The 41226-nt window shown below is 58.4% G+C and carries 25 protein-coding genes and 3 pseudogenes (1 of these 28 cut by a window edge); 14 read left to right on the top strand and 14 right to left on the bottom strand.

Annotated elements, in window-relative coordinates:
* From MED193_RS23150 to MED193_RS02940, 7 genes are all read right to left on the bottom strand, one after another.
* A partial coding sequence (locus tag MED193_RS23150) for a hypothetical protein (protein ID WP_039965805.1) occupies positions 1 to 191 on the bottom strand: 191 nt, incomplete at its 3' end.
* Between the two features lie 196 nt (positions 192 to 387).
* Positions 388 to 1719, bottom strand: a complete 1332-nt coding sequence (gene tig / locus MED193_RS02965) for a trigger factor (protein ID WP_039965802.1) — start codon at positions 1717 to 1719, stop codon at positions 388 to 390.
* A 214-nt stretch (positions 1720 to 1933) separates the two neighbouring features.
* Positions 1934 to 3052, bottom strand: a complete 1119-nt coding sequence (locus MED193_RS02960; RefSeq protein ID WP_009808152.1) for a porin — start codon at positions 3050 to 3052, stop codon at positions 1934 to 1936.
* Between the two features lie 571 nt (positions 3053 to 3623).
* Positions 3624 to 3959: a hypothetical protein gene (locus MED193_RS02955; protein WP_009808149.1), complete on the bottom strand. Its 336-nt coding sequence runs from the start codon at positions 3957 to 3959 to the stop codon at positions 3624 to 3626.
* Entirely contained in the window at positions 3956 to 4681 is a 726-nt protein-coding gene (locus MED193_RS02950; protein WP_009808148.1) for a lysozyme, read from the bottom strand. Before MED193_RS02950 ends, MED193_RS02955 begins: the two co-directional genes overlap by 4 nt.
* 268 nt (positions 4682 to 4949) lie before the next feature.
* Positions 4950 to 6071: a 3-dehydroquinate synthase gene (gene aroB, locus MED193_RS02945; protein WP_039965799.1), complete on the bottom strand. Its 1122-nt coding sequence runs from the start codon at positions 6069 to 6071 to the stop codon at positions 4950 to 4952.
* A gap of 2 nt (positions 6072 to 6073) precedes the next feature.
* Positions 6074 to 6661: a shikimate kinase gene (locus MED193_RS02940; RefSeq protein WP_009808146.1), complete on the bottom strand. Its 588-nt coding sequence runs from the start codon at positions 6659 to 6661 to the stop codon at positions 6074 to 6076.
* A 250-nt stretch (positions 6662 to 6911) separates the two neighbouring features.
* Here MED193_RS02940 and MED193_RS23205 point away from each other — a divergent pair, with 250 nt between their 5' ends.
* The 6 genes from MED193_RS23205 (at position 6912) to MED193_RS02910 (ending at position 15902) form a co-directional block, all read left to right on the top strand.
* Positions 6912 to 8549, top strand: a complete 1638-nt coding sequence (locus tag MED193_RS23205) for a hypothetical protein (RefSeq protein WP_009808144.1) — start codon at positions 6912 to 6914, stop codon at positions 8547 to 8549.
* The gene (locus tag MED193_RS02930; protein WP_009808143.1) at positions 8550 to 9536 is read left to right on the top strand and encodes a site-specific tyrosine recombinase XerD; all 987 of its coding nucleotides are present in this window, start codon (positions 8550 to 8552) and stop codon (positions 9534 to 9536) included.
* A 123-nt stretch (positions 9537 to 9659) separates the two neighbouring features.
* On the top strand, positions 9660 to 10970 hold the full coding sequence (locus tag MED193_RS02925) for an HlyC/CorC family transporter (protein WP_009808142.1): 1311 nt from the start codon (positions 9660 to 9662) through the stop codon (positions 10968 to 10970).
* Positions 10967 to 12589 (top strand): membrane protein, encoded by a 1623-nt coding sequence (locus tag MED193_RS02920; protein ID WP_009808141.1) that lies wholly within the window; start codon positions 10967 to 10969, stop codon positions 12587 to 12589. Before MED193_RS02925 ends, MED193_RS02920 begins: the two co-directional genes overlap by 4 nt.
* A gap of 141 nt (positions 12590 to 12730) precedes the next feature.
* Entirely contained in the window at positions 12731 to 15148 is a 2418-nt protein-coding gene (locus MED193_RS02915; RefSeq protein ID WP_009808140.1) for an FAD-dependent oxidoreductase, read from the top strand.
* A 172-nt stretch (positions 15149 to 15320) separates the two neighbouring features.
* Positions 15321 to 15902: an NTP transferase domain-containing protein gene (locus MED193_RS02910; protein ID WP_039965796.1), complete on the top strand. Its 582-nt coding sequence runs from the start codon at positions 15321 to 15323 to the stop codon at positions 15900 to 15902.
* Between the two features lie 115 nt (positions 15903 to 16017).
* Here the strand turns inward: MED193_RS02910 and MED193_RS02905 are convergent, their stop codons facing one another.
* Both MED193_RS02905 and MED193_RS02900 read right to left on the bottom strand, forming a co-directional pair.
* Positions 16018 to 19248 carry a Hint domain-containing protein gene (locus tag MED193_RS02905; RefSeq protein ID WP_009808138.1) on the bottom strand — a complete coding sequence of 1077 codons (3231 nt, stop codon included), beginning with the start codon at positions 19246 to 19248 and terminating at the stop codon, positions 16018 to 16020.
* Positions 19249 to 20408: 1160 nt separating this feature from the next.
* Positions 20409 to 21245: pseudogene (locus tag MED193_RS02900) on the bottom strand (DUF3883 domain-containing protein).
* 811 nt (positions 21246 to 22056) lie between these two features.
* Between MED193_RS02900 and MED193_RS02895 the strand changes: the two are divergent.
* Together MED193_RS02895 and MED193_RS02885 are read left to right on the top strand one after the other, a co-directional pair.
* Complete coding sequence (locus MED193_RS02895) at positions 22057 to 22878, top strand: integrase core domain-containing protein (protein WP_009808134.1); 822 nt, start codon at positions 22057 to 22059, stop codon at positions 22876 to 22878.
* 250 nt (positions 22879 to 23128) lie between these two features.
* Entirely contained in the window at positions 23129 to 23746 is a 618-nt protein-coding gene (locus tag MED193_RS02885) for a TetR/AcrR family transcriptional regulator (protein ID WP_083790438.1), read from the top strand.
* On the opposite strand, the gene MED193_RS02880 is transcribed toward MED193_RS02885, so the two are convergent.
* Both MED193_RS02880 and MED193_RS23045 read right to left on the bottom strand, forming a co-directional pair.
* Positions 23724 to 24032, bottom strand: coding sequence for a Na+/H+ antiporter NhaA (locus MED193_RS02880; protein WP_302621674.1), 309 nt, complete (start codon positions 24030 to 24032; stop codon positions 23724 to 23726). The two genes, MED193_RS02885 and MED193_RS02880, sit on opposite strands and share 23 nt — an antisense overlap.
* A gap of 42 nt (positions 24033 to 24074) precedes the next feature.
* The gene (locus tag MED193_RS23045) at positions 24075 to 24434 is read right to left on the bottom strand and encodes a hypothetical protein (RefSeq protein ID WP_039965794.1); all 360 of its coding nucleotides are present in this window, start codon (positions 24432 to 24434) and stop codon (positions 24075 to 24077) included.
* Between MED193_RS23045 and MED193_RS02870 the strand changes: the two genes are divergently transcribed.
* The 5 genes and pseudogenes from MED193_RS02870 to MED193_RS22845 all read left to right on the top strand — a co-directional run bounded on the left by MED193_RS02870 (position 24427) and on the right by MED193_RS22845 (position 36409).
* The gene (locus tag MED193_RS02870; protein WP_009808130.1) at positions 24427 to 24963 is read left to right on the top strand and encodes an IS630 family transposase; all 537 of its coding nucleotides are present in this window, start codon (positions 24427 to 24429) and stop codon (positions 24961 to 24963) included. The genes MED193_RS23045 and MED193_RS02870 overlap by 8 nt on opposite strands.
* 61 nt (positions 24964 to 25024) lie before the next feature.
* Positions 25025 to 25274, top strand: a pseudogene (locus tag MED193_RS23200) (IS3 family transposase); the annotation flags it as partial.
* Positions 25264 to 25491, top strand: coding sequence for a transposase (locus MED193_RS23380; RefSeq protein WP_138017010.1), 228 nt, complete (start codon positions 25264 to 25266; stop codon positions 25489 to 25491). The pseudogene MED193_RS23200 and the gene MED193_RS23380, both read left to right, overlap by 11 nt.
* The gene (locus MED193_RS02865) at positions 25428 to 25967 is read left to right on the top strand and encodes a transposase (RefSeq protein ID WP_009808129.1); all 540 of its coding nucleotides are present in this window, start codon (positions 25428 to 25430) and stop codon (positions 25965 to 25967) included. Before MED193_RS23380 ends, MED193_RS02865 begins: the two co-directional genes overlap by 64 nt.
* 308 nt (positions 25968 to 26275) lie before the next feature.
* Positions 26276 to 36409 carry a peroxidase family protein gene (locus MED193_RS22845; protein ID WP_009808128.1) on the top strand — a complete coding sequence of 3378 codons (10134 nt, stop codon included), beginning with the start codon at positions 26276 to 26278 and terminating at the stop codon, positions 36407 to 36409.
* A gap of 126 nt (positions 36410 to 36535) precedes the next feature.
* Here MED193_RS22845 and MED193_RS22510 read toward each other — a convergent pair.
* The 3 genes and pseudogenes from MED193_RS22510 to MED193_RS02845 all read right to left on the bottom strand — a co-directional run.
* Positions 36536 to 36881: pseudogene (locus tag MED193_RS22510) on the bottom strand (tRNA pseudouridine(38-40) synthase TruA); the annotation flags it as partial.
* A gap of 263 nt (positions 36882 to 37144) precedes the next feature.
* Positions 37145 to 37582, bottom strand: a complete 438-nt coding sequence (locus MED193_RS02850) for a response regulator (protein ID WP_254655426.1) — start codon at positions 37580 to 37582, stop codon at positions 37145 to 37147.
* A complete protein-coding gene (locus tag MED193_RS02845; RefSeq protein ID WP_009808125.1) occupies positions 37575 to 39434 on the bottom strand; it encodes an ATP-binding protein in 1860 nt (619 codons plus the stop codon). Before MED193_RS02845 ends, MED193_RS02850 begins: the two co-directional genes overlap by 8 nt.
* A 271-nt stretch (positions 39435 to 39705) precedes the next feature.
* Here MED193_RS02845 and MED193_RS02840 point away from each other — a divergent pair, with 271 nt between their 5' ends.
* A protein-coding gene (locus MED193_RS02840) for a type I secretion system permease/ATPase (RefSeq protein WP_009808124.1) crosses the window boundary here: on the top strand, positions 39706 to 41226 show its 5' portion. It continues 252 nt past the right edge of the window; 1521 of the gene's 1773 nt are visible here — the first part of the coding sequence; the start codon lies at positions 39706 to 39708; its stop codon lies off the right edge, out of view.

Raw genomic sequence — 41226 nt, 5'->3', positions numbered from 1 at the left:
TCATCCAGAATATGCTGTGTATGTTCAACCTTGTGGGAGGTTTCCTCCATCTTTTGGAGATCATACACAGTCAACCCGCCAACGGCAGCAATCAATACCAAGGGGACCAATGCAGCGGACATAACTTTGGTTTTCGTCTTCACATTAGAAAGAGAAAATCTCCGTATTTTTTTCGATGAGTTATCAGCCATTACTGCATCCTATAAGAATCAAACCTCCTATCAGGATGAGACTAAAGACTTACGATACTCTTAGTTGTGCTCAACTTTATTGCATTACATTCACAAGGTAGATTTAGAAAACCCGAAACATCACGCAAATTAAATATATCCCCAAAAGAAAAGGGCCGCCCAAAAGGCGACCCCAATAGTTCTGACTTTAAAAGATTTACTCTTCTTCCAGCGCTTCAACAGCTTTTTGAAGATCCTCTTTGGAAACTTCTTTTTCTTCGACTGTTGCAGATTCAAACAGGTGGTCGATGACTTTGTCTTCAAACAGAGGGGCCCGCAACTGCTGCTGCATCTGGGCATTCTGTTGGATGAACTCAAAGAACTGACGTTCCTGACCTGGGTACTGACGCGCCTGTGCCATAATGGCCTGGGTCATTTCAGCGTCCGTCACTTCGACTTCGGCTTTCTGGCCCAATTCCGCGAGCAGCAGGCCTAGACGCACGCGGCGCTCTGCCAGAGAGGTGTGCTCTTCTGTGGTTTCGATCTCGCCGTGGTCGTGACCTTCAACCTCAGGGTGATCTTCGTGCCACAGCTGATGGGCGATCTGCTTTGCTTCGGCTTCGACCAGCGATGGGGGCAGATCAAAGGAAACCAGCTCGTCCAGCTTGTCCAGAGTTGCGCGTTTCATCACAGCGCGGGCTGCACCTGAATATTCAGATTCAAGACGCTCACGGATCTGACCCTTCAGACCTTCCAGGTCTTCGGCACCAAATTTCTTTGCCATCTCGTCGTTGATCTCAGCAGCCTTTGGCGCTTTGACTTCTTTGATGGTGCAGGAGAACACGGCTTCTTTGCCGGCAAGATGCTCAGCCTGGTACTCTTCGGGGAAGGTCACGGAGACGTCTTTTTCGTCGCCGGTCTTCACGCCAACCAGCTGCTCTTCAAAACCGGGGATGAAGGAGTTGGAGCCCAGAACCAGCGGGTAGTCGTCAGCCGCGCCGCCTTCAAAGGCTTCGCCGTCGACTTTGCCCAGGAAGTCGATGACAACCTGATCGCCATCCTCAGAAGCCGCGGCTTCTTCGCGCGCTTCGAATTCCTGGGCGTTCTGGGCCAGGTTTTCCAGCGCTTCGGTGACGGCTTCGTCTTCTGCCTTCACAACCAGCTTTTCCAGAGTCACACCGGACAGGTCGACTTCGGGAATTTCGGGCAGAGCCTCGTAAGACATATCAACGGCAACGTCGTCGCCTTCTTTCCAATCTTCATTGGTCATTTTGACGTCGGGCTGCATCGCAGGACGGTCGCCGGACTTTTCAAAATGCTCGTTCATGGCACCGTCGATGGCTTCCTGCATCGCTTCGCCGATCATGCGCTGGCCAAACTGCTTTTTCAGAAGTGCCATTGGCACCTTGCCTTTGCGGAAACCCTTCATTTCGATTTCCGGCTGGGCCTCTGTCAGCTTTTCATTGACCTTGGCGTCCAGTTCGGCAGCCGTGACCGTGATGGCGTAGCCGCGTTTCAGACCTTCGTTCAGCGTCTCGGTGACCTGCATGTTATACCCCATAGAGATTCGGAGCGCGTGCGCATGCACCGCCCCCAGACAATTTGAGGCCTTCTATTGTTACTGGCGGCGCGGTGCAAGTGCCATTGCCGGTTTCCCCCTCTCAAAGCCAAAATTACGTTGCTTTTTTTGCTGCCCAAACAAAAAGCACGCCCCCAATCTGGGGACGTGCTCTGGGTTTTGAAAACTGAGGGGAGATCTGTCTTCAGAACTTCCAGCGTGCGCCGGCCAGGATTACGTTTGCATCCTGATAGCTGGTCGCCGATGTGTCAGAGTAAGAATAGTCGCGGTAAGCGATGTAGGTTTCCAGGTTGAAACGGTCGATTTTTTGCACCGCTGCAATACCCCAGGACTCTGAAGTGTCGCCAGCAGTCACCTGATCGGAACCATCGTAGAAGTCTACCGAGAAGGAGGTTTTACCAGCCGCGATCAAATCCGCCGAGTAGCCGATTTTGGCATAGGTGTAGCTGCCTGCGATATCGCGTTCACCAGCTGCCAACGCCAGGGAGATGCCGGTGTCTTTGTGCAATAGTGCAACAGAACCTGAGATATCGCGACGATCCTGTGTCCCGGTCTGCTCGGTCCAGGAAACACCAAGACCCGCATCCAAAGCGAAGGCACCCAAGTCGTCGTTGCCGTAACGAACAGCAACATCGTATGTCTCACGGTCGTTGTTTGTGGACAGAATGTTGGTGCCGTAGGAGGCTGAGAAGGTGAAGCCACCGTAGTTGTTGCTGTCATAGCGCAGACGTCCCAGACGTGGGCCATCGTACGTGGCAGAAACGTCACCCACGGTTACGCCAGTGAGGTTGCCAGCGCTATCGCGGAAGAAATAGCCACCGCCGATATCGGCAATCGAGGCATTGGCGCCCAAGCCGGTCCCAGAGTAGTCAGCGCCGGTGATGCCGTCCGTCGCCATCGAGCCCTGACCAGCGGAGAAGGTACCATATTTCGCGGTTTCAAACTGCAGATCAACGTGACGCAGGTTGGTGCGGCTCCAGCTGGTAACATCGCCTTTGGAGGTCTGGTTTGTGCCATCGGAGGCACGGAAGCCAAAGGCTGTCTCAAAACGGAACTTCAGGGTGTTCTCGCCAAAGGCCTGCTCAACCCAGAAGCCGATCCGCGAATTAGACGAGGAGTTGTCAGATGCGCGGTTATACTCTTCGACACCATCGTCGAAAGACTGGAAGGATGGGTTAAACTGACCGTACCAGCGGAAGCTACCGCCGTTGTCATTGGTGTAGGTGGGGCCCGCAAATGCCGGGGCTGCGAGCAAAGCTGCGGCGACCGCCGCGCTGCTGCGCAATACGAGTTTGGTGCTCATGGATCTGAGTCTCCTGATTGAACTTTTGTGGCCCGTCTTCCCCCCATCCCAGGGATCCGTTCCTCGCAGGTTTTATACCAATCAGTTTTTTCAGGGCGCAGTCTTGAAATTAATTTCGCTTTGCCAGGGAGAAAAAATGGGCGAAAAAATGCTATTTCGGCTCATTTGATGGCGGATTTCTGTAACGTTAAAACAAACGTAAGTGAACCAAGTCACTTAGCGCCTGCGCTCAGAACAAAGCAGCATTGCATTCAGCGAAACTCACGTGGGATTGAACATTTTTTTTGGCACATCACGGATTCGTATTTTATCCTTTTTGGGGTTGGTCAGCGCATTTTACCAATAGCGCACGGGTGCCACCGCCCTGCCCCAAGATTACCCCTCCTCCTCCCAATCGTGTTGCGCCAGAATCTGCGCGATTGTCGTCAGCTTTGCATTTGCGCAGGAACGCCCCTGGGCTTCGGCAATAACGGCCTTGGCGAGGTCGCCCTCAGTGCTCGGCTGTCGGCCAATGTAGCCCGCACAGGGCTGCAACAGGTCTGACGGTACTGTCGCCGGGGGTAAAAGAACATCAGGGGCTCGTTGGGTACAGGCGCTCAGCAGTAAAGCTAAGCAAAGGTGACAAAGGCGCATCCTGGCCCTCCTGTCGTTGCACGTCATTGATGATGAGGGACCAATGCCGCTGCTCCTGTGCTGCACGGGACAAATGTGCGCGGTGAACTCGGGCGGTTTCTTGCGCGCGCTCCAGTTCCCCCTGCGCCATAGAGAGTTGCCCCTGCAACTGGCTCAGTTCAACAATCAGTCGTTTCTTCTCATGGGCAAGCCTCACGCCTGTCAGGACCAGGCCTGCCAAACAAACCCCTGCTGCCAGCGCAGGCAGGTTACGCAGCATCCAGATCAGACTCATGCGGCTTCCTTCAAGGCCCGGTGGCACATTTCCATCTCAGAAATACGACGGCGCGTAAGGCCGCGCCACATCCGCCCACCTGCCCGGTTCCACCGCTGCAGCTCATCACAGGCTCCGGCCAGATCCCCAGCATTGGCCAGACGCATGAGCGTAGAACCGCACGCCGCCCCAGCCCCGACATTATAGGTCCAGGACACCAAAGCGATTTTCATTCCCTCGGGAACGGTCACCGTAAGGCACTGATCTAGAGCAGCTTCATAGACCAGGATCTCGGCCGCTAACATCTCGTCGCATTGGGCTTTGCTATAGCGGTCAGTCGGGCGAACCCCTTTGGTTTTCCCGTAACAAACCGTCCAGACGCCCACTACGTCGCGATAGGCCTCTTGGCGCAAGCCTTCCCAACCGCCAACAAAGGCAATTGCCGAAGAAAGCGCGATACCGCTGCCAGCGATCAGGCCCAGGCTGCGGTTCTTGATGGCGCCACTCTGGTCACTGCGAAACCGCCCCAGGTCAGACACCCCCCTTTGCAAGATAATCCTGGCCGGGATCGCAAGAGTTTGAAACACGGCGGAGGCCATCGCAAAATAGACCGGAGGCAAGCCCGCCATTGCCGAACTGAATGTGGCGAAGAAAAAGCCAATAGGCGCGATCAAACCGGCGAGAACAAACCAGATGCTGCTCGCCCGCGTTACAACCGTTTTCCAATTCGAAATAAGCGTCATTTGCCTTCTCCACAAAACCCCAGATCGGAACCTGGGCATTTTAGGAGATTACATTTGACAGGCTGTAAGCACGGCGCGCGCTGCAAACTCACACGACAGTTGCCTTACGCCCTAGGCCGTGGCGAGGGATAACGCGATAATAGGAATAAGCCCACCCAGGTCTGCCAACATGCGCAAAGATCAAGGTCGTTTGCAGGTGGAGAAAGACTGAGCCCGGGACCGTTGGCCAAACCGCTGCAGCCGCCACAGAAACCCGTTCCAGGGAGGCCTATCTAGATGTGCGCTCTGCCAGTGCATCTTCTAGCACGGCGAGCACCGATGCTTTGGGGACATCTGCTGTGACAAAAGCCTCGCCAACGCCCCGCGCCAGAATGAACCGCAGCTGACCATCCACAACCTTTTTGTCTTGCCCCATCAAGTTCAACAGCTCCTCCGCATCAGGCAGAGGGCCATCGATATCGGACAGATCGGTTTTCATCCCCATGGTTTTCAAATGCGCCCGCACTCGGCTTGGAACTTCCTGACTGCACAGACCCAAACGCCAGGAGAGCTCAAAAGCCAGAGCACAGCCAATGGCAACACCCTCACCGTGGAGCAGACGATCTGAATAGCCTGTGGCGGCTTCCAGGGCATGGCCAAAGGTATGGCCCAAATTCAGCAAGGCGCGGTCGCCCTGCTCTGTCTCGTCGCGCACCACGATATCAGCCTTCATCTGCACCGAGCGGGCCACCGCCTCGACCCGTGCGTCCATATCGCCGGAAGCCAGCTTAGGCCCCATGTCTTCCAACCATGCAAAGAACTCGGCATCTCCCAACATGCCGTATTTGACCACTTCGCCATACCCTGCGAGGAAATCGCGCGCCGTGAGCGTGCCCAGCACTTCGGTATCGGCCAGCACCAATGTGGGCTGATGAAAGGCCCCAATCAAGTTTTTTCCCTGCGGCGCATTGATGCCGGTCTTACCCCCAACGGAGCTGTCCACCTGTGCCAAGAGCGAGGTCGGAATTTGCACAAAACGTACTCCCCGGCGCAGCACCGAGGAGGCAAATCCCGCCAGATCGCCAATCACGCCACCGCCAAAGGCAATCACCACGTCATTGCGTTCGACCTTTTGTTCCAGCAGCCACTCCACTGCACGGGTGAATTCTGGCCAGCCCTTGGTGCTCTCCCCTGCCGGCAAGGCCAGAGAGACCATGTCTATCCCTGCAGCACTCAATCCCTGACGGAGAGTTTCCAGATGCAGTTCCGCAACGGTCTCATCTGTCAACACAGCCACGCGCGACCGTTTGAGAAACGGCGCGATCCGCGCACCGACACTCTGCAGCAGTCCTGGCCCAATCACCACATCATAGGCACGCCCCTCCAGGGGCACATGCACGATCTGTTCCATCTTCATAGCTCCAAAACATCGGGGCGAGACCGTAACGCCTCCAGCACCCGGTCAACCATTTCTTCAATAGAGGCCTGCCCATCTGAGGCCACCGTCAGATCCGCCTTGGCATAGAGAGGCACCCTCGCCGCATAGAGTTCGGCCAGCGTCGCACGTGGATCCGGTGTTTTCAGCAAGGGACGCGTGTCGCGGTGCCGAACCCGGTTCCAAAGCACCTCAAGATCAGCCTGTAGCCAAATCGAGGCCCCATTCCGGGTAATGGTCTCCCGGTTCTCAGCCGCCAGAAAAGCGCCTCCTCCCGTGGAAAGCACACCGCACTCCTCCGTCAGTAACCGCGCGATGACCTGGCGCTCCTTGCGTCGGAAGAAGGCCTCTCCGTCGCGGGCAAAAATTTCTGGGATGGTCATATTGGCGGCAGACTCGATCTCGTGGTCACTGTCTAAAAACGGCACCTCCAGGCGTGCGGCAAGGGCTCGGCCCACCGCAGTCTTACCGGCGCCCATCATACCCACCATCACGATGGTCTTTTTCAGCCGTCCTGGGCTAGGGTGTGAGGCATCCACCTCGGCTATTTGCTCTTTTTCGCTCATTCTTCAGTGAATGACGTGATATTGCAAAAAAGGCCATATATAACTTGAGCAAAATACAAAGAAGCAGGCGGCGGGTGCGCAATGGTGCGATTGATCAAATATCTATTCATTTTCGGGATTCTGGCAGTGCTGGGACTGGTGGCATATGCCTATATCGGTCCCTGGTTCGGCGCCGATTTCAGTGTTCCCGTTCAAGAGATCCGAAAACCGGTACTGCTAGATGCGAACTAACACGCCTAAAAAGCTCCGCATGAAGGCAAGGTTTTTTGCCTTTCTGGTCTGCACCTTTTGTGCAGGTCCGGGTCTCGCCCAGGCGCCACTGACGGTGATAGATTGGCTTGGCCAGCCGGATAGCGCCCCCCCCTTACCCAGCACTGTCTTGCTGGAGCCTCCGGTCACGGGCAGCGCCGCCCATCCCCAGATCACTGTGACGCCTCTGCAGGCACTTTTGCCCCCAATCGGCCTGGTTGCCCCCTCAGCAACGGGCTTGCCAATTGATCTGTGGCGTGGCAGCTCCCCAAACGACATCGCGGACCTCATTCGCAGTGTTTCTGTCCAGGGCACCCCCGCCATGCAGTCGCTGCTCTTTACCCTACTGTTGTCTGAGAGCCGACCGTTGCAGGAAGAGGGCGACGCCATATTGCTGGCACGGCTGGATCGGCTGATTGCCCTGGGCGCCGCTGACCCGGCACAGGCCCTGGTGGAACAGGCTGGCCCCTCCACCACCCCAGCACGTTTTCAGCGTTGGTTTTTCACCACTTTAATCAGCGGCGACGAGGACCGGGCCTGTGCGGCGCTTATTGCCTCCCCCTTCCTCGCCCCAGACTACCGCGCCCGCATTTTCTGCGCCGCGCGCCGGGGGGATTGGCCTACTGCGGCTTTGATGCTCGAATCAGCGCATGCGCTTGGCATGTTGCCAAAGGCCCAGCTGGATCTGCTGGATCGGTTCCTCAATCCCGACATATTTGAACTTGCCCCCCCATTGCCGCTTCCGGACCATTCGGATCCTTTGACCTTCCGCCTGTATGAGACCATAGGCGAGCGTCTGCCCACCGCCCCTCTGCCACGGGCCTTCGCCGCAGCAGATTTGCGCGATTTGGCCGGCTGGAAAGCGCAGCTCGAAGCGGCAGAGCGACTGACTCGTGCGGGAGCCTTGAACCCCAACCAGCTTCTGGGGCTCTATACGGATCGCAGCCCGGCTGCCTCAGGCGGAATATGGGATCGTGTTGATGCCCTGCAACACTTTGAAGCAGCCCTGAATAGCGCCAGCAGTGATGAGGTGGCCAGTGCATTGCCCACAGTCTGGGAAGCAATGCAGCAAGCCGGTCTTGAGGTTGGGTTTTCCGATCTTTTTTCCACTCAATTGGCGCGGTTTAACCTCACGGGTGCAGAAGCGGAGCTCTCCTGGCGCATACGGCTCTTGGCGCCTACCTATGAAATCGCCTCCCACAGTGTCCCCAGCGTTAGCGTGGAAAACACTTTCCTGGCAGCCCTTGCGCAGGGCACACCGGGGCAACCTGGATCCAACACCAGTGCAACGACGACGCAGCCCACAGAAGGGGAAGCTCCTGCTGCGCTTGGGAACACAGATCCGAACGAGCTCCAAAGCAACAGTGCGCGCCGGGCCACGCGTGCGGGGTACTCGCCACTGATGCAGTCGATCACTCAGGGGTTTGAAGATAGCGCAGAGGTGCCTGAGAAAATTCAGCGTTTGTTGGACAATGGTCAATTGGGAGAAGCGATTTTACGTACAATGAATCTCTTTGCGCGGGGGGCACAAGGCAATCTTGGAGATCTAAGTAAATCCCTTGCAGCCCTACGCGCCGTTGGGCTTGAAGACACCGCAAGACGGGCAACCCTGCAACTGATGCTGTTGGAGCGTGGCTGAATGGCGGCCCCAGGCGATGATCTGCAATGGATCTCTACCTTTCTGGATGCCCAGGCCGCCGAGCTCGGCGCTGCGCGCAACACACTGCTTGCCTATGGGCGGGATCTGAAGGATGCCGCCAGCTGGCTGGCCCATCATGACAATCGGTTTTCAGAGGCCGCGCGAGAGGATATCGAGGCCTACCTGATAAGCTGCAACGCTGAGGGCCTGTCTCGTGCGACGCGCGCAAGGCGGCTTTCAGCCCTGCGCCAACTCTACCACTTTGCCTTTGAGGAAGGATGGAGAAGCGACAATCCTGCCATTCAGATCAAAGGTCCAGGGCGTGCCAAGACCCTGCCCAAAACACTAGAGGTCATCGAAGTTGATCGCTTGCTTGACGCAGCTCGCCAAACCGGACGAAAACCGGCGGATCGGCTGCGCAATACCTGCCTCATGGAACTGCTTTATGCCACTGGCATGCGCGTCAGCGAATTGATGTCACTCCCTGTGGCTGCTGCGCGCGGCGACCCCAATATGCTCTTGGTGCAGGGCAAGGGCGGAAAAGAGCGCATGGTGCCGCTGTCGCCACCAGCCAGGGAAGCGCTGCGCGCCTGGCTCATGCAGCGCGATGAGGCTGACGAGGATAGCCAGGCCAAAGGCAACCCGGGATCAAAATTCCTGTTTCCGTCGCGCGGCAAAGAGGGCCATCTAACCCGCCATTGGTTCTATTTGCTGATCAAGGATCTGGCCGTGACTGGCGGGGTCGACCCGAAAAAGGTAACCCCCCATACCCTACGCCATGCCTTTGCCACTCACCTCTTGGCAAATGGTGCCGATCTGCGCGCCATACAAGCCCTTTTGGGTCATGCGGATATCGCCACCACCGAGATTTACACCCACGTGCTGGACGCCCGACTGAGTGAGTTGGTTTTGCAACATCACCCACTGTCGCGCGAAGGAGAGGCACGACAGCGCCTGAAAGAGAATGATGACAACGCCAATGAATAACGCGGGTCTTGCTCAGTCCGGTATCTCACTCCAAATTCGTAAATCTCCCTTGGAACCTCTCTTGTTTGGCGCGCCATCGCACCCCATAACCTAATAGCAACACAAACTGAACTTGGACCCATCATGGACACCGCCCACACCGTTTTGGACAGCGCCTTCTGGATCTCAGCCGGGGCAATTATGCTGCTCTTGGTCCTCTCTGCGTTTTTCTCTGGTTCTGAAACCGCCCTGACGGCCGCCTCACGCGGGAAACTACGCACCCAGGCTGACAAGGGGTCGAACGGGGCGCAACGCGCGCTGGATGTCACTGAAGACAATGAACGGCTGATCGGATCCGTTTTGCTGGGAAACAACCTGGTGAATATCTTGGCGACCTCGCTCGCCACGGCTCTGTTGACCCGGACTTTTGGCGAAAGCGGTGTTGCCTTTGCTACACTGGTTATGACCCTGCTGGTGCTGATCTTTGCCGAGGTTCTGCCAAAAACCTATGCCATTTCCAATGCGGAAAAGGCCGCCTCCGCGGTGGCCCCTATCATTGGGATTCTGGTGACTGTTTTGGCCCCCATCGTCGCCGCTGTCCGATTTTTGGTGCGGGGGATTTTGCGGCTTTTTGGGGTCAAAATCGATCCCGATAGCCATATCATGGCAATGCGTGAAGAAATCGCAGGGGCTCTGCATCTGGGCCATTCCGAAGGCGTGGTGGAAAAGGAAGATCGCGACCGGATCTTGGGCGCGTTGGATTTGTCTGATCGCTTTGTCGAGGAGATCATGCTGCACCGCTCTCATATCGAAATGATCGATGCAGATGCCGAGCCCGCCGAGATTCTGGAACAGTGTTTAACCTCACCTCATACCCGCCTTCCCGTTTTCAAAGATGAGCCGGAAAACATCATTGGCATTGTGCATGCCAAGGATCTCTTGCGTGAGATGTATGCCCAGATTGGCGGCCCAGAGGGCGATGCCAGTGCCCTGCGCGAGTTCGAAATCACTACCGTCGCCAAGCCGCCCTATTTTGTCCCCGAGACCACCACTCTGGATGATCAGATGCGGCAATTCCTGCGCATACGCAGCCATTTTGCCCTTGTTGTGGATGAATACGGCGCCCTGCAGGGGTTGATCACACTAGAGGACATCTTGGAGGAAATCGTCGGTGAAATCACTGATGAGTTCGACCCCGCAGAACAGTCTTTGGTCAAAAAGGATACCGACGGCAATTACACCGTCGAGGGGGCCACAACCATCCGTGACCTCAATCGGGCCACCGATTGGAACCTTCCAGATGAGGAGGCCAACACCATCGCCGGGTTGGTCATCCATGAGGCACAGATGATCCCCACCACCGGTCAGGTCTTCTCCTTTCATGGGTTCCGTTTTGAAGTCACGGCGCGTGAGGGCAACCGCATCACCGCCTTTAAGGTGCGCCCACTGTCATGAGCCGCGCCGCTGCATGGTTCGATCAGATTGTTCTGGATCTGCTGCGGCAACTGCGCTGGAGTTTTCTGCCGCCCCTGTTGATCTATTTTGCCTACGGAGTCCAAGGCATTACATCGGTCGCGGCCACCTTTTTTGTGAAAGAATACCTCGATCTTGAGGCCGCCTTTCTCGCCGGCCTCGCCTTTTGGGTGGGGCTGCCCTGGGCACTGAAGATGCCACTGGGTCATCTGGTGGATCTGATCTGGCGCTGGAAATATCTGTTGATCCTGCTCGGCGCTGGTCTAATGGCAGCAAGCTACGGCATCATCGCCGGTCTGCTGATCCTGCCCGAGACTATGGTGCAGATCATGCCCGCCAACAGCTGGTATGTCACTGCCGCCCTGCTGGCCCCCTGTGGCTTTGTGCTGCAGGATGTGGTGGCCGACGCCATGTCGGTGGAGGCGATCCCCCATTGCAACGCCGACGGCAGCACGTTCACCGAGGCCGAGAGCCGTGTGATGCATACCACGATGCAGACCCTTGGGCGCATTACCCTGATCGGCGGCTTCAGCGCGGCGGCGGCGCTGAACGTCTGGCTGTTTGATGGAGCGGAGACATTGCCACAGGCGGAAAAAGGCGCACTCTATGCTCAGGTCTATCTGCTAGCTCTGATGGTACCGCTGCTATCACTGACCGGCATAGCCGTCGCGCTGTTGCAACGCATGCAGCTGGGCGCCAAGCTGCGTCGGATCGGTCTCAGCGCTGCGGAGATTCAAAACCGTCTGACCACGCCCCGGGATCCAGTGTCTGTGAACTGGTGGTATTTCATCGGTGGCGGCGCCTTTGTGGCGCTATCGCTCAGCGTTGGGCTCAGCGAGGTCGAACAGGCACAAGAGCTCGTATTTGCGGGCTCCATGATCATCATTTTGCTGCTTATGCGTCAATTGATCAAATCCCTGACACCGCAGCAGGCGCGGGCCTTGATTGGCACGGCCATTATCATCTTTGTCTACCGCGCCACGCCGCTGAATGGCGCCGCCGCCACTTGGTTCGAGATTGATGCACTTGGTTTTGACCAACAGTTCCTGTCGGTACTGTCTTTGATCTCATCGCTGCTAACGCTCTTTGGTATGGTGCTGTTGCGCCCGTTGATTGCCAATAACACCATCGCCTGGATCATTACCTTCCTGGCCCTCACCGAAGCCCTGCTCAGCCTCCCCAATATTGGCTTGTACTATGGTCTGCACAATTGGACAGCGCCTCTCACCGGGGGCTTGGTCGATGCACGCTTTATTGCCCTGGTGGATACAGCGGTGGAATCCCCTCTGGGCCAAGTCGCTATGATCCCCATGCTTGCCTGGATTGCCCGCAACGCCCCAAACAATCTCAAAGCGACGTTTTTTGCGGTCATGGCCTCCTTTACCAATCTGGCGCTCTCAGCCTCCAGCCTGGGAACCAAATACCTCAACCAGGTCTTTGTCGTCACCCGCGAGGTCACAGACGCCAGCGGCCAGATCACCACTCCAGCCGATTACAGCAACCTTGGTGCGCTTTTGATCACCGTCGCCATGCTGAAACTGGCAGTGCCCCTGGTGACCATCCTCTTGGTCCAGATCAGCCCGCTACGCAGCACTGACTAGCCACCCTGCGCGAAAAATCCGCCCGATAATCCGCCCTTTGCCGCCGCCAAATGCCAGAGAGCGACGGCCTGTGTCGCTTTTTAACTGGACTACTGTTCACTTCTGTCCAGAATGAGGGAAACGCATTCAGGGAGAAGCCTCATGAAGACCACAACCCGTGTGGCCGTAATCGGCGGCGGTGTCGTCGGCTGTTCGGTCCTTTACCACCTGACCAAGCTGGGCTGGTCTGATGTGATGTTGCTAGAACGCTCCGAACTCACCTCCGGCTCGACCTGGCATGCAGCTGGCGGGTTTCATACCCTCAACGGCGACACCAATATGGCGGCGTTGCAGGGCTATACCATCAAGCTGTACCGCGAACTGGAAGAGATCACTGGCATGTCCTGCGGGCTGCACCATGTCGGCGGCGTCACCCTGGCCGACAACAAAGAGCGGTTCGACATGCTCAAGGCCGAGCGGGCCAAGCACCGTTTCATGGGGCTGGAGACGGAAATCGTCTCCCCTGAAGAGATCAAGAAGATCGCACCAGTAACCAACATCGACGGCATTGTGGGGGGGCTCTATGATCCACTCGACGGCCATCTCGACCCCTCCGGCACCACCCATGCCTACGCAAAGGCCGCCCGCATGGGTGGCGCCACGATTGAGACTCACACCAAGGTCCTTGAGACCAACCAGCGTCCCGATGGCAGTTGGGATGTAGTGACAGACAAGGGCACCATCCACGCCGAACACATCGTCAATGCCGGTGGGCTCTGGGCGCGTGAAGTAGGGGCAATGGCGGGGGTCTATTTCCCGCTGCATCCGATGGAGCATCAATATATCGTTACCGATGAGGTGCCGATGATTGCCGAGATCATCGACGCAGGCGGAGAGCACCCCCATGTGATGGATCCGGCGGGCGAAAGCTACCTGCGCCAGGAAGGCCGTGGGCTCTGCATCGGCTTTTATGAGCAGCCCTGCAAACCCTGGGCGGTCAATGGCACGCCCTGGGATTTTGGCCATGAGCTTCTGGGCGACGATTTTGACAAAATCGAGGATTCCATTGATTTTGCATATAAACGCTTCCCAGCCCTAGAAGCCGCCGGTGTAAAATCAGTGATCCACGGTCCTTTCACCTTTGCCCCTGATGGCAATCCGTTGGTGGGGCCCGTGCCGGGGATGCGCAACTATTGGTCCGCCTGCGGCGTCATGGCCGGTTTCAGCCAGGGCGGTGGCGTTGGCTTGATGCTGGCGCAATGGATGATCGAGGGCGAACCAGAACGCGACACCATGGCGCTGGACTGCGCCCGCTATGGCGATTGGATTACCCCCGGCTACACCTTGCCCAAGGTCATCGAGAATTATCAGACACGTTTCTCTGTCTCCTACCCGAACGAAGAACTCCCGGCAGCGCGGCCCTTCCGCACCACCCCCATGTATGATCTGTTTGACAGCATGGGCGCCGTTTGGGGCCAGCAATACGGGCTGGAAGTCCCCAACTATTTTGCCAAAGGGGATGAACCCCGCTTTGAAACCCCCTCCTTCCGCCGCTCCAACGCCTTTGAGGCCACGGCCCGCGAGGTCAAGGCTGTCCGGAACAGCGTCGGCATCAACGAGGTGCACAACTTTGGCAAGTACCGGATCCGTGGCGCAGGCGCCCGTGCCTGGCTGGATCGCATCATGGCAGGCCGCATCCCTAAACCCGGACGGATCAGCCTCACCCCGATGCTGTCACCCAAGGGCCGGTTGATCGGCGATTTCACCGTCTCCTGCCTCTCAGAAGAAGAATTCCAGCTCACCGCTTCCTATGGGGCGCAGGCCTATCACATGCGCTGGTTCCTGAAACATCAGGATCCGGATGTGATGATTGAAAACATCTCTGACAGACTTACAGGCTTTCAAATTGCCGGACCAAAAGCCACAGAGGTGCTACAGGCCTGTACCCTGCAGGATGTGTCGCAGGTGCGCTTCATGGATGTCACCCGCATGACGGTTGGCATGGTGGACTGCCATGTGCAGCGGGTCAGTTACACCGGTGATCTCGGCTATGAGATCTACTGCGATCTTCCCAGTCAGCGCGCCCTGTGGCAGGCGCTATGGCAGGCAGGCCAACCCCATGCCATGTTGCCCTTTGGCATGCGGGCAATGATGTCGCTCAGGCTGGACAAATTCTTCGGCTCCTGGATGCGGGAATATTCCCCAGACTACACCGCGGCAGAGACTGGCTTGGACCGGTTCATTTCCTTCAAGAAACCGGACAACTTCATCGGGCGCGCGGCAGCCGAAGCGCAACGCACAACCGGAGCCGCACGCAAACTCTGCGCCTTTGAAGTTGACGCGACGGATGCCGATATCGTCGCCTATGAGCCGATTTCAATCAAAGGGGAAGTGGTCGGTTTCTGCACCTCTGGCGGCTTTTCCCACCACGCGCAGAAATCCATCGCCCTTGGATTTGTTCCCACTCCAGATGCCCAGTCCGGGATGGAGGTCGAGATTGAGATCCTCGGTGAGATGCACAAGGCCCGGCTGATCACAGAACCGCTATTTGACGCCGAAGGCAGCCGCATGCGTGGCTAATCCTGCCCATGGCTTCCCAACGCTCCTACTTTTGTGGGGGCGTTGACCAGTCTTCGAGCGCTCCGTCTTTTGCCATCGCCGCCCTTTTTCACTGGCCTTCCCCTATCATCTTTCCCAAAATATTCCCGCCGGAGGCATCTGCCTTCTCCAATTCTCGACGCGGGAGCCTTTCATGAGCAACATAGCAATACTTCTCCTCGCGGCTGGCACGTCTTCGCGCATGAAAGGGCGCGATAAGCTGATGGAACGGGTCCACGGAATGCCCCTGCTCAATCTGATCTGCCGCCGTGCGGCGCAGACAGGGTTGCCCTGCTATGTCACAGTTCCCACACTCGACCACCCAAGAGTATCGGCCACCGGCACCGCCCGGGTGGTCCCAGTACCAGATGCCTCCGAAGGCATGTCGGCTTCAATCCGGGCCGGGGTTCGCGCCCTTGATGAGAGCATAGAGGCTGTGATGATCCTGCCCTGTGACATGCCAGATCTGCAGACAGAGGATTTTTTATCCCTGGCAAACCGCTTTCGCGGGGCTGCCAGCCCGGTTCTGCGCGCCACGGCCAGCGACGGCACCCCGGGACACCCCGTGCTGTTTCCTCGACGCTGCTTTACAGCCCTTAGCCACATCACCGGCGATCAGGGCGCCCGCGGCCTGTTGCGCAGCGAAAATCTTGAGCTCGTTGCCCTCCCCGAGCAGCGCGCAGTAACGGATCTGGACACTCCAGAAGCCTGGGCGCAATGGCGGGCCAGACAATAGATCCACGCCACTCTCAGGTGCGACCAAACAATAGGGCGGAACCCGGGGATTCCGCCCATGTGCTGTTCAATTCCGCAGCGCCGCGAGTTCATCGCAGGCGCTCGCAAGGCCTGGCTTAGTGCACCAACAGGCGCGCTTCATGGCGTTTCAGGGACCGGCGTGCCGAACTGTATGCCTCACGCCCTTCCTCAGTCTTCAACTCAGGGAAGATCTCATAGACTTCATTGCGCTGCGCGTTATCCAGGCCACGCAGAGTCTGATCGCCGGGCTGGAAGCTCTCGGTCCAAGCACCATCCGACAAAACGACCTCATGCTGATCGAACATGAAGTGGATATAGGTGACAGAGCTGGTCTCCACCGCATCTACACCCGCCAGTCCAGTCAGATGTTTGGCCGCAACCAGAACTTCGCGATCTTCGAAATAGAGCGCCGTCTTGTCGCTTGCTACCAGCACCCGGTGATTGGGGCTGACCATCATGTCACGTTCTGGCAAACCATTGCCCAGAGCCCCTTCCTGGATCAGGATCGGCTGTAGATGCTGTGCCGCTCTCAGATCAGAGCTGGGAAGGTCACGTTTGCCAATCCAGCGAATGGCCTGAATGCCATTGTCGCGGGTAATGATCCGGTCACCAAGCGCGAGATCTTCCACCCGGCGCTCGCCATCCGGTGTGGCAATCAGCGTACCAGGTGTAAAGCAGGGCACGATGACGTTTTCGATTTCAAAGAAATCGGCCGTGCCGGTAACAGCACCCATGGAGTCCAGGAAGGTAACGGTCCCGTTCTCAGGATTGGTGCTGTCATATTCAACTTCCAGTGACCCGCCAGGGTTCTGTTCCTCGGCAACGCCGCGCAGATCCAACACGTCGATATCGCTGTCATCGGCGTCTTCGCCACCATAGACGGTATCATTCTGGCTAATCCCGGTGATGGTGTCAGACCCCGTACCGCCCAGAGCAAAATCGGTGCCATCACCTGCGCCCAGGTCGATTTGATCCAGGCCTGCGCCGCCATCGAGCTCATCATCGCCTTGACCGCCAAGAAGCGTATCGTCGCCCTCGCCGCCGGTTACGGTATCGTCGTCGATGCCGGCATCGATCATGTCATTGCCGGTGCCACCCGACAGAAGATCGTCGTCATCCTGACCATAGATCACGTCATCGCCGGCGCCGCCGTCGATGGTATCCATGCCATTGGTTGGATCCGGATCCACCGGGCGACCGTCCGAACCATCGTCGGTGATGTTGAGCCCATCCGGGAAGATTGGGTCCAGACCGCCATAGATGGTATCGGCACCTTCGCCGCCCATCAGGCTGTCGGAACCTTCACCACCGGTGATCACATCGTCCTCTGTGCCGCCGTCAATGGTATCGTCGTCAATGCCACCGTCGATGGTATCCGACCCGGCACCGCCGGTGATCAGATCGTTGTCGTCACCCGTGAGAATGACATCATTACCAGCGCCGCCATCTACTGTGTCCCGGTCATCCAGCGGATCTGCATCCGCAGGTACGGCCGGAATTGAAGGCGTGGTTCCATCATATCCGGGGAAGCCGCGATCGGGCAGCGGCACGGCCTCACCCGAGGAGGTATCGATGACATCATCGCCCTCGCCGCCCTCAACACTGTCAGCACCATCGCCACCGTCAATGGTATCGTCCCCATCACCACCTTCGATGGTGTCATCGCCGTCGCCACCGATCAGGGAATCCTCGCCGTCGCCACCATCAATGATGTCATTCCCTTCGCCACCATCAATTGTATCGTCACCGGGAACACTGGTTACTGGGGTGCCCAATGCGTCAAAGAAAACATCGCTGACAATGACGCTGCTGTTGATCGTGCCATCCTGTGTATGGGTGATCACAATCGATGACACTGGGCCGGGAATTGTCACCAACATCGAGTTGTCAGGGTTGTCATCGCTAGTAAAGGTATCGTCTTCGCGCGCAGAGGCGGTATCGTAGCCCGCAATCGCGTCGGTGTCTTCCATGGTCAGACCAGGGCCGCCAGCCAAGTTCACCACAACCGGGTTTCCGGCAGCGTCAAAGGCGGTGATCATCACCTGGCTGTCCGCATCAATATCGCTGACACGGAACGACACATCCCCAACCGGATCAGAGAAATCTAGCTGATAATCGGCACTGCTCCCATCAGAGCTAACGTCAGCATTCAATCCGCTTTGTGGATCCGCGGTAATCCCGCCAGTGTTAATATTACCGACAAACTGCGGCACATCGGAAAACTCAGAGGCCGTATCGCCAGAGCTGGTGACCGAGAAATCCACCGTCACAGAACCGGTGTCCTGCGAGAAACCACCGCTCAGATCATCCGCCGGATCAACGGGGTCACCGCCATCGGGGTCAGGGGCAAGATCCCACTGGAACACTTCGCGGGTCCCACCGCCGCCGACGCCAGGAGCATCAGTGTCCCCAGACAAGACGTCATCGCCAATGCCGCCACTCAGACTGTCTGCACCGCCACCGCCGTGAACAGTGTCATCGCCTTCACCTGCCAGAACGGTATCAGCACCCGCGCCCGCATTTACCAGATCGTCGTCTTCTCCGTCCGCAGGATTGATGGCATCGTCATTGTCGATGCGATCCCCCTCTGGGTCGCCCAGGTAAGAGGTGTCAATCAGATCATCGCCAGCGGTTCCTTCAACGATACCATCAAGGCCGCCACCGTTGACGTCGACAACGTTGTCGTCCAGCACCGCAACATAATCGATACCACCACTAAAGGAGTTACCGCCGTCACCATCGGCACCAATGACAAAGCTGTCTTCGCCATCTGCTGCCACATCCATCGTCATCCCGACAATATCATCGCCGGTGGTATAGCTGGTGCCCTGCGTCGTGTTCTCGACAACCAGAGTGACGCCACCTGGGCTCCACCCGTAGGAAACTGTAACAACATCGCCGGCCGCAAAGAAACCTGGCGCGGTTTCAAATGCCACCAGGTTGCCATCGTCTGCATGGGTCAACTGAACCACGCCATCTTCGGTGACGCGTACCACAAAATTCTCGCCGTCCGCCTCATCTTCAGAAGACAATCCACGGCTCACGACAGTCTGTTCGCCCGCACCTGGGAAGGTATTGGCCTTAAACGAGGTGATAAGAGTTCCCTCTGTCAGATCAAACGGATCGTCATTATCGCCAGCCACGCTGAACTGGCTCGTGCTGCCATTCCCCAGCATCCAGCCGCCTGCGAAATTGGCGCCCCCGGAGCCCGTGCCGTCCTGAGCAATGCCATCACCAAGACCGCTGTCGTCCTCGGTGTATCCATCACGGAAATCCCAAAGACCAATCAGATTTGCCGAATACGGATTGTCAAAATTGTCAGCCATCTCGTTCTCCTCATCGGCCTAGGGCCGTTCAATCCGCCCCATAGATCGAAGCGCCCAAAACCGAATTTCCAGGTCCCGCAGATACGTCACAGTATAAGCGCCACCAAAACACAAACCCGAAATGAGGAAGATCACAGCTCTGCAATTCACAACAACACACGCAAACTCAGCGCATGTGCGCTGGCCACGACGACTGTCGCACAGGTCCTGTTGCTCAAGGTATCGGCATAAACGTAAAAGCAGCTTACGTTGTGCAGCACTCAGATGAGCTGCACTTTACCGTTCCACTGAACAGACCAGAGAAAATGTCACCCCCCAAATGGGCAAGTTAAGGAATACCTTATGGAGTTAACTCAACAAAGCGAAAAAACTATCTGAAATTTTAACGAAAGCCCCTGCTGACAATCCTCTCCCTATGATTAGTAAGAGGTGTTTGCGGGCTTTGCACAGTCACTGTTCCGAATTTGGAAGCAATCGATCCCCCACAAAGAAATAGGCCCCCAGATGGAAACAAGTCACTGCCTTTGTGCGCTCACTTGTCTCCGTTCGGGAAACAACTCTTCAACCAGACGCACCTGTTCAGAACTTCAGAACGCTCAAAAATTGCGCAATTCCAGACAGAGAATGCCTCACCAATCTTCGCTTTGTATTGGTATTGTTTCTGGCCAGGTAACGCAGGGTGAAAGAATCGCCTCTAACTCCGCGCCGTCGGAGGGGCGTCTCGTCGATTACGGGAGCAGCGCTTCTCGGTAGATCTGCCCAAGTGGATTGATCAATTCATGGGGCAAGTACAGGGTTGCGCCCAGGTCCCGCACGACATGAAACTGGTCTTCCCCCAAAGAAGAGGTCCTCAGCCATGCTTGGGAAAACGGAACAAACACATGGCCAACGACAGACCGAAGCCCGAAGCATTTGTTACCAAGTCACGGCAGGTTGTCGTTCTGACCAGCCAAGGCATACCCCGGTTTGACGCAATCAGACAGACAGGTGTGACTGAACATACATATTATCGATGGAAAACGAACGGAGCCTTTGTTGCGCTATAGGGATGACCTGGGGGCGGCGGCGGCGGATGGAGCAAGGCGAGTTAAGTACGATGCCGGTTCTTACTGAAACCGACGGTTTGGCCAGAGCAAGAACAGCGCGGATTCAGTTAGGTTCTAACGAAAACTGGCCTGAAAGGCCGTCGCCGTCAACGAGACATGAGCATCTAGCGGCGGGCGCAACTCAAACGCTTTCGGCTCACGGGAGAAGTTCCAGATCCGTAACAGGAACCATTCTGAGCGCCGCTCTTCGGCCACCGCCAGCTCATTGCGGGAGAGATAAAAGGGAGTACGCTCCCAGCCGTTTGTCGTCTTCACCTCGATCAGACGCTCCTCTCCGTGGGGCGTAAAGCTGGCGATGTCGTACCCGGCACCGTCACCATCCTCTTCTGATACCCACCGCACTTTGCGCGCCAGATCATCTCGACCCGCCACTTTCAAGGCGGACCGTTCGTATGCAACGACGCGCTCTTCTCCCGCACGCCCGAGGGCGCGGTTGCGTTCATCCCGACCCGCCACGTCAAACTTCTTAGCGACATGCAACATCTGCTCCAGTTCCTGCGGAGTATGCTGGTTCGACAGGGTCGGCGGCGGTCCGATCCAGATCTGCGATGCCTCGTGCAAACCATTTGCAGGTGGTGAGCCCGGCATCCGCCCAAGCCAGGCCGGGTTCCATACCAACCAGCGCGCCACGGCATCGACCAAGGTCATCTGGAAATTATACGCTGGCTTGTAGCCGGGGATCCAATATTCGCCGAGCCCCTTCAGGACCGCACTGATATTCTGATGTTTGAACTCGATCGAGCCTTCCGTTCAGCCCCGCAACAACGGCCTTGAACTGCGCCGGTGCTGAGCCTTGTTATAGGGACGTCCCGCCACGTCCTCTGCCAGCATCGCAAAGTAATCCGCGACAATCAGCTCGTTTTCTGCATCTGTCCAGGGCCCAGTCGACATTCCGCCAGCCTATGGGCGAAAAGTCTGTTTGTCATCAAAGACTTCTCGCCATCGTTTGCATCGTTGCGAAGAGCCATGCCTCTTTGGAGTGCCTCCGTTTGCTTTGAGAGCAGTCCAACCAACCTCGGCCGCGACGTCCCATTTTCTGCAAACAAATGAAAAGAAGGTAGGGGGCCCTGCATGGGACCTGATCTCAGATTTGCGAATGGGTTATGGCGGAGGGAGCCAACCTGGCACCCAACTCTCTCTCGGTCTAACCCATTGAAACCATTGACCCCAAATCGCGAACCTGTGTCACATGCCTCGAGACGGTCTGGCAGCGAACCTATCTACAAAATCCTGAGGGGAAGCCCGAATGTATTGCGGTTATGCGGGGTGCCGTATCGTAATCGAGAGGATCAACGGAAGCGCAAAAGCCCTGACAGGCCCCCTGCCCCGGCTTGATGGCGGCCATCAGCCGGCCCCAGCATTTTGGTCTTCCCTGAGAGGGGTGCCAAAATGTAAGCAAGCCCCATCAACTTGATATAACTGCATTTTCTAAATCGCGCAGTGGAGCTCGGCAATATGCATTCGATCTTATCTCTCCTTCTGGTTTTCCTGAACCAGTTCTTCATGCCGCGACACAACGCGTAGCTGAGACTACTGAAGGCCCAGATCGAGATCTTACGGGCTCGCATCCCGACGCAAAGGATCATCCTGTCGCCCGCCGAGAAGGCTGAGCTGCTGCGCATCGGGGAAGAGTGTGGGCATGAGGTCGACGGGCTGATGGAAGTGGCCAAGCCCGCGACCTACAAAACGCTGGCTCGCCCAGATGCGCGTGGGCCGTCCCTTCAAGGCCGCAGGTCGGCCACGCCTCACGCAAGAGCTGCGCGATATTGTCATCCGCATCGGATCTGAAAATCGCCTCTGGGGTTACAAGCGGATCGCGGGCGAGCTGAAAAAGCTCGGGCTGTATGCCGGCGCCAATTCCGTCAAATGCATCCTGAATGACGCCGGCATTCACCCAAGCCCGGAAAAGCGCAAGAAGAAGCCCGCCCTGCCCTGGACCACATTCATCCGCGCGCATATGGAAACCATGGTCGCCTGCGACTTCTTCTCGAAGACCGTGTTCACGCTACGCGGGCCAAGGACGGCCTATGTGCTGATGTTCATCCATCTTGGCAGCCGCCGCGTCTTCTGCAGCGCACCGACTTATAACCCGGACATGGCTTGGGTGACTCAGCAGGCTCGCAACGCTCTGATGTGGCGCGAAAAACAAGACATCACGCCAGAGTTCCTGATCCGCGACGCCGACACCAAGTTCAGCGCCCGCTTTGACACCGTTTGGACATCAGAGGCCGCTAGGGTCATCCAGATCCCGCACAGGGCGCCCGATGCAAACGCCTTTGCGGAGTCGTTCATCGGCACGATCAAGCGCGAATGCCTGAACTTCTTCATCTGCTTCAGTCGTTCTCAGCTCGACTACATCCTGCGGACTTGGGTGAGTTATTATAATGCAGAGCGCCCACATCGCGGACGGGACATTGGGAACAACGTGCTTCAGGTCGATTTTCGACCCGCCCGTGATGGCCCGATCCGCCGCAACCGCCAGCTTGGAGGCATTGTCACGTCCTACACCCGAGATGCTGCATGAAGATCCGAGCCAACACGAGGCTTGATCTCGTCGGATTCAACTTGCTGAGTTTCGTTACAGCCTTTAAAAAATCACTCCAAGTCAACGTGATGGTGCAACGTATACATTTTGGCACCCCTCTCTGGAAAGGGTACAGACGCCGAGAGAGGCACAACGCAACGGTTCTACAACTTCAGAGCCGAAGTGATCAGTTTGGACCGAATGTTCGCGTCAACTAAGCTCAGCCAGCGCATGTTACTCTCCCGAAATAATGGCGCGAGAACGCCACGGTGTCACTGGTTGGTGCGGCGTTCCATACCGGTTTCGAGCAAGGATATCAAAAAGCGCGGCTGGCACCCTCCGGGTAAAAGTCATGCCGCTGGCCAAACGACTGGGCCTGACACGCACCGGTTTTTATTGGCATTTCAAGGATCGCGATGCGCTTCTTGAGGCCATGATCGCCCGCTGGGAGGCCAAGAATACCGGCAACCTGATTGATCAATGCGAGGCCTATGCAGAAACCATCTGCGAGGCGATATTTAATCTGTTCGATTGTTGGCTGGACGGCGAATTGTTCGATGCCAGGCTGGATCTGGCGATTCGCAATTGGGCGCGCAATGACCCGGCCCTGGCCGTCCGACTGGAGCGCGCAGACGTTGCGCGACGCGCAGCCATCGTCGGCATGTATGAACGGTTTGGCTTTAGCCCCGAACAGGCTGATGTGCGCGCCTCAACCGTGATCTTCACCCAGGTCGGGTACATCTCGATGCAGGTCGAAGAAGACCGCACCGACCGGATCATGCGCATGCCGGCCTATGTCGAAGCCTATACCAGCCAAACCCCGACCCCATCCGAAATCGCCCGCTTTATGGCGCGTCATTTGCCGTAACGGGTCGTCGCGCGCCCAGGACCAGGATAACCGATCCCGCCACGGCCGACACCAGCGACGCGATCAGGATGGCCAGCTTGACGCTGTCCAACTGTGCGCCATCAAAACTGGCCGAGCCAATGAAAATCGACATGGTAAAGCCAACACCGGCCAGCATTCCGGCACCGATGATCTGGGTCCAGCTGATCTCGCTCGACATCGTGGCCCAGCCCAGTTTCACGGCAATGAACACGGTCAGGAAAATGCCCAGCGGCTTCCCGATCACCAGCCCGGCCATGACGCCCAGCGGTGATTTTGTGATTCATCCTGTTTGGGAGGATGGATTATGTCAGCACCTTTGCCAGAGGCGCTTCGGGCGCGTTTTCAGCGGTATATTGAGGAAGGGGTAAGCGATCGTGCGGCGGCATTGCGGCTGAAGCTTTCGCCAGCGACAGGAGCGCGATGGGCGCTTGCGATCCGGCGGACGGGCCGGGCGGAAGCCGCGCCGCAGGGCCAACCAAAAGGCCGGGGCAAACTGGACCCGCATCGAGACTTCTTTGCCGAAATCATCGCGCAGGATGGCGACATCACAATGCCCGAGCTGAGTGCCGCCCTTTTTGACGCGACGCACGTTCGGGCGCACCCCAACGCTATTGGCAAGTTTCTTCGCAAGCTTGGCTACACATATAAAAAAGTCACTGGTGGCCACCGAACGCCGCCGTGCCAAGGTAAGACGACAGCGCGAGGACTGGTTCAAGCACCGCATTCCAGCAGTGTCAAAGCACCCGGACCGTGTTGTCTTCATTATTGACGAAACATCCGTGAAGACAAACTTGACGCGACAGCGGGGATGGGCGCCTTGCGGCAACCGCCTGATCATGGATGCCCCGTTTGGCTCATGGGGCACCCAGACCTTTATAGCCGGACTGAGTGCCGGTGCGATGATCGCCCCTTGGGTTATAAAAGGCGCCATGGATGGCGCAGCCTTCGCCGCTTCCATTGAAAATGTGCTGGTGCCGGAACTCTCACCGGGAACCGTTGTCATCTTGGACAATCTGGCCACTCACAAAAACGCCCAGGCAGCAAAGGCGATGCGCAAGGCAGGATGTTGGTTCTTGTTCTTGCCGCTCTACAGTCCCGACCTCAACCCCATCGAAATGGCGTTCTCGAAGCTGAACGCAAACATGCGGCGTCCTCACGACGACCGCGGAGAGAGCCCAAGAGCCCGGCACGCATGATGGACTGTGGGAAGGATCAGAACTTGACGAAGGCGATTAGAGAACCCAGTGGGGCACTACCCATCAGACTATGAAAATCCCTGTCCTGCTTGAGAATTACTTCCTGCTAGGTGATCTCGAGCGCCAGATCGGTGTCTTCCTGGAATTCTACAAACAATCAACGCTACCGCGAGAGCCTTGGAAACCTGACGCCAGCCGATGTTTAATTCGGCTGCGCTGAGCAGATCCTGAAATGGCGAAAGGAGATGAAACGCAAAACCAAGCTTGCACGTCGCTTGCGCCACAAAACTGCAAACGGATATGCGGGCTGACAGTTATGAGCGGGCGCTGGATACCAAGGCGGGCGCTGTGAAGCTGAAAATGCCCAACCTGCGTAAGCAGACATTTGAGACCACCATAATTGCGCGATATCAGCGTCGAGGAAGCGCTTATCAAGATGTATCTGGTGGCGCGTCTCTTCGGGCGTGGGAGACATCACAGAGGCTCTGTGGGGGACGCCTGTCAGTCCCGGCACGGTTTGCAGCCTGAACAAGAAGATCTACGCAAAGATCGACGAATGGCGGCAACGTAAAAGCGAATGGATTCAACCCTATGTTTTCCTGGACGAGATCGTGATGAAGCGAACCTGGGCAGGCGAAGTACGCAACGTTTCTTTGCTCGTCGCCATTAGCATGACGACTAAAGGAAATAGCGAGATCCTGGGGATCATGGAAGGGCCGAAGGAGGACAAATCCGGCTGGTCGGCCTTCTTACGCCATTTTGTTGATCGCGATCTGAGCGGCGTCCAGTTGATCGGCTACGATGCCTGCCGCAGCCTCATGGAAAGAGTAGCCGAATACCTGCCGGATGCGCGTTGGCAGCGCAGTGTGGTTCATTTTTGCCGCAACGTGTTCAGCATCGTCCCGACCCGGAAGGTACCGGATCATGCGCATCGCTCCCAAATCCGGAGCCCTGCATATCGCGCACGCCTGACGCAGTTTGTTAACGCCATGAAGCTGGCCTGACGAATCCGAAGACCGGGGTACACGAACGTCTCGCGCCAGCTTCGCATGTTCTGGCCCTTTAGACCAAAGGTTCGGGTTTTGCTCCAGCCCTGCCCGTTCCCTGTCGTTTTACAGCCTGTTTATGCGCTGTAGCGCAGCAAAAACGCCTCAAACTCCGACTTTGGTCTGATACCCATCCTACCTTCGTAGGGTTTTTGGCAAGACTTTGAGCGCCTCCCGCAAGCTGCGCATCTTGGTACCGATGGGTCAGGAAATACCGTCCGAATTGTTTCGGGGGGGCACAAACTTTATAGATAGGGAAGATCGCAATGGTTTTCGTGAACACAAACGACCTTAAGCACATCCTCGACCAGATCCGTATCGCTGAACAGCACGTGGCTGGTACTCCGCTGACCGAATTGGTGCAGAACCCCTTGCTGCCATACGGTCTGCGTCTAGTTGACGGCACGTTGAACAACCTGACCCCGGGCCGTGAGGCATGGGGCTCTGCCGATCAAGTGATGCCGCGTCTTCTTGACTCGACCTTCCTCACGCAGCCCGACGCGGCGCATCTGGCCGATCCCAGCCCGCGTGGCGCGCCGGGTGCCGAGCCCACCTCCTATCTGCAGACTTCTGGGTCAGTCTATGATGCCGAGCCTCGCGTGATTTCCAACCTGATTGCCGACCAAACGCTATCCAACCCCGCCGTCGTCGCCGCGGCCCTGAGCCATTCGGGTTTGACCGGGCAGGCGATGCTAACCGCTGCCAACGAAATCGTGCAGGCCTATCAGCGCGTCATCGATACACAGGCCGCCACTGGCAACGTCGATCAGGCGCTCGAATTACAGCGCCAGCAATTGCAGTCTGCGCTGGATACGGCCAGTGCCGAACTGGCCGCCGCACAAAATAACGTCGGCGCCATGACGTCGGACAAGGCTGACGCAGATCAGACCGTGACCGATGCGCAAACGACGCTGGACGCCGCAGCGGCAACCATGAGTTTGCTTCAAAGCTCGGGTCAGGTCGGTGATGCACAAGCCGCTCTTAGCCTAGCTCAGACGGCTCTGATACAATCCCAGAATGCGCTGAACGCGGCGCAAGGCGAACTGGACACGGCCACGACTTCGGCTGCATCGATGCTGTCCATGCGCGACGCCAAGCAGACCGAAGTCACCAACCTGCAGAACCAGAAAACGACTGCAGATCAGGAGCTTGCGACGACCGAAGCTCTCTTGTCCGACGCGCAGGATGCGCTTCTGCTTGAAACCAACGGCGCAGACGCGGTTACCGTAGCTCAGACAGCGGTTGACGATGCCACCACCGCCGTCAACGCAGCGCAAACGCATGTCAATGAACTCGATGGTCAGCTTCAGCAGGCCCAAAGCGAGCTCGATGGTCTGAACGCCCAGCTTCAGACTGCACAGGACGCGGTCACAGACACACAAGCCCGCGTCACCGCAGCCGAGCAAGCCGCCGACGAAACCCAGACCGCCCGTGACAGCGCTCAGGCCCTCTTCGACACCGAAGTGACCGAGCAGGCCAGCGCCCAAGTCGAAATGCTCAGTGCCCTTAACGTCTACTTAAGCGGTGGATCGCTTGCCGATTTCTCCGTCGCTTCCGCCGCCTATTCGGCGGCGCGCGAAGAAAAACTGGCCGCCGAAACGGCGCTGGCCGACGCGATCAGTGCGGATGATGCAGCCGATCAACTTGCTGCGACCGAGAACGCGGCCCTGTCCACAGCCCAGTCGCAGGTCACCACCCTGACCGGCCAGCGCGATGCCGCGATCACCACGCGTGACGGTTTGAACACCCAGCTGGGTGCGGCCAACACCGTCCTGTCCACAGCTCAGGGCAATCTGTCCACCGTGCAGCAGGATCTGCTGACCGCGCAGCAGAACAATCAGGCCTATATCGACGCGCAGGAAGCGGTCACGCAGGCGCAGGCCGATGTGGATGCGGCTCAAGTGGTCATCGATGGGCTTGTAAGCCAGCTGACTACCGTCGAAGGAGAGCTTACTACACTCAACATCAACCTTACCAATGCCAACAACGAAGTGACCCGCCTCGAAGGTATCGTGCAAACGGAAACCACTGATCTCAACACAGCGCAGGGCGGTGTAACAACGGCACAGCAGGCCCTTGTCGCCGCACAGACTGCCGATGCCGCAATCCTTGCACAGCTTGACGTGATCGCCGATGCGACCATTGCGCTGAACAGCGCGACCACAGCGGCAGAACAGGCCGCAACCGAGCTCAGCGCGGCGCAGGATATCGAGACCACAAAACAGTCCGCTTTCGATACCGCTACAACCAACCTTGATGCGCTGAACGCACCCGGTGCTGCAGACGCCGCGCTGGCGGCCGCTCAGGCGATCGCTACAGAGGCTCAGACCACGCTCGACACGCTGTTGAGCACGCATGCGATCACCATGGACGGCAACAACGTGATGTTGCCCGACGTGACCCCCGACGAAGGCCTCTCTGCGCCCTACAACTCGTGGATGACACTCTTCGGTCAGTTCTTCGATCATGGTCTCGACCTTGTCGGAAAAGGTGGCAGCGGCACCGTCTACATTCCGCTCCAGCCTGACGATCCGCTCTATGACGCAACATCTCCGACCAACTTCATGGTGCTGACCCGCGCCACCAACCAGCCCGGCCCGGATGGAATCCTTGGGACCGCAGACGACGTGCGAGAGCATTTCAACAAGACGACACCCTGGGTCGACCAGAACCAGACCTACACCTCGCACCCCTCCCATCAGGTCTTCCTGCGCGAATACGATCTCGACGCCAACGGAAGCCCTGTCTCCAACGGTTACCTGTTGCACGGTCAGTCCGGCGGCATGTCCACCTGGGGCGACGTCAAGGCGCAGGCCGCGGCCAAGCTGGGAATCCAGCTCAATGACAGCGACGTGCTTGATGGCCCGCTGCTCGCAACCGACGCCTACGGCAACTTCATCCCTGGTGCCAACGGCCTGCCACAACTGGTCGTGGCGAACCCTGCCTATGTTGAAGGCGGCACCGAGCCTTTGAATATCCTGATCGAAGGCGATCTGGCCAACCCCGTCGATGCCAGCCAGGCGGTCCGCAACGGCCATGCCTTCCTCGAAGACATCGCCCATAACGCCGTGCCCGGCACCTATGTGGTCGATCGCTTCACCGGCGAAACCGCCACCAAGCAGGCCGATGCCGACACCGACACCGGCAACGCGATCATCCCCAACCAGTTCGGCCAGAACGAAACCTACGACAACGAACTGCTGGATCGTCACTTCATCGCAGGAGATGGCCGTGGCAACGAAAACTTCGGCCTGACCGCGGTGCACCACGTGTTCCACAGCGAACACAACCGCCAGACCACCGAAATGAAGCAGACCATCCTCGACAGTGGCGAGCTGGCCTTCATCAACGAATGGCTGGCCACCCCGATCAACGAGGACGAGCTTTCGACAGCCGCGATCGACACCCTCACGTGGGATGGCGGGCGTCTGTTCCAGGCAGCAAAATTCACCACCGAGATGCAGTATCAGCACCTCGCCTTCGAAGAGTTCGGCCGCACCGTGCAGCCTCAGATCGCGGCCTTTATGGTAAATGCCAGCGCCGAGGTCGATGCCTCCATCATGGCGGAGTTCGCCCATGTAGTGTATCGCTTCGGCCACTCGATGCTGACCGAGAACGTTCAAACGATGGACCCGAACGGCGTGAACACCTCGACCGGCTTGATCGAAGCGTTCCTCAACCCGGTCGCCTTCGACCTTGACCAGACACTGACCTCTGATCAGGCGGCGGGTGCCGTGGCCCGTGGCATGTCCCGCGAGACCGGTGCCAATATTGACGAGTTTATCACCAGCGCCCTGCGCGACAACCTCGTTGGCTTGCCTCTCGACCTGGCCGCGCTGAACATCACGCGGGGTCGGGATACAGGCGTGCCCTCGCTCAACGCCGCTCGCGAGCAGTTCTATGCAGCCACCGGCAGCGAGTTCCTTAAGCCTTATGAAGGCTGGTCGGACTATGCCGCGAACCTTAAGAACCCGGCATCCATCATCAACTTCATTGCGGCCTACGGCACCCACGACACAATCGCGAACGCCACGACCGTGGTGCAGAAGCGCGCCGCGGCCACCGATCTGGTTCTGGGCGGGGACACCGCTCCGGCGGACCGTCTTGACTTCGTCAACGGCACGGGCGCTTGGGCCACAATCGAAACCGGCATCAACGCGGTCGAGTACTGGATCGGCGGTCTGGCTGAGGCCATCATGCCCTTCGGCGGGATGCTTGGCTCCAGCTTCGGCTTCGCCTTCCAGCAGCAGATGGAGGCGCTTCAGAACGGCGACCGGTTCTATTATCTCAGCCGGACCAATGGCATGGACATGCTTGGTGGGCTGGAGAATAACTCCTTTGCCTCGATGATCATGCGCAATACCGACATCGCCGATGGCGGTGCGCATATTCCGGCCAACATCTTCTCTTCGATGGAATACATCCTCGAAGTTGATCAGTCGGTGCAGGCCATGGCCGATCCGGTTTCGACCGAGCTTGATCCGTTCCTCGCCGCCATGGGTACGACACTAGTCGAGCGGGAAACCGGCACGGGCGACGCACCGCTCGTCGATGGTGCGCGGGAGTATGACAACTTACTCAAGTTCAACGGCGGCGAGCACGTCGTGCTCGGCGGAACCGACCAGCGCGATATTCTCGTCGGAGGTCTCGGGGACGATGCGCTCTGGGGCGGCGCTGGCGACGATCTGCTGATCGGCGACTCGGGCGTCAACACCTTCCGCGGCGGTGACGGCAACGACATCATCAAAGACGGCGACGACATCAGCTTCCTGCATGGCGAGGACGGCGACGACGTCATTTCCGCCGGGGGCGGAGCTGCCGAATTGATCTTCGGCGGAAGGGGCAACGATGCGATCCTCATGGGCCGCGACGACGCCAAGCACACCTTCGCAGGCATGGGTAACGATTTTGTATTCGGTGGGTCAGGCGCGGATATCGTCGATGGCGGCGAAGGCGACGACTGGATCGAGGGTGGAGACGGCTTCGACTTCCTCGTCGGCGACAATAACGACAACCTCGGCGGCTCCCGCGTGATCGGTCACGACGTTCTGATGGGAGGGGCGAACGACAACGACCTGCACGGTGAATCCGGCGACGATATCCTGTTCCAGGGGGAGGGCACACATGTGAACCTGGCCGAGCTCGGTTACGACTGGATTGCGCACAAGGGTCTGACGACCCATGCGGAGGTCGATCTCACAGAGCGCGTGACGACAGAACAGACAGAATTTTTCAGGGATCGCTACATCGACGCAGAGGCAGTATCAGGCACACAGAACGATGACCTGATCTGGGGTGACAACCGCCTCGGCAATGAGGCGCCTGCCGACGGTGCGATCTTAGACAATGAAGTCACGCTCTTCGGCAACGAACTGACGCAGGAGGGCGTGAATCGGATCGAGGGTCTGCGCGAGCTGCTTGGCAACCTGATGGGAGACGCGCCCGGCGATCTCTTCACCGGCGGCAACATCCTGCTGGGCGGCGGCGGCAGCGACATGATCCAGGGCCGTGGCGGCGACGACGTAATCGACGGCGACAAGTGGCTGGATGCGCGGATCTCGATCCGCGATCAGACCGACCCGGCGATCGAGATTCGCAGCATTGACAGCCTTGAGGAGATCATCCCACAGCTTCTGGACGGCAGCATCTCGCCCAGCCAACTGCAGATCACACGAGAGATCGTCGATCGTGGTCAGGAAGGCGACGTGGACACAGCCGTCTACTTCGATGTGCGAGCCAACTACAGCATCCGCGCCAACGCCGATGGCAGCGTCACGGTCGATCATATCAACGTCACGGAAGGACCGAACCCGATCGACCCGGTCAACGGCGACCCAAACCCGATCCTTGGCGATGGCACCGACCGCCTGACGGGCATCGAGATCCTGCGCTTCGCGGATATGGAGATTGATCTGCGCACGAACCCTGCCAACAATGGCCTGATCCAGGGCACCGGTGGCAACGATGTGCTTGACGGCAGCAACGGCCCCGACGCGATCTTCGCAGGCGCCGGTGATGATGCCATCAACGGCCTCGCCGGAAATGACGTGATCTTCGGCGAAGGCGGCTCGGACACCATCACATGGAACGCGCCGCTCGGCGGTTATGATGTGGTCGTGGGGCATGGCATCGTCAATGACGGCGGCACCGACATGCTGGTGATCAATGGCGATGGTACCGAGGATGGCTTCACGATGTACACCGTGGCGGCCTGGGCTGGCCAGGCCCCCTTCGATCCGCTCTCCGAGATCATCATCACCCGCACAGTGGCCGGTGTGGAAACTCCGATCATGGAAGTGCGCGGCATCGAAGAGGTTACCATCAATGGTGTTCAGGGTGTCGAAACCATCAACGCGGTTGGTGACTTTGCAGGCACCTCGCTGGCGCCCAACACGATCTACGTGAACGGCACGGCGGGTAACGAAGTGATCGACTTCTCCGGCTTCACCTCGACCCAGCGTATTGTGGTAAATGCAGGCGATGGCAGCGATATCATAACCGGCGGTGCAGGAAATGACATCCTGAATGCCGGCGCAGGCCGCGACGAAATCACCTGGAGTGTCGGCGGCGGCAGCGATGTGGTCGATGGCGGCGCAGGTGACGACACCTACACCATCAACGGCGATGCCTCCGACGAAACCTTCCGCGTCTACGCGGCGGACTCTTGGACAGGGGCACCCTTGGCCACTGGTACTGATATCGTCATCACCCGCGAAGCGGATGCTGGCGAGCAGGTCATCGGTCAACTTCAGAACATCGAGGAAATCCAGATCAACACCGCAGGAGGCACAAACGACGTGCAGGTCATTGGTGACTTCAACCCGACTGCCCTGAACTTCAACACCATCAGCGTCATGGGCGAGGTCGCCAATGTGGACGTCACCGGCCGCCTTTCGACTCACCGCGTGTTCGTCGAAACCGAAAGCCGCACCACCACTGTGACCGGTACTCTGACCGAAGGCGACGTGATCGTCGTTCCGGTAGATATCGATCCGGCCACTCTGACGGAAACGATCGATGGCACGACGGTGACACGGACATCCGGCGACTTCACGCTGACCTACACGGTTGATGACCCGACGACTTTCCCGATCATCGTCCAGTCCGGCAGCGGTCTGGCCAACGCCCTGCGCGGTGTCGCGACCATCAACGAGGAAACCGGCGCACCTCAGGGCAGGGGAACTGTCGCTCTCGGCACCCTGCCGCGCGGTAACGTCCTGCTGACCCAGGATGACATCGCGGCCCTGAAATACATGGTCACCGGTCAGGGCGAGGCCCCCATCCTGCCGCCCGAACCCGGCGCGCGCGCCGAAAACGAACCGGCTGATTTGATCGTCGGCACCCGCGATCTGGAAGGTCTGACCAACAACCTGCTCAATCCCGAGATTTCCGGTGGCGCGACCTTGCCCTTCTCCCGTGTAACCGAAGCCCGCTATGCTGGGATCGGCGAAGACGGTGCGGGCATCGTCAATCCGGTATTCGACGATCTCGACGCCCGTGCCATCTCGAACGCCCTCGGCGCTCAGGATGCGGATGCGGCCAAGGCGGCCTCGGCAAACATGTTCATGATGTCCTTCGGTCAGTATTTCGACCACGGCCTCACGTTCATCCCCAAGGGTGGTCATGACCCGATCACCATCGGAGGGGCGGACATGGGTCGTCCCAGCGGGGACAACCCGGCTGACCTCACCCGTGCCACGGCCACGATCAATCCCGAAACAGGCGAGATCGAGCACACCAACATCACTTCGCCTGTGGTGGATCAGAACCAGGTCTACGGTTCGTCCAACCTGGTGGGTCAGCTGCTGCGCGAAAGCGGTAGCAATGGTGGCTTCGGTGCCCATGTACTGATGGGTCAGGAAGATCCCTCAGCATCCGGTTTCCAGCTCATGGCGACCCTTCGCGAACTGCTGGATCACCATACCCAGGCTGGGACCGTGTTCACGGATACCGACAAGGGCGATGTCACTCTGGAAGGTTACTACCCAGATCTGTTCAACGAGGACGGCACCTACAACGCCGCAACCATCAAGGACCTCTCGGACGACTTCATGGGTGAAGGCTGGCCGCTCCTGATCGACACCAACCCGTTCATGAACTTGCTCGACCACTTCGTCGGCGGCGACGGGCGTGCGAATGAAAATGTGGGCCTCACCTCGATGCACACCGTCTGGGCACGCAACCACAACTACCACGTGGACCAGCTCCTGGCGTCAGGCTATGATGCCGACACTCCGGAAGAGCTTTTCCAGGCCGCACGCATCCTGAACATCGGGGAATATCAGCAGGTCGTGTTCAACGACTTCGCCGATAGTCTTCTGGGCGGGCTACAAGGCTCGGGTACACACGGTCATGACAAGTATGACCCAACCACCGATGCCCGCATCAGTCACGAGTTCGCGGCAGCGGCCTATCGCTTCGGCCATTCGCAGATTGGTCAGAGCATGACCCTCAAGGACGTGGATGCCGATGGGAACCCGTTCACTGTCGAGGTGCCGCTGTTCGATATCTTCCTGAACCCAACCAACGACCCGGACGCATTCACGGCAGATTTCGGAACTCTGGAGCAATATGGGTACAAGCCACAGTCAGGCTACGCCCAGTACGGGGTCGACAACATCCTCGGCGGTCTGGTCGAACAGCCCTCGGAAGAAGTTGACCTTCAGGTGGTGGATGCGGTCCGCAACGATCTGGTCCGCGTCAGCGCCGATCTCTTCGCCTTCAATGTCGCTCGCGGCAGGGATGTGGGCCTCGGCACGCTCAACCAGGTCAAGGCAGATCTGGCGGCGTCGGATAACCGCTACATCTCCGAGGCGATCGATTTGTCGGACATGTCCATGACACCCTACACCGACTGGGAGGATTTCCAGGCGCGCAACGGGCTATCCGACGAGATGATCGCCAAGTTCCAGACAGCCTATCCGGCTCTGGTTCTGACCGTTGACACAGAGCAGTATGACGCCTTCGTCGAAGCCAACCCGGATATCGCGTTGATAGACAATGGCGATGGCACGATGACGGTGAAAGGCATCGACCGCGTCGATCTCTGGGTTGGTGGTCTGGCTGAGCAGCACATTCAGGACGGCGTCGTAGGCCATACCTTCTGGGTGCTCATTCACGAGCAACTGGACCGTCTTCAGGAAGGCGACCGGTTCTACTACGTCGACCAGATCGGCGATCTGCCCGTCTACAACAACTTTATCTCCAACCTCACCTTCGGTGACATCGTGACCCGCAACACCGGGATGACCGATCTGCCACAGGATGTGTTCAGCTATACCGGAGATGAGATTGTCGAAGACAATGGCACCGCCGACCAACAGACCCAGCAGCCGCCCGTCACGGACGATGCCGGGAATGCCAACCAGGCTGACACCGGCCAAGATGATACTGGACAAGACGACAACGGCCAAGGCCAGACTGCTCAGGGTGATGATACCCAAGGCGAGATGACCGTGGACAACAGCACCCAGACTGCTCAGGGCGGGGCCTCTGCCGACCAAGAGCCTGTGTCAAACGACGATGATACCATCGACGGTGGGGACAGCTCCGACGCCGACACCGAGACGCCGGCATCCGACCCCTCAACCGAACAGAGCCCCAACGGCTCGGACGAGGGACTCGTCAAAAGCGGCACTGACTTGGGCGACGCCCTGGTCGGCGCGGCGGGCGACGATATCCTCAGCGGACACGAGGGCAACGACATGCTCGTGGGCAATGCCGGTGACGACATGCTCTTCGGTGGCGATGGCCGCGACGACATGCTCGGTGGCGATGGTGCCGACATGCTCATGGGCGGTGCCGGCAGCGACAATATCATTGGCGGCGACGGCGATGACATGATCATCGGCGGGTCCGGCTCGGATATCCTCATGGGTAACGCGGGTGACGACACGTTCATCGGCACGGATGGTGACTGCAACGACATCTACTATGGTGGCGAAGGGTCGGACACGATCGACATGGCGTCGGTCACCTCCAACCTCACGGTGCGCCTCGGCAACGCCGGGACGGATCGCGGGTCGGTCACCACGGAAGAAGGCGGTCGCGATACGATCTGGAGCGTCGAGAACTTCGTCGGCGGCTCGGGTGACGACACCATCTTCGCCAGCGACGCGGCCAACGTGCTCGATGGCGGTGACGGCAACAACACCTTCGTGTTCGAAACCGCGGCCAACGCGCAGGGCGACCACATCAACGGCCTCTCCGCCGGCGATCTCCTGCAGTTCGGCACCGGGTCCGATATGCTCGAGCTCACCTGGGGTGACGCTGACATGCAAGACAGTTTCTCTTTCTCCGAAGGAGACGAAGCCGGGACAACCAAGATCAGTGGAAGCATCGAGGATGAGCAATTCGAACTGACCGTCAGCGGACGCTTCGACTACGATAACGTCGGCTGATCGTCAGACTGATCCACACCAATATCGGCAGCCGGATACCCTCCGGCTGCCGATCTCGTCGTGCGGCCCGCACTTGAGGAAAACCGGGCCATCCACCGCCCGGCATGCACCGGCCCTCAGCTCTGAGGCGAACAGATCTTCGGGATAACCGACACCGGCCAGATACAAGCCCTTAGGCGGGCAGACCGACCCGCAGGCCGCGGTCCCGCGTCTCAAGCGCGGTTTTCACATCCTCGGGCGTCCAGCTTCCCGCGCCCACCCTCTCCAGCGTGCCCACGATGCTGCGCACCTGGTTGTACAGTAATGACCTTGCACTCAGATGAAACCTCAGTTCCGGTCCCGCCAGCCCCTCGACCTCTTCGATCTCCAGCGCATCCAGCGCCTTGACGGGGCTCTTCGCCTGACAGATCCTCGACCGGAACGTGGTGAAATAATACTTGCCCAGCAGATGCCGCGCCCCGTTTCGCATGGCCGCCACGTACAACTCTGGTGGCACGCGTAAAACGTGGCACATGTACAGCGTCTCCGGCGCACGTCATAATCCGCAAGCTCAAGGCGTCGAACCGGGTGCAGGCCGTCATCATTGCTCGAAACAACGCCTTGATCAACTTCTGATAAGCGCGCTGCGGCGCCGTATGTCCCAAGGCCGGTTCAGAAAGAGCCGATGCGCCTGCAGATCATTCCCTGTCTATGTCACCCCGCCTCTCTGTCCTTCGTTGTGACGGGGGTGTTGCCTCAGGCGTCCGGCCCCTTGGTGGTGTGGTCAAGCAACCCCAGAAGCCTGTCCACCTGTTCGGAATCGAACGGCTTGCGCAGCACGGCGTTCATGCCGGCCTCTAGACACATCTTCTGTTCCGTATGGCTGGTATGCGCGGTCAGCGCCACCACCGGCAACTGGCTACTGGCATCATGGCTGCGGATGCAGCGCGTCGTTTCCAGACCGTCCATGCCCGGCATGCTCAGGTCCATCAGCACAACGTCGAAGGTTTCATCCTTGACCAGATCCAGCGCCTCTGGCCCGCTTGCAGCCTCGAGCACGCGGTAATTGCGGCGTTCCATCAGAACGCGGACAACCATTCGGTTGATTTCATCGTCATCGACGACAAGGATATTGCGCCGATCACTCACCGAGACCATGCGCCGGCCAGTCGCGTCGCTCGAGAGGTTACGCAAGTTCGATGGGGGTCCATATCTCTACCCGCGTTCCTTCGTGAAGTTTGCTTGCGCATGTGATGCGGCCTCCGAGTTTGTTCACGATGGCCCGCGCAATGGACAGCCCAAGGCCCATTCCTCGGTACGATCTTGTAAAGGATGAGTCAACCTGTCCGAACGGCAGGAAAATACGCTCCAGCTGCCCCTCATCGATCCCGATCCCGGTATCGCTGATAGCCACCTTAAGCCATTTTCGATCATCCTGCTGGAAAATTTCCGAATGCAGCGTAATGCGGCCCTCCTTGGTGAACTTGATCGCGTTCTCCATGATCTTCGCAATCATCTGCAACAGGCGCACCGGGTCTGATACGATCTGCGTGCTGCCATCGCCAAGTCCCGTGCGGTGGAACTCCAGACCGGCTTTCCGTACAAGGTTGCCGTAAAGCACCTCCATGTCCCGCATCCCTGCCTCGATGTCGAATGTCGTCGAATTAAGACGGATCGACTCGGTCGTGCCTTCGGCGTAATCCACCATGTGATCGACCAGCGCACTCAACTCTTTTGCCGATGACCACGCCACGTCCAGATAATGGTCACGGTCGACATCGTCCTTTTGCTCGCAGCAGACCGTCAGCATACCCACCACACCGCTCAGCGGTGTGCGCAGCTCATGACCGACAATCACCATAAAGTCGCTCTTGCGCTTGTTCTCTTCCTCTTCCAGCCGCAGCGCTTCGCGCAGTTTGTTGTTAGAACTGCGCATGCGATGAATCATCGTTTTGAGCGACTCGTTGAGTTGCCACATCTCGGCCGAGGAGCGTTCCTCGTCTGGCAGGTTGACGGTGTAATCCCCATCGCTGATCTTGCGGCTGATCTCGGTGAAATTCTGGACCGGACGGGCAAGCCGGCGTGACACCGCCCATCCCGCACCCCCCAGAAGGGCCGCCATCGCCATTACCAGAAGATAGGATTTCGACAGGCTGACATTCACCGCATCCGACAATTCATAGATCGGCTGCGGAACCATGACAGGCCAGCCCGTCTCTGGAACAAAGGTGATCCCCGCGATCATGTCCATTTGCATGGGCGGCGAAAAGAACATCTCGACGCCGGTTTCACGGTTCAGCATCCGTCGCACCGCCGAGATACCCGAGGCATCCACCATGTTCTCTTCCACCCTGGGTGACGGGTGCGCGATCGCGCGCCCGAACTGATCGAAGATCGCCGAATGTCCGAATTCGCCGAAGGCGATGGCCCGCTGAACCAACTTAATATAGTCGGTTTTCATATAGCCGATCACCAGCCGCTGATCGGCAAGCTCGTACCCCAGTATGAAATACTTGTTGTCTCCGATCCGCTGCAGACCCGAAATTTGAACACCGCCAAGCGTCGCGTTGGTGCCCGCCCGCAGATCATCCAGCACCACCTGCTCCGGCAGGGGCAGATCCTTGCCCAGCCGATTGGATGGTGGCGCATTCGCTGTGAAGGGCGCCAACAGAACCATGCCGTCTATGTTCAGCGATTCCAGCAACGACAGCAGGGTATCCTGCGTCGCTGGGCTGTTGTTGTTGCTGACTTCGATGGCCGCATGGACGAACACGCGCGCAGCGTCCGTGACGTAGCGTGACAGCGACAACGAAACGTTCTGCGCGATCATAAGATGATTTTCGTGCGTCCGCTCGATCTCAGCGTTCATGAAAGTGCGGTAGTTCCACAACTGGATCGCCGCTGCTAATATCAGGATCGCAACCAGCACTATTGCCGCAATCTGCTGCTGCAGAGGCCAGACCCATCCCTTGATACGGTACCGCTCAGCCGCGCTGCCGGACTGTTCGGGCAGCGGTCGCTGGGGTGTATTTGCGTACGCGCTCATGAAACCTCCTGAGGTTTGCTCTTTTGAAAGCATACACCCAAGGGCTTATTTAACCAGTCCCGTTGGTCTGATGCGGCATGGGACTAAAGTCTGATATGCCGCTGGACCCCGGCGCCAAGAGAGTATCGCGAATGCCGCGCGGCGCGGCATCCTTGGTCGGGGTGCCCCCACGGACAAAGGTCTGAATTTTGATCCGACATAGCGTGGAAGGCCGGTCGCACGCTTTACGCCATAAGCCATCGAACACGTTTGACCCAAAGGAGCACACACCATGGCCCGATCCTCTGCGAGACAGTCTGAAAAGGATGCACGCCTTGCCCGCCTGACAGCCGGACTGCGGCCAGTGTTTCTTTATATCTTCGGTTTGTCCGGGATCATCAACATCCTGGCTTTGACCGGCGCGTTTTACATGATGCAGATCTACGACCGCGCCCTGATGAGCGGCAGTATCCCGACGCTCGCGCTGATCTCGGCGCTGGCACTGGGGCTCTACATGTTCCAGGGCGGGTTTGACGTGATCCGCTCGCAAATCCTTCACCGGGTCGGGGCGCGCTTTGATGCCCGGGTCGCGCCCGATATCCACCGAATGAGCATCGACATGCCACGCTACGGCTTTTCAGTGGCTGAGTCGATGGAGCGGGGCCGCTCTGTCGATACGCTCCGCAACTTCTTCGGTGGCCCGGCACTTGTGTCGCTGTTCGATCTGCCCTGGATGCCGATCTTTCTGGCTTTCGTGTTTGTGCTGCATCCCTACCTGGGTGCGTTGGCCATCGCCGGTGCCGTGGTCCTGACGCTGATGACCGTCCTGACCGAACTGATGACCCGCAAGGCCAATGCCCAAGTCAACCGCGCCGCCGTACAGCGCAGCTCGGTGGCCGAGGCCAATGCCCGCAACGCCGATGTCATCAAAGCGATGGGCTTCTCGTCGCAGGCTCTAGCCCAGTTCCAGAAGGCCAATGACGAACATCTTACGCTGCAATCCGGTTCCAGCGACGTGACTCGCACCGTGGGCGCCTTGTCCAAGGTGCTGCGCATGATGCTGCAGTCTGCAGTTCTGGGGCTTGGCGCCTATCTCACCATCATGGGCGAGATGACCGCCGGTGCGATCATCGCTGCCTCCGTGGCTTCGGCCCGTGCCCTTGCGCCGATCGACTCGACCATCGCCAACTGGAAGAACCTGATCGCCGCTCGCAATGCACTGGCGACCATCAAGCAGACAATGGCCGCCTTGCCTGAGCAGCCCCGCCCGCTGCAGATGCCCGATCCCAAGCAGGCCTTCTCGGCGGAAGGGATCACCGTTGTGGCGCCGGGATCGGGCCGCGTGCTGCTGTCGGATGTGACCATTCAGCTTGAAGCCGGGCAGGCGCTTGGCTTGATCGGCCCTAGTGGCGGCGGCAAGTCTTCGCTGATGCGGGCGATGGCTGGGGTTTGGCCTGTGCTGCGCGGTCATGTCCGTCTGGATGGCGCCGATCTGGTGCAGTGGGGCGAAGACACAATTGCCCGTAGCTTTGGATATCTGCCGCAGGACTACACCCTGTTCGACACCACGATTGCCCGTAATATTGCGCGCCTTGCCGATCCCGATCCCGAAAAGGTCATTGCGGCGGCGCGTGCGGCGGGCGTTCACGAGATGATCCTGGCCATGCCCGACGGCTACGAGACGGAACTGGGCGCCAGTTCCACCAGCCTGTCGGGCGGTCAGCGTCAGCGTATTGCTCTGGCACGGGCGCTCTATGGGGATCCGTTCGTGGTCCTGCTGGACGAGCCGAATTCAAACCTCGACGCCGAAGGC

Origin of the sequence: Roseobacter sp. MED193 (assembly GCF_000152965.1) — a bacterium.
Lineage (GTDB): Bacteria > Pseudomonadota > Alphaproteobacteria > Rhodobacterales > Rhodobacteraceae > Pseudophaeobacter.
This window is presented reverse-complemented; position numbering and strand designations above follow the sequence as displayed.

Coding starts and splice junctions, on each gene's coding strand:
- MED193_RS02915 (WP_009808140.1), top strand. CDS start 12,731: ATGAAGACCACAACCCGTGTGGCCGTAATCGGCGGCGGTGTCGTCGGC.
- MED193_RS23380 (WP_138017010.1), top strand. CDS start 25,264: ATGCGGGCTGACAGTTATGAGCGGGCGCTGGATACCAAGGCGGGCGCT.
- MED193_RS02925 (WP_009808142.1), top strand. CDS start 9,660: ATGGACACCGCCCACACCGTTTTGGACAGCGCCTTCTGGATCTCAGCC.
- MED193_RS02910 (WP_039965796.1), top strand. CDS start 15,321: ATGAGCAACATAGCAATACTTCTCCTCGCGGCTGGCACGTCTTCGCGC.
- MED193_RS02920 (WP_009808141.1), top strand. CDS start 10,967: ATGAGCCGCGCCGCTGCATGGTTCGATCAGATTGTTCTGGATCTGCTG.
- MED193_RS02955 (WP_009808149.1), bottom strand. CDS start 3,959: ATGAGTCTGATCTGGATGCTGCGTAACCTGCCTGCGCTGGCAGCAGGG.
- MED193_RS02950 (WP_009808148.1), bottom strand. CDS start 4,681: ATGACGCTTATTTCGAATTGGAAAACGGTTGTAACGCGGGCGAGCAGC.
- MED193_RS22845 (WP_009808128.1), top strand. CDS start 26,276: ATGGTTTTCGTGAACACAAACGACCTTAAGCACATCCTCGACCAGATC.
- MED193_RS23205 (WP_009808144.1), top strand. CDS start 6,912: ATGAAGGCAAGGTTTTTTGCCTTTCTGGTCTGCACCTTTTGTGCAGGT.
- MED193_RS02905 (WP_009808138.1), bottom strand. CDS start 19,248: ATGGCTGACAATTTTGACAATCCGTATTCGGCAAATCTGATTGGTCTT.
- aroB (WP_039965799.1), bottom strand. CDS start 6,071: ATGGAACAGATCGTGCATGTGCCCCTGGAGGGGCGTGCCTATGATGTG.
- MED193_RS02885 (WP_083790438.1), top strand. CDS start 23,129: ATGGCGCGAGAACGCCACGGTGTCACTGGTTGGTGCGGCGTTCCATAC.
- MED193_RS02930 (WP_009808143.1), top strand. CDS start 8,550: ATGGCGGCCCCAGGCGATGATCTGCAATGGATCTCTACCTTTCTGGAT.
- MED193_RS02960 (WP_009808152.1), bottom strand. CDS start 3,052: ATGAGCACCAAACTCGTATTGCGCAGCAGCGCGGCGGTCGCCGCAGCT.
- tig (WP_039965802.1), bottom strand. CDS start 1,719: ATGCAGGTCACCGAGACGCTGAACGAAGGTCTGAAACGCGGCTACGCC.
- MED193_RS02895 (WP_009808134.1), top strand. CDS start 22,057: ATGCGCGTGGGCCGTCCCTTCAAGGCCGCAGGTCGGCCACGCCTCACG.
- MED193_RS02940 (WP_009808146.1), bottom strand. CDS start 6,661: ATGAGCGAAAAAGAGCAAATAGCCGAGGTGGATGCCTCACACCCTAGC.
- MED193_RS02845 (WP_009808125.1), bottom strand. CDS start 39,434: ATGAGCGCGTACGCAAATACACCCCAGCGACCGCTGCCCGAACAGTCC.